This is a genomic window from Stenotrophomonas sp. FR010, assembly GCF_047520755.2.
Classification (GTDB): Bacteria; Pseudomonadota; Gammaproteobacteria; order Xanthomonadales; family Xanthomonadaceae; genus Stenotrophomonas; species Stenotrophomonas sepilia.
In genome coordinates this window covers 221,447-276,879 of sequence record NZ_JAXBQT020000002.1, presented here as the reverse complement: position 1 = coordinate 276,879, position 55,433 = coordinate 221,447, and the positions used below count along the sequence as shown (strand labels likewise).

Sequence of the window (55,433 nt, the reverse complement as noted above, 5' to 3'; positions counted from 1 at the left end):
CACGTACACCAGCGCCTGCACCTTCGGGTCATTGCCCGCTTCGGTGATGACCGTGCCACCCCAGCTGTGGCCGACCAGCACCACCTTGCCGGGCGCGGCGGCAATCGCGCGGCGGGTGGCGGCCACATCGTCGGCCAACGACGTGAGCGGGTTCTGCACCGCCACCGCCGGCAGCTTCCAGTCATGCAGGGTGCTGATGACCTTGCTCCAGCTGGAGCCGTCGGCGAAGGCACCATGCACCAGGATGACGGTGGGCGGTGCAGCGGTATCGGCCTGGGTGGCGAAGGCCGGGGCGGCAGCTCCGGCCAGGGCGAGAGCGGCGGCAAGCGAGGAGATACGGATCATGGGTGACACTCCGGTGTTGGGAGTGGCCATTTCCGCCTGCCGGTGTATCGGCGCTGTTTCTTCGCGGCGCGGAGTTGTAACGGACTGTAGGGCGCAGGCGGGTTTCTACAGTGGGATACATTCGCGCGCCGGTCCTGGCCGGGCGCTTTCGGGTGGATATCGCTGCCCGCACGCGGGCGCGCAACGCCCCGATGCGCATCAGCGCATCGTCTTTGTATCTGACTGTACGAAACCCCGGCCGCGACCACAGTCGCTGACAAAACCCCGGGCAACGGCACACGTTGCCGATACCTGCGCCGCCTGGAATGGCTTCCATCGACCACTGGCCCGCAGGACACCACCATGATCAGCACCGCTTCTTCCGTGTATACGCCCCGCCTGGACGCCGTCGGCCGCTGGCTCTCGCCGTTGGCGCTGCGCACCCTGCTGGCCTGGGAGTTCTTTGAATCCGGCCGCGAGAAGCTGGGCGGCCAGAACTGGTTCGCCGACTTGGAAGGCCGCTTCCCGTTCCCGTTCTCCACACTGCCCGCGTCGCTGAACTGGCAGCTGGCCACGTGGCTGGAACTGGTGGGTGCAGTGATGCTGCTGCTCGGCCTGGCCACGCGCTCGGTGGCCTACGTGTTCTGGGTACTCACCATCGTTGCCATCGCCGCCGTGCACTGGCCCGACCAATGGAACGGCCTGGGTGAACTCTGGCAGGGCTATGCGATCACCGACCAGGGCTACGGCAACTTCAAGCTGCCGTTGCTGTTCCTGGCCATGCTGCTGCCACTGATCCTCAACGGCGGTGGCGCACTCAGCGTGGACCGGCTGCTGGCCGGCCCCGGCCGTGCCACGGCAGGCAATGACGGCCTGGGTTGGGGCGTCAGCCTGATCGCCCTGCTGCTGCCGGTTGCCGCGCTGTTGCCCGGCATCGGCTTCGGCGGTGCCCTGCTCGGCGGTGTGCTGCTGCTGGGCCATCTGCTGCGCTGTCGCCGCGCCGCCTGAGCCGACTCCCCTGTTCCCGCGCGTTTCGCTTTCCGTCGCCTCTTCGGCGGCGTCCATCCCGCACGCCCCGCGTGCTTTCCCAAGGAGTCACCACCATGTCCATCTCGACCAAGAACACATCTTCCTCTCGCCTGCCGCGCATCGGTGCCATCGGCATCGCCCTGGCCGGTGGCCTGCTGCTGGCCGGCCAGGCCGCGGCGATCCAGCCGCTGGCGATCAGCGCGGTGGCCATGAGCGCCGCCGCCGAAGGCAAGTGCGGTGAAGGCAAGTGCGGGGCCAACAAGACCGCCTCCAGCAAGCCCGCCGGCAAGGCCAAGGTGGCCGAGGGCCAGTGTGGCGAAGGCAAGTGCGGTGACGCCTCGTTTGCCCGCACCGACCGCGACCACGACGGCAAGGTCTCGCGTGCCGAGTTCAACGCAGTGGCCGCCAAGCGCGCCGCCGAGTTCGACCGCATCGACACCGACCACGACGGTTACATCAGCGAGCAGGAAGCGCACGACTACCTGCGCAGCGTCTACACCGCCAACGGCAAGCCGATGCCGAAGGGCCTGTTCTCCCGCGTTGCCGATTGATCGACGTTCAACCGGCGCCGCCTCCAGGGCGGCGCCCTCCTTCTGGAGCATCCGCCATGTCCCTGCCCCTGCCCTCCAATGCCGCCGGTCTTGGCCTGCGCCGTGGCCTGATCGACGAACTGCTGGCCATGCCGGCCGGTGCCATCGACTTTCTCGAAGTCTCCCCCGACAACTGGATCGGCGTCGGCGGTGCACACGGCGACGCGCTGCGCCAACTCAGCGAGCGCCACCCCTTGACCTGCCACGGCCTGTCGCTGTCGCTGGGCGGTCCTGATCCGCTGGACCGCACCCTGCTGGCACAGACCCGTGCCTTCCTCGACCTGCACCAGGTGCAGCTGTACAGCGAACACCTGAGCTACTGCGCCGCCGGTGGCCATGTCTACGACCTGCTGCCACTGCCGTTCACCGCCGAGGCCGTTCACCATGTCGCCGGCCGTATCGCCCAGGTGCAGGACATGCTGGGCCGACGCATCGCCGTGGAGAACATTTCCTACTACGCCGTTGCCGGCGCGGACATGAGCGAGATCGACTTCATCAACGCCGTGCTCGCCGAAGCCGACTGCGACCTCCTGCTGGACGTCAACAACGTCTTCGTCAATGCCTGCAACAACGGTTACGACGCCTTCGAATTCCTGGCTCGCGTGCCGTCCCACCGTGTCGCCTCGCTGCATGTGGCGGGCCACTTCGATGAAGACGACGGCTTCAAGATCGATACCCATGGGGCGCCGGTGAAAGGCGTGGTCTGGGCGCTCCTGCGCGAGGCCTATGCGCGGTTGGGCGTGCGCCCCACGCTGCTCGAACGCGACTTCAACTTTCCGCCGCTGGCGGAGTTGCTGGCCGAGGTTGCGCACATCCGCCAGGCGCAGGTTGAGGCACGTTGGCAGGAGGTGGCCCATGGCTGAGTCGCTGGCCATCGTGCAACGGCGCTGGGCCGATCATGTACGGGACCCGTCGATGCCTGCGCCCGATGGCGTCGAGGCACGGCGGATGGCGGTCTACCGCCGCCTGTGCATCGACAGCCTGGACACCCTTTTGGCAGGCAGCCTGCCGCGACTGCTGGAACAGCTGGGCGAAGCGCGCTGGCGCGGTCTGGTCGAGCACTACTACGCACATCACGTCTGCCATACCCCGTTGTTCCCGCAGATCGCCAGCGAGTTCGCTGCGTGGCTGGCTGTGCAGTATGCGTTCGCGCTGCCCGGCTGGGCGGCGGAACTGGCGCACTACGAAAGCACGCAGCAGACGCTGCACATCGTGCCACGTGATGCCGGGCGTTCATTGCAGTCCATGCCGGCGGGCAGCGATGTGCTTGCGCTGTCGCCGCTGGTGCGGGTATTGGGCTACCGGTGGCCGGTGCATGAGGACGCCGCGCTGAACGATGCCGCCGCCAGCGAGCCGACGCTTCTGCTGCTGCGCCGCCTGGCGGACTACCAGCTGCAGGTCGAGGAACTGGCACCACTGGCGTATGCGCTGCTGTCGGCCTTCGCTGATGACGGTACCCACGTGGATGACGCGCTGAACGCACTGGCCGATGCGCATGGCGTGGCCGCCGACGAACTGCGCGTGGTGGCCACGCCCTTGCTGGGCGAACTATGCGCGGCCGGCGTGCTGGTCACGCTGGCCGGGTTCTGCGACTGCCGGCCAGCGGCCGGCACTACCCCTGTCTGATTCGAGGTTTGATCATGGCTGCTTCCAACACTTCCTTCCTGCACGGCTGGCGCCTGTTCGTGGCCATCGCCGTGGTCCTGATCGCATTCGCGCTGGCGGCCTTCGCCCTGTATCCCGATGCAGCCGAAGGCAGCCGTGCGGCGATCCGGATCACTGCACGCACATCGTTCCTGCTGTTCCTGGCGGCGTTCACCGCATCGTCGTTCGCCAGTCTTCTGCCCGGCCCGTTCACCCGGTTCCTGCTGCGCGAACGGCGCACCGTCGGTTTGTCCTTCGCGTTCTCGCACCTGCTGCATGCTATCGCCATCACCAGTTTCGGCATCCTCAACCCGGCGTTCTGGCCAGCACGATCCGCGCTGGCCAATCTTCCGGGCACGGTGGGCTACATCGCCATCCTGGCGCTGGCCATCACCTCGCATCGGGGGATCGCCCGCCGCATGGGCCCCACTGCTTGGCGTCGCCTGCACCTGTCCGGCATGTGGATCATCGCGGCGGTGTTCACCTACTCGTACTTCAAGCGCGTGCCGGGCAACTTCTGGTATGCGGTGCCGTCGGCGCTGCTGTTCACCGCCTTCGTGGTGCGCTGGATCGCCAAGCGGGCGCAGTCACTGCGCCGAAGCGCGCGTGCGCGGCCACCGCTGCGGAGTTCTCAAGGAGGCGGTTACTTGTAGAGCCGAGCCCATGCTCGGCTGCCTCTGGTTCAGCCGAGCATGGGCTCGGCTCTACAGAGGGATCCCAGCACGATCGGCATCGAATCCCCTGCGGAAAGGGATCTGCCCCACTTCAGGTCACGGCGCGCGGCGCAATGTCACCAGGGTGATCTCCGACGGCACGCCGATGCGTGCCGGGAAACCGGCCCAGAGACCCGCACCATTGCTCACGTAAAGGGTCATCCCGTCCACGTCGTAGCGGCCGGAGACGAAGCCACCATTGGCCCGCTTCACCAGTTGGTCCATGCCGATGATCTGCCCACCGTGAGTGTGCCCGGACAATTGCAGCTTCACGCCGCGCGCCGCCGCCTCTCGCGCGTTGCGCGGGCGGTGGTCAAGCAGGATCACCGGCGCAAAGGGATCGGCGCCGGCCAAGGCGGCGTCCAGATCCGGCAGCGGCAGGCCGTAGCGTGCGGCCACCGGATCGGTGACCCCGGCAATGGTCAGCGCTGCATCACCTCGTCGTACCTGCAGGTGGCTGTTCTCCAGCACCTGCATGTGCAGCGCACGGAACGCCTGCATCCATGCCTGGTACTGCGCGTAATACTCGTGGTTGCCGGTAATGGCGACGACACCGTCCGGCGCCCGCAGATCGGCCAGAGGACGCGCGTCGTCACGACGGGCCTCGACACTGCCGTCGATCAGATCGCCGGTGATCACGATCAGATCCGGCGCCAATGCGTTGCTCTCATCCACCACCCTGCGCACCCAGTCGCCGGTCAGCAGGCGGCTGGCATGGATGTCGGTCAGCTGCAGCACGCGATAGCCGTCGAACGCCGCTGGCAGCCCGGCAACGCTCACCTCGATCTGCCGGGGCTGGGGCACTGCCATGCCCTGACTGACACCATAACCACTGACCAGCAGGGCCAGCACGCCGGCCGCCGGCCGCAAGCGCCGCGTGCGCAATGCGGCTACCGCACGTGGCCAGCGCAGCAGGCGGGACGCGAGCAGGCCCACATCCATCGCCAGCATCAGCAACGCCAACAGCAACACCGCCGTGGAGCCGGTGGCCAGCGTGGCGATGGCCAGTTTCGGAATTTCCGGCGACGCCATGGTGCCCCAGAAGGTGGCGACGATACGCAGCTGCACGGCTACGCCCACCAGCAGCAGCGACAGCACGACCTTCAGCCAAGTGGGCATGCGCTGTGGCCAGAACAGGCGCCAGGCCACATACAGGCCCATCAACAAACCGATCGTACTCAGCACTGCAACCATCCTGGAAAGAAAGTGGGCCGCCATGGTGACGGCTGCAGGCGGTGTTGTGTAGCACCGAGCCCATGCCCGGTATTTCAATCTGCAGCCGAGCATGGGCTCGGCGCTACAACAACAGGGGCGTCAAGCCATTCCGTCGAGGCGCTGCACCCGCAGGCGGGCAATGCGGCGCTTCTCCATCGCCAGCACGGTGATGCGCACACCCGCCACCTCCACCGCATCGCCGGTGTCCGGCAGCCGGCCCAGCTGCTCCAGCACCAGCCCGGAGATGGTCATGTAGTCGGCACTGCGTGGCAGCGATACGCCGGTCAGCCGCTGCAGGTCGTCCAGGGTCAGCGCACCGTCGGCCTCCCACTGGTCCTCGCCCTGCGCGACCACGCCATAGCGCTCGTCCTGGGTATCGACCAGATCGCCGGCAATCGCCGCCAGCAGATCGTTGGCGGTCACCAGGCCTTCCACGCTGCCGTACTCATCCACCGCCACCGCCAGCGGTACCGGATGCTGGCGGATCAGTTCCAGCGCCTGCAGCGCACTGGCGCTGGACAGCACGTACTGCGGCTCGCGCAGGTTGCCTTCCAGCTGCAGCGGCCTGCCCTGCAGCAGGTCAGCCAGCAGGTCGCGGCTCTGCACCACGCCACGTAGGCTGTCCAGGTCACCCTCGCCCACCAGCAGCCGGGTGTGTGGCGATGCCACCAGGCGGGCCACCACATCCTCCTGGCCCCGCGCCAGGTCGATCCACTGCACATCGGCGCGCACGGTCATTACGCTCGACACCGGCCGGTCAACCAGGCCCAGCACGCTACGGATCATCTCGTGCTCGGCCGGCTGCAGGCGCTCTTCGGCATCTACCGGCTCGTCCACGCCGTCATCGGCATGGCCGTTGGCCGGGCGCGCCCCGAGCATGCGCAGCACCGCATCAGCGGTGCGCTGCCGGAACGGCTGGCGGCGCTCGTTGCGCTCACGATTGAAACGCACCCACTGGTTGAACGCCTCGACCAGGATCGAGAAGGCGATCGCCGCGTACAGGTAGCCCTTCGGGATCTTGTAGCCCAGGCCCTCGGCCACCAGGCTGAAACCGATCATCAGCAGGAAGCCCAGGCACAGCACCACCACGGTGGGATGCTTGTTGACGAAGCGGGTCAACGGCTTGCTCGCCAGCAGCATCAGCGCCATCGCGATGGTGACGGCGGCATACATCACGCCCAGGTTGTCGACCATGCCGACCGCGGTGATCACCGAGTCCAGCGAGAACACCGCATCGAGCACCACGATCTGCGCCACCACCATGGCGAAGCTGGCGTAGACCTTCTTGCCGTCTTCGTGGTGCGCGCGGCCTTCCAGCCGTTCGTGCAGCTCCATGGTGCCCTTGAACAGCAGGAACAGGCCACCGCCCAGCAGGATCAGGTCACGCCCGGAGAAGCTGTGCTCGAACAGCGTAAGCAGCGGCGCGGTCAGTTTCATGATCCAGGCCAGCGCCGCCAGCAGCACCAGCCGCATCAGCAGGGCCAGTGCCAGGCCGATCACCCGCGCGCGGTCGCGCTGGTGTGGCGGAAGCTTGTCGGCAAGGATCGCGATGAACACCAGGTTGTCGATGCCGAGCACGATCTCAAGCACGACCAGGGTTGCAAGGCCCATCCAAATCGAGGGGTCAGCCAACCATTCCATTTCAGGTCCGTTTCGTCAGTGGGTAAGGGAGAAGAAGAAACACTCAGTCTGCTTCCTGCGCCCGCACCGGGTCGTACCCGAGCAGGTCGCCAGGCGTGCATTGCAGCTCCCGGCAGATCGCATCCAGCGTGGAAAAGCGGATGGCGCGCGCCTTGCCGGTCTTCAGGATCGACAGGTTCGCCAGGGTGATGTCGATGCGACCGGCCAGCTCGGACAGGGTCATGCCCCGTTCCTGCAGCACGCGGTCCAGGGTGATGACGATTGCCATCAGATGACACCGTCGAGGTCATCGCGCATCGCCGCGCCCACGGCGAAGACGCGTGCCAGCACGAACAGCATCAGCACCGCCACCAGCCCGGTGATCGACATGCCGCCGCCCACCTCCATCCAGCTGAAGTCCGGGCCCATCCAGGCCGCGTAGGCGCCGATCAGGATCGACAGCAGCTCCATCGCCAGCATCAGCCACGCCATGCGTTGCAGGCGCTGCGCATTGGCGTGGGTGAACGGCCTTTCACGCGCCGCCGATTTCAGCAGCCGCAGCAGATGGCGCAGGAACAGCAGGCACAGCAGGCACAGCACCAGCAGCGCGACGATCACAGCCAGCCCCAGGCAGAAGTGCAGGAACAGCGCGTTGCCGTGTGCAGCAGCGGCAGCGGCATCGTGGACGCTGTCGAGCAGCCAGCGACGGTCGTGCGCGACCAGCGGCACGGCCAGCAGTGCGGCCAGGATGCCCAGCCAGCACATCGCCCGGACGGCCTGGACGGCGGCCTGGGCCAGGGTGAACAAGCCTCGCGCGGGTCTGGCGCGGGCGGGACGAGCGGTCAAGCGGCCTCCGGCATTGGGGCGGCCTCGCCGCCCCCGGGGTGAATTTATCGATAAACGATATATCACAACCTGCGTGAAAGGCTGAATCGCGGGCCTGGGCAGCCTGCGCGGCGCGGGGCCAGCGTTACCGGCTGGGTGCAGCCTGCTCCAGCATCGCTTCGCCCGGCGTCACCGAGGCCATCGCCTGCACGCCGGCCTCGGCCGCCTGCCGCGTGACCAGCCGGAAACGCACCTGCAGCTTGGCCTGCCCGGGCGTGGCCCAGCCGTACTGGATCGCCACCTGGTCCGCCGACAACGGCCCACGGCCTGGCAGCGAGCGCGCCTGCAACGGCGTCGGCGCCGCCTGCACCAACCGGGCAAAGCCCTTCTGCACGACCGCCGCGTCGGCCTTTTCGGCGTAGACCGTACACGTGCCATCGTCAGCCCAGCTGACCGCATAGCGGCCGCTGGCCAGCGGCACCATCCAGGCCACGCCCGACTGCCCCTGCAGCAACGTTGCCGCCTCGGCAGGCTGCAGGGGTGACAGCCCGTTGGATTCCATCAACGACTGCAACCGCGCCGGTGCGCCGATGTGCTGCATGCAGGCGGTATCGAACAACTCACTGAAAGGGTCCTGCGCCTGTGCGCTGGCCTTCGGTGCACGTGCAGGCTGCGCCGCCGCCAGGGCAGGCAGCAGGGCCAGGATCAGCCAGGAGGCAGGGCGCATTGGAACTCCACGGTACGGAAAACAGCAGGGAGGATGGCAAAGCCCGGGCGCGGCGCGCAACGGCCGCGTTGCCGCCGGCCTCCCCGCGCCGGGATCAGGTTGTGATTTCGCCCTCGTCCTCGCCATCCCAGTAGTGGATACGGCTGGCGCGCACATGGATCAGTACCAGTCCCGGTGTATCCACTCCCTGTTCGAACCACCGCTCCAGGTCCTTCACCCAGTGCTCGCGCATCGTGGCCCGATCGCGCACCAGCGCTGCCCTTCCCTGCACGTGCACGAACAGCGGCGGCTTGCCCAGCAGCGACTTGCTGCCGGAGAAACCCAGTGCGACGGCAGGGTCAGCCTCGATCTCGCGCACCATGTCGGTGTCTTCCATGGTGAAGAACCAGCTGTCACCGTCATAGTCCACGTCACCGTTGTTGCTCATGGGGCGACCGGCAATTTCTCCACCGACGTGGGTCTGCAGCATCGTGAAATCGATGCCGGCCATTTTCTTGGCAAGTTCTGGGAGGGTGAGCTGGGTCACGGCGCGGTCCTTGATCGGAGGGACGCCCAGCGTCTGCGCAGAGCGGTGACCGGAAAGTGGATGAGCACTTGCGGCCTCTTCACGGGAAACGAGATACGGCGCATGGTCCGTGCGTGACGCACTCCACACCACCATACCCACGTTAAAAGCAGATGGAGGAACGCCCCTGCGAAGCACCACAGCCGGCTAACAGGGGGCTGCCGGAGAATCGCGCAACCCCGTGGCACGACCGGCATGGCAGCCGGCGTGCACGCGGCGACTCCTCCCCCAACCGCACGGCCTCCACATGGATCTGTTCGCCTGGCTCGCGTTCGGCTGCTACCTGTTGGCGTTCTTCATTGTCTCGCTGTCTGCTGCGGCCTATCTGAAACGTTCCGACTTCATGCCCTACCACGCGCAGGCCGTGGGCATGTCGTGGGCGGAGATCGAACCGCGCATGCAGGTGCTGCTGATGGCACTCATCCGCGTGGTCGGCGCCGGGTGGATCGCACTGGCCGGTGCCGGCGTGATGCTGGCCTGGTTGATCTTCTTCGGTGGTCACTTCGCGCTGCCACAGCTGCTGGCGTTCCAGTTGTTCTGCCTGGTCGCCACCGCGCCCCCGGTGCTGGTCGCCTCCGGCGTGCGGCGACGCACCGGTGCGCGTACCCCGGTATCCACCGGCGCGGCCGTGGTGCTGCTGTCGCTCCTCGGCCTCGCGCTGGCCGTGCTGTCACTGTCCCGGTGAGTTCCCTTGCCCCCTCCCCACGAGGCTCCGCCATGAACCCCGAATCGATCTTCTACAGCGTGGTCAACGGTGATCTGCCCCCCTCCCAGGCCGGCACCCTGCTCGGCTGGCGCTTCGTTGGCTACGACGATGCATTGCGCCGCATCCAGGTCGAATTCGAAGCCGGCGCCGTGCTCACCAACCCAATGGGCAATGTGCAGGGCGGTTTCCTGTCAGCGATGCTGGACGACTGCATGGGGCCGGCGATCTACGCCACCCTGCCCGCCAACCGCATCGCGGTCACGGTGGAATCCAAGACCAGTTTCGTCAGCCCGGCGCGGCCCGGGCGGATCATCGGCTGGGGCGAAGTCGAGCACAGCAAGGGCAGCATCGCCTTCACCCGTGGCTGGCTGACTGACCCGGCCGGCAAGGTACTGGCCACCGCCAGCGCCACCTTCCGGGTGGGTGCGCTGCGCTGGCGCGGTCTCTCGGTGCCGCGTCCCATCGCGAGGCGGATGATCGCGCGCACGCTGCGGCGCGTGCATGCGCGCATCGGCTGATGCGTGTCCTCAACGTGCGTTGCGGCCGCCGCCGGCCACCCGCACGCGGTCGCGGCCCTGCGCCTTGGCCTGGTACATGGCCGCGTCAGCGGCACGCAGCAGGGTGCGCCAGCCCAGCGCATCGGTGCCCCCCTCGGCTACGCCGAAGCTGGCAGTGACCCGCAGTACGTTGCCTCCGGCCAGTGCGATGTCCAGCTGCCGCATGGCCACGCGCAGCGACTCGGCCAACTGGCGGCCGCCGGCCAGATCGCCGTCGGCGAGCAGCACCAGGAATTCCTCGCCACCGTAGCGGGCGATGCTGTCGCTGCGGCGCAGGTGGCGCTGCAGCAGCTGTGCCACCTGCACCAGCACCTGGTCGCCAGCAGCATGCCCATGGCCATCGTTGATGGCCTTGAAGCGATCGATGTCAAGCAGGATCACCACCGCGCTGGTGCCACCGTCGGCATGGCGCTGCTGCACCCTCTGGTCCAGCGCGCGCCGGTTCAACAACCCGGTCAGTTCATCGGTGCCGGCCAGCTGGCGCAGCTCGCTGGTCAACGCCGAGCGCTCGCGCGACTTCTCGCGCAGCACTTCGATGGCATCGAACAGGCGCTGCATCTCGGCCAGCGGATGGGTCACGTGCTGTTCCGGGCCGGGCGCTTCCGAGGCGATCTGGATCACCTGCTTCTGTGCCTGCAGCAGCGGCCGCAGGATCTGCAGATGGGCAATGCGCAGCGCCACGCCGAGCACCACCAGCGTGCCAAGCACGGTCGCCACCAGCACCACCAGGCGCGTCGCTTCGCGGTTGCGGGTGCGCTCGAAACGGGCGATGGACACGCTCAGGTAACCGTCACGCAGCGCTTCCAGCGACCGCAGGGTCGGTACGTAGCGCGTGGTGAACTCGGCGGCGGTCCACGGCGGGGGCACGCCACGCCGTCCATCTTCGATCAGCTGTTCGATCATCGGCAGCGATTCGCCGAAGAACTGGCGGCGTGCCATGTCCCAATGCCAGGACAGCGTCGGATCGCTGCGGAACACGGCTTCATGGCTGCCTGCCAGCCGCCACAGTTCCAGCAGGCGGCCTTCGGTCTGCAATGCCGCCCGCACCTGTTCGTCACGCCAGGCCCCCGGTACCGCCACCGGCGCCATCACGTTCGAGGCCAGGCGGCCGCCATGCTCGCGCAGGTCGATCAGCACCTGGCCCTGCATCGCCGGGATCGCCGCTTCGCGGTCGGCACTGACCAGCACGCTGATCTGCGCCGAGGTCAGCACGTGCAGGCGATCGACCACGGCGAACATGCTGCTGATCGCGCGCTCCACGTCTTCCACCCGGCGCACTTCGTGCGGCTGTGCCGCCACCTGGTCCACCGCGGCCCGCGCCGACTGCAGGCGACGTTGCGCGTCGGCCAGCAGCCCATGTTCGTCGACCACGCCCGGATCGGCCTTGAACACGGTGTCCAGTTGCAGCAGGGCGGTGTCGACCCGCTTGCGCGCAGCCGCCAGCTGCGCGGCCAGCCGCGCCTGTTCGGCCGCATCGGCCGTATTGACTCCCAGCAGGCTGTTGGCTGGGCCGCGCTCGGCCGACACCCGGTTGGCCAGGTCGAAGGTCTGCTGCAGTCGGCGCAGGCTGACCAGGTTGTCCTCGGCAGCGGTGAAGCGCAGCGTGCCCTGCACCAGTGCGATGGCCATCAGCGGCAGCGTACAGACTACGAACAGCCCGGCCAGGATCCAGACCCAGGTCCGCAATCCGATGGGCGACGCCTTGCGAGCCATGCACATTTCCCCTGTCGTGCGGAACACTGTAGCGGCCGCCTGCACAGGCGCCAAGCCGCTAGCGGGCCAACCGTGGCCGTCGGTACACCGTGCCCGCCGCGAACGCACCGACAAGGCCGCGCGGACACTCGAATCGGGACAAATACGTCATGCCCCGCCGCGTCAGATCCAGCGCTGGTCGACCAGTTCGCGCTTCACGTAGGCATAGAACACCGGCGCGGCGACCAAGCCCGGCAGGCCGAAGGCCGCCTCCATCACCAGCATGGCCAGCAGCAGCTCCCAGGCACGCGCCTGGATTTCGCCACCGACAATGCGCGCGTTGAGGAAGTACTCCAGCTTGTGGATCACGATCAGGTACAGCAGCGCCGCCACCGACACGTAGAACGAGACCGACAGTGCGACGATGGTGATGATCGTGTTGGAGATGATGTTGCCCACCACCGGCAGCAGGCCGGCCAGGAAGGTGATCAGCACCAGGGTCTTGGACAGCGGCAAGTGCACGCCGAACAACGGCAGCACGCCCAGCAGGAAGATCGCGGTGAACACGGTGTTCAGCAGCGAGATCTTCACCTGCGCGAACACCACCTGGCGGAACGCGGTGGCCAGGCGGCTGGTGCGCCCGATCAGCTCCTGCGCCAGCGGACCCATCTTCGGCAGCGGCAGTTCGTCATACAGTGCGATCATCGCACCCAGCACCATGCCGATCAGCACGCGCACACCCACCTGGACCACCGAGGTACCGGCCACGCCCAGCTGGCGCTGATGCTCGGCGGCCCAGTCGTTCAGCGCCGCGCGCAGCGCCGGCATGTCCTCGGGGATGTAGGGTTGCAGCAGCGCCGGTACCTGGTGCCGCGAGGTGTTGAGGATCTCCATCAGGCGCGCCAGCAATGCGTCCGGGCCGCCGGTCTCGTTTCGGAAGAACGAGGCCACGCCGATCCCGGCCAGCACCAGCGCACTGATGATGATCGCCGACAGCACGATCACGGCGATCGCCCGTGCGCGTCCCGGCGGCAGCCTGCCTTCCACGGTGGAAGCCAGCAGGTGGGTCAGCTGGAACACCAGCAGGCCGGACAGAAGGGTGACCACCAGGCCCAGTTTCAGCGCCAGCCACATGCCCAGCAGCATCATCAGCCACGCCGCGATCCTTGGAATGGGGGGCTTGGGCTGGGCAACGAGAGCGTCTTGCATGGGAGCGCGTCCGGGCGGGGTGGCCCATGGTAGAGGATTGGTGTGCTGATTCCGCGTGCAGGATGAATGGGCATTTCATCCTCGTTCGGCGGCAGCCGTGCCGTCCCCACGCGCGCTCACTCGCCGTAGCTGGCGGTGTTCTTGCCCTGGCGCTTGGCGTGGTACAGCGCGCGGTCGGCCAGTGCCAACCAGTCCTCGACACTGCCGCCACGCGGCGTGGCCGCAATGCCGATACTGACGCTGAATTCCACACCCGGCGTGGCCTGCCGCGCGGCCTCGAGCAGGTGCAGGCGCACCCGCTCGGCCACGTGCATCGCGTCAACAGGCGTGCAGTCGCGCAGCAGCACGACGAACTCATCGCCCCCGAGCCGCGCGGGCGTATCACCGGGCCGGGCAACGGTGCGCAATGTCGCCGCGATATGCCGCAGCACCTCGTCACCGGCGCGGTGGCCATGCGAGTCATTGATGCGCTTGAAGTCGTCCACATCGAGCATCAGCAGGCAGGCAAACCCGCCCTGGCCCTGTGCCCGGTCCAGCGCCTGCTGCGCACGCAGGATCAGGAAGCCACGATTGGCCAGTTCGACCAGCGGGTCCATCCGGCTGAGACGTTGCAGCTGGCGGTTCTGCGATTTGACCCGGCGCGCCAGCTGCCAGCTGAGAATGCTCAGGCCGATGCCATACACGAACAGGAACGGGACACTCAGCACGATCGTGCGCTGCGAGGTGACCGGCTGGTAAGGGAAGCCGAGCGCCCACCAGGTGAGCGCGAAGCCCAGCATCAGGGCCAGCGTGGCGCGCATCGCCAGGCGAACGCCACCGGCAGCGATCTTGTCGGCCACCAGCAGTGCGGCGAACAGTGCACTGGGCACCGCGCTCAACGCCATGAAGGCGATCCAGCCACCACCGAAAAAGGAGTCGGCCACCATGCAGCGGAACTGGACGAGCGCGGGCTGGCCGGAGCGCTGGGTCAGCATCAATGCCAGCGCAGGCCACGCCAGCGCGTTGAGCAGCAGCAGGACCCACGCCAGCGGCCCATCGTGGCGCTCGAGGATGATCGAAGCGATGGGGATTGCCCCCAGTCCATTGCCGACGAAACGCATCCAGCCGATGCGACGTGCCGCGCCAATGCCTTCGACCGCGCCTTCCGCCGAATCGGTGAAGAATGGCATTGCCCCCCCCTTGCGCGATCGCACCTGCTGCCACGGCCCTTGCCGGGCTGCCTGCGATGAGTCTGACAGCTTTGCGTCAATTCGGGATCAAGGTCGCGGCACGACGCGCGGGCCGGCCGCCCTGCTCCGACTGCCCTGCCTCGCCTGCGCTACCACCGAGGCGCCGCTGTCGAACCGCGCAGCATGAAGCTGAACTCCAGCGTCTGCTGAAGCGGTACATCGACCTGTTCGATGATGGCGAGCAGCAGGTTGACCGCGCGCTCGCCGATTTCACGCATCGGCTGCCGGATGGTCGTCAGCGGCGGGGTGAGATAACGCGAAGAGGCCAGGTCGTCGAAGCCGACGATGGAGAGCGCTTCCGGAACGCGGATGCCCCGGTCGCGACAGGCCGCCAGTGCCCCCAGTGCCATCTGGTCGCTGAAGCAGAACACCGCGGTCGGCACGGGCGTGCCGTCCAGCAGCGCCATCACCGCCGCATGCCCGGACTCAACGGAAAAGTCCCCGGGCACGATGCTCAGCTGGCGCAGGCGACCCCGCGCCTTGCCGGCGGCCCGGACCCCTTCCAGCCGCTGCTGGTGCAGGGGGTTGTCAGGTGGCCCGCCGACCACGGCGATCCGTTCGTGCCCCAGGCCGTACAGGTGCTCCATCACCGCGCGTGCGGCGGCCGCGTTGTCGATATGGACGCTGGGGATGCCCAGTGCGGGGTCGAACTCACATCCATTGACCACCGGCGCAGCTGCGCCGCGCTGCTCGACGATTTCGCGCGCGGTCGGTGGCAGGCGATGGCCCAGCACGATCATGCCGTCGGCCTCGTTGCGCCGGAGCATCTGTGCGTAGCGCTCCTCACGATCGGGTTGATGCTGGGTATCGCCCAGCAGAACCGCGTAGCCGACCGCCTGCGCGGCCTCCTCCGCACCCTGCAGGATCTGTGCGAAGAACGGATTGGCGATGTCCGGGACGGTGACCAGGATCTTGCCGCTGCGCTGGGTCTTGAGCGTGCGGGCCACCGTGTTGGGCACATAGCCCAATGCGGCGGCGGCCTGCTCGATGCGCGCACGGGTGGCCGGCAGCACCTTGTCCGGCCGGGAAAGCGCCCGTGACACCGTGCCTGCGGAGACGCCGACGTGCCTGGCGATGTCGTAGATGGTGGCCATGGCGTTAGTTCTCCTGTCCGCTGTGCAGTGCACAACAGGTCCTGCGTGCGCCCCTGCTAGGATAATGCAATCGATTGCATCGAGGGCGAATCACGTTGAAGACGCTCAAGGGTCCAGCGCTGTTCCTGGCGCAGTTCATCGGCGACACAGCTCCTTTTGATCGGCTGGACACGCTGGCCGGGTGGGCCGCGGGTCTGGGCTATTCTGGCGTACAAGTTCCCACCTCCGCGCCCCACCTGTTCGATCTGGCCGAGGCGGCGCGCAGCCAGGCGTACTGCGACGATGTTGCCGGCATGCTGGCCGGGCACGGCCTGCAGATCACCGAACTGTCGACGCATCTGCAGGGGCAGCTGGTCGCGGTCCATCCCGCCTACGACAGCCTGTTCGACGGATTCGCACCCGTAGACGTGCGCGGCAACCCGCCCGCGCGCCAGGCTTGGGCCGTGGAGCAGCTGCGGCTCGCCGCGCAGGCCAGCCAGCGCCTGGGGCTGACCGCGCACGCCACGTTCTCCGGTGCGCTGGCCTGGCCCTACTTCTATCCGTGGCCGCAGCGCCCGCCGGGCCTGGTGGAAGAAGCCTTCGCCGAACTCGGCCGCCGCTGGCGCCCGATCCTGGATGTGTTCGATGCCTGCGGCGTGGACCTGTGCTTCGAGATCCACCCGGGCGAGGACCTGCATGACGGTGCGACATTCGAGCGCTTCCTCGATGAGGTCGACCATCATCCCCGCGCGAAGATCCTGTACGACCCCAGCCACCTGCTGCTGCAGCAGATGGATTACCTCGGTTTCATCGACCGTTACCACGCCCGCATCGGCATCTTCCACGTCAAGGACGCGGAGTATCGCCCCAGCGTGCGCAGCGGCGTGTATGGCGGCTACCAGGACTGGATCGATCGTCCGGGCCGGTTCCGCTCACCCGGTGACGGCCAGATCGACTTCAAGGCGATCTTCTCGAAGTTCGCCCAGTACGACTTCCCCGGCTGGGCGGTGCTGGAGTGGGAGTGCTGCCTGAAACACCCGGAGGACGGCGCGCGCGAGGGTGCCGCCTTCATCCGCGATCACATCATCCATGTAACCGAACGCGCCTTCGACGACTTTGCCGGGAGCGCCACGGACGCTGGATCACTGCGCCGCATGCTGGGAATCTGAGCCACGACCGCCCCGGGAGGGCAAGCCATGACGCACGCCATGTCGCGCCTGGGCGCGATGATGTTTCTGCAGTTCTTCATCTGGGGGGCGTGGTTCGTCACCCTGGGCACCTACCTGGTACAGGGCCCGCTGCAGGCCAGCGCAAGCCAGGTGGCAACGGCGTTTCTCAGCCAGTCCATCGGTGCCATCGTGGCACCGTTCCTGGTCGGCCTGATCGCAGACCGCTATTTCGCGGCGCAGCGCATCCTGGCGGTGCTGCACCTGGCCGGCGCGGTGCTGATGTGGCTGGCGTCCACCGCCACCAGTTTCAGCGTGTTTTCCGCGTGCGTCATGGGCTACATGCTCCTGTTCATGCCGACGCTGGCACTGGCCAACAGCGTCGCCATGCGGCACATGCAATCGCCGGAGAAGCAGTTCCCGCTGGTACGCGTGGCCGGCAGCGTCGGCTGGATCGTTGCAGGCGTGCTGATCGGCTGGCTGGGCTGGGAACAGGCGCATCGGCTTGAACTGACCTTCCGCATGGCCGCATTGGCATCGCTGGTGCTGGGCCTGTATGCGTTCACCCTGCCGCACACGCCGCCACTGGCGCAGCAGCGCGATGCCGGGCTGGGACAGATCCTGGGGCTGGATTCACTGCGGTTGCTGAAGTCGCGCGCCTACCTGGTGTTCTTCCTGGCTTCCATCGCCATCTGCATCCCACTGTCGTTCTACTACAACTTCACCAATCCGTATCTCAACGACCTGGGCGTGCAGGGCGCGGCCGGCCTGCAGTCGCTGGGCCAGGTGTCCGAAGTGCTGCTGATGCTGGCCATGCCGTTCCTGTTCGTGCGGCTGGGGGTGAAGACCATGCTGGCGGTCGGCATGGCAGCCTGGGTCGTGCGCTACGCGCTGTTCGCCTTCGGCGATGCGGGCAGTGGCTTCTCCCTGCTTGTGATCGGCATCGTACTGCATGGCATCTGCTACGACTTCTTCTTCGTCACCGGCCAGATCTACACCGATGCCCACGCCGGCCCCGCCGCGCGCAGCAGCGCGCAGGGCTTCATCACCCTGGCCACCTATGGCGTGGGCATGCTGATCGGCACCTTCCTGTCCGGCGCGGTAGTGGAGCACTTCACCACTGCAGCGGGCCCGGACTGGCAGCAGATCTGGTTGTTCCCGGCCGGCGTCGCACTGGTGGTGCTGATCGCCTTCCTGCTGCTGTTCCGCGACCGCCCGGTAGCGGCGGCCGCGTCGTCCACACCCTGAGGAGACCAGCCGATGCCCCCGCTTGGAATCGCCATCATTGGTACCGGCATGATCGGTGCGGTGCATCGCCGCGCGGCACTGCTGGCTGGCGCCGAGGTGCGCGGCGTGGCCGCCTCGTCACCGCAGCGCGCGCGCGAGGTGGCGCACGCGTGGAATGTCCCGCGCGCCTATCGCGATATCGAGGACCTCGTCGCTGATCCCCAGGTACAGGTCGTGCACATCTGCACGCCCAATCATCTGCACCGCACGATGGCGCAGGCCGCACTGGACGCCGGCAAGCACGTGATCTGCGAGAAACCGTTGGCGACGACGCTGGACGATGCGCAGGCGCTGGCGGCGCTGGCCGCCTCGACCGGACTGGTCGCCACCGTCCCCTTCGTCTACCGCTACCACCCGGTGGTCCGCGAGGCACGCGCACGCATCGCGCAGGGCGACCTGGGGCCACTGCACCTGATCCATGGCAGCTACCTGCAGGACTGGCTGCTGGACCCGGCCAGCAACAACTGGCGGGTTGACCCGGCACTGGGTGGCACATCGCGCGTGTTCGCTGACATCGGGTCGCACTGGTGCGACCTGGTTGAATGGGTCAGCGGCGAGTGCTTCGCCGAAGTGAACGCGGCGTTTGCCACGGTGATCCCCGAGCGCAGCGCAACCACCTCCCAGAGTTTCAGCACGCCGGCGACAGACGGCGCAAAGCAAGCGGTCGAGAGCGAGGACGTGGCCGCAGCGATGTTCAGGACCGGCGCGGGCACGCTGGCGTCATTGACGGTCAGCCAGGTCTCGGCCGGACGCCACAACCGGCTCTGGTTCGAGATCGACGGCGCCAACGCCAGCGTGGCGTTCAACCAGGAGGATGCCGAGCGGCTGTGGATCGGCCTGCCCGAGCAGCGCGAGGAAATCTTCGTGCGCGGCCCGGGCGCCGGCAGTGCCGAACAACGCCGGTTGTCGCCGCTGCCAGCGGGGCACGCACAGGGCTACGGGCAGTGCTTCGAAGCGTTCGTGGCCGACACCTATCGCGCCATTGAAGGCGAGCGGCCGCAGGGCCTGCCCACCTTCGAAGACGGCCTGCGCTCGGCGCGGATCGTTGATCGTGTCATTGCATCGGCCAGGTCACGCACCTGGACCACCATCGGTTGAATCCCGGGAGGATCTGTTGATGAACATCCCTGTCCGTAGAACTGCAACCCTCGTCCTGCTGCTGCTCGCAGTCCTGCCCGCCTTCGCAGGAAACACAGCCGGTGCGCAGAAGCCCATCGCCGTGCAGATGTACACGCTGCGCAACGCCGGCCCGCTTGACCAACAGCTGAAGATCGTCCACGACGCGGGCGTGCGTGCGGTGGAGACCGTCGGTACGCAGAATGCAAGCGCTGCGGAGCTGAAACAGTTGCTGGACCGTTACTCGATCAAAGCGGTTTCGTCGCACGTTCAGCTGGTCGAGCTGCGCGACAACCTGGATGCCGTGGTGGCCTTCAACCGCTCGATTGGCAACAGCACGCTGGTGGTGCCCTATCTGGACCAGAAGGACCGTCCGCGCGATGCCGCCGGCTGGACCGCGTTGGGCCGGGAGCTGGGCCGGATTGCCAGGCAGGTGCGCGGCAAGGGGATGCAGCTGGCCTATCACAACCACGACTTCGAGCTGGTCGACTTCAATGGCAGGACCGGACTGGAGCTGCTGTTCGACGCCGCCGGCCCCGAGCTGCAGACCGAACTGGACCTGGCCTGGGTCGCGCGCGCGGGCCTGGACCCGGCCGTGATGCTTGGCAAGTTCCGCGGCCACATATTTGCGGTACACGCCAAGGACAATGCGCCCAAGGGCGAGGCCGAAGACGAAGGTGGATTCGCTGCGGTCGGCCAGGGCGTGCTGGACTGGGACGCGATCCTGCCGGCCGCCGCCACCGCTGGCGTGCAGTGGTACATCGTCGAACACGACCAGCCACGCGACCCGGCCAAGGTCATCCAGGCCGGCGCGGACTACCTGCGTGAACACCTGACCACCAACCTGCCCACCCGTGCCCACCGCTGACGCATCAAGGAGCCCCACATGAAAATGATCCTGGCAGTGGCCGTGGCCCTGGGCGGCATGAACGTTGCGACGGCAGCGTGGGCCAAGGACGACCCGGCCGCCGGCGCGAAACTCTACGCCCAGCACTGCACCGCCTGCCACGGTGCTGAACGCACCGGTGTACCGCCGACGTTCCCGGCGCTCACCGATGTCGGCAAGCGGCTGCAGCCCGCCCAGGTCAAGGACAGGATCAGGAAGGGCGGCGGTCTGATGCCCCCCTTCCCGCAGCTGTCACAGCAGGAGATCGATGACATCGCCAGCTACCTGGCGAAGTAGCGGGTGGGCGCTACAGCTCGCGCACCCAGATGTTGCGGTAGCTGACCTTGGAGTCATGTTCCTGCAGATACAGCGGCGCGCACCCATGCGGTGCGTACGAAGGCGCACCGATGTATTCGGTCCTGCCCGCCAGCACGGTGTCGTCCTGTACCAGCACGCCGTTGTGCAGCACGGTGATCCGTGCGGGCGACGTCAGGCCGCCGCCCGGCGAGAAGCGCGGGGCCTTCCAGAGGATGTCGTAGACCTGCCACTGGCCCGGTGCGCGCGAGGCGTTCACCCGTGGCATGGCCTGCTTGTAGATCGAACCCGCCTGGCCATTGGCGTAGGTCGGGTTGTGATAGCTGTCGAGTACCTGCAACTCATACAGTCCCTGCAGGAAGATCCCGCTGTTGCCCCGGTTCTGGCCGTCGAAGCCCTTCGTTTCGGTGGGCGTACGCCATTCGACATGCAGCTGGACATCGCAGAAGGGTTGCCGGGTACGGATGCCCTTGCTGCCCGGAACAACCGTCATGGCGCCTCCGGCAACCTTCCAGGGCACGCGGCCACCCTGCTCCGATTCCCACGCGGAGAGATCCTTGCCATCGAACAGCACGATCGCATCGGACGGTGCCTTGCCGGGTGGCGTTGCCACGGTCGCGGGCACAGGGGTCCACACTTCCGTCTTCTTCGGGTCACGCACAGCGTCGGCACTGTCCTGTGCGAACGCAGATGCAGCGGCCAGCAGGCCGGCGGTGATCAACGCAGGGCGGATCATCAGGTTGGTGTCCATCAGCTGGTCCCCCAGGCAGGTGTGCCGGGGACATAGGCGAGGTCACCGTCGTAGCGCCCCGGCACGGCGACGTACTGCAGCACCCCGGTCGCACCGACCTTGGAGGTGAAGAAGCCGAAGATGGCCAGCTGCTTGATCATCGTGAAGTAATGCGGCATGGCTTCGCCCTCTTCGGGCGTTCCAGTTTCGGTCACGTCTGCATTGCGCGCCTTGGCTTCGGCATCCAGTGTACGCAGCAATCCGGTGCGCGCCTCCGCCGTGAGCGACACGAAGCGGCCACCGGCGCGCTTGTCGATGTCCGCCAGCCCGGCGCGGAACACCGCCTGCTGCCTGGCGGTGTAGCAGTCGCTGACGAACGTCGCCATGAACGCACCGGCGCCCGCGTCCTTCGCCCCGGGTGTCCGGGTCCGCGGCAGGATGGTCTCGGCGATCTCGTCCAGCGTGCTGATTTCGGCATCGGAGAACGCGGCCATCGCCCCGGCCGCTGGCGCTTTGCCCTGCACCAGCACAGGCAGGCCGACCATGGCCGCACCGGTGGCGGCGACGATCATCTTCAGCAGTTCGCGGCGATCCATCACAGGTTCCCCGCTTTCAGTTCGCGTACCGCGTGGTCGGCCGCGCGCGCGGTCAGCGCCATGTAGGTCAGCGACGGATTCACGCAGGCGCTGGAGGTCATGCAGGCACCGTCGGTGACGTACACATTGGGGGCATCCCAGACCTGGTTGTGCGCGTTCAATACCGAGCTCTTCCGGTCCCGTCCCATACGCGCAGTCCCCATCTCATGGATGCCCTTGCCCGGGGCGTAGTCGTTGTCGTGCATCTTCACGTCCTTGACCCCGGCCGCCTCCAGCATTTCGGCAGCATCGGCGGCCATGTCCTTGCGCATCGCCAGTTCGTTGGCGCGCATGGACACGTCCATCGCCAGCACCGGCAGCCCCCACTTGTCCTTGCGCTCGCGGTCCAGGCGGATCGTGTTGTCGTGGTGCGGCAGCATCTCACCGAGCCCGGTCATGCCGATGCGCCAGTCACCGGGCACGGTCAGCGCTTCCTTCAGGTCGGCACCGATGTTCAGCTCGGCGATCTCGCGCGACCAGCCGGTGCGGCTGGCACCACCCTGGTAGCCGAATCCGCGCAGGTAGCCACGCTTGTCGGCGGCGACATTGCGGAACCGCGGAATGTAGAAGCCGCACGGACGGCGGCCGAAGTAGTACTTGTCTTCGTAGCCCTCGACCCGGCCCGAGGCGCCCGCACCGAAATGATGGTCCATCACGTTGTGCCCCAGCTCGCCCGACGAAGACCCCAGCCCCCCCTCCCAGACATCGGTGGCCGAGTTCATCAGCAGCCAGGTCGAGTTGAAGGACGATGCGTTGAGGAAGATGACCTTGGCCGTGTACTGGTAGGTCTGCCCGGTCTCGGCGTCGATCACCTCCACGCCACGCGCGCGCTTGCGATCCTTGTCGTAGAGCACTTCCTTGACGATCGAGAACGGCCGCAGGGTCAGGTTGCCGGTCTTCATCGCCGCTGGCAGCGTCGCCGCCTGGGTCGAGAAGTAGGCTCCGAAGGGACAGCCCAGAATGCACTTGTTGCGATACTGGCAGTTCACGCGCCCCTGCTCGGGCATCGGCTGGGTGATGTTGGCCGTGCGCGAGTGGATCATGTGCCGCGTGCCGCCAAAGGCCTTCTTGATCCGCGCGGCCACGTCCTTCTCGACGATGTTCAACGGGATAGGCGGCAGGAACTCACCATCCGGCAGCACGTCCAGTCCCTCGCGCGTGCCGGCGATGCCGGCGAACTTTTCCACATGGTCGTACCACGGCGCGATGTCGGCATAGCGGATCGGCCAATCGGTGGCGATGCCCTCCATGAGGTTCGCCTCGAAATCCAGGTCGGAGAAGCGGTAGCTCTGACGGCCCCACAACAGCGAACGGCCACCGACGTGGTAGCCGCGGAACCAGTCGAAACGCTTGGTTTCGATGTAGGGTGAGTCCTGCTCGTTGGCCCACATTCCTTCCAGGTTCTCGGCGAGGCCGTAGTCGCGCATCAGCACCGGAAAAGCGGCCTTCATCGCCTGCGTCGGCCGGTTGCGATGCGGGAAGTCCCACGCTTCCTTCATCGCATTGACGTAGTCCTTGACGTGCTCGATGTTGCGCCCGCGTTCCAGCATCAGGACCTTCAGGCCCTTCTCGGTCAGCTCCTTCGCTGCCCAGCCGCCACTGATTCCCGAGCCAACAACAATGGCGTCGTAGTGATTATCTGCCATGGGTCTCTCACCTGGGTGGATATCGTTTCAGACGTCGCAGAGGCGGATCGCCTCGCGCAATGAAGCAACGGGATCGGGCGCGGCAGGCATGAACTCCTGCGCCAGATACCCCTTGAAACCGGTGTCGCGGATCGCGCGGCAGATGGCCGGATAGTTGAGCTCCTGCTGGTCTCCGATCTCGTTCCGGCCGGGCACGCCTGCGGTGTGGTAATGCTTGAAGCAGGCGTGGTGCTTGCCAATGGTGGCGATGATGTCGCCCTCCATGATCTGCATGTGGTAGATGTCGTAGAGCAGGCCGAAATTGTCCGAGCCGAGCCGCTGGCACAGCTCCACACCCCATGCGGAGTGGTCGCACAGGTAGTCGCGATGATCGACCTTGGAGTTGAGCAGCTCCATCACCAGCACCACGCCGCGCTTCTCGGCATGCCCGAGGATGCGCTTGAGGCCGGCTTCGGCATTGGCCATGCCATCCTGCGGGTCCATACCGTTGCGGTTGCCGGAGAAGCAGATGAGGTTGCGGTAGCCGGCATCGGCGACCAGGTCGATGTGCCGCGTGTAGCGCTCCACCAGCTGGTCGTGGAACTCGCGGCCGGCGAAACCCTTGGTCAGGCTCAGCTCCGCGCCGTTGCACATCGAGCTGTAGACGCCGTGGGCCTTCAGCGTGGGCCAGTCTTCGGGACCGACCAGGTCGATCGCGGCGAAACCGATGTCCTTCACCGTCGTGCAGAGCTGGGCGACCGACAGCTGCGGGAAGGTCCAGCGGGCGACGGCGTGCTTCAGGTTTCCTTTGAGGGGGGCATCGGCGGCGAATGCAGGGAGCACACCTGCAGCCCCCAGGCCAATGCCGCCGGCAACCGCAAGGCGTAGCGCGTCGCGTCGCGTGATGCCCATCGCCGGGGCCGGTCTGATCGAATGGATGGACATCCACCTGCCGGCCTCCCAACCGACATCAAACACTGAGGATTCACTGCAATGCAATCGATTGCACCATAGGGGAGGAATTTGTGTGTTTGCAAGTCGCAGTGCACGAAAATCAATGCTGCGAGGCACAACTCCGCAGCCGACCTGGAAAACAAAAGCCCCGCGTGAGCGAGGCTTTCCTTCTGGCGGTGGGAGCAGGACGACGCCTGTTGGCTACAGCGTCGAAATCGTGCCGCCGTCGATCCGATACTCCGTTCCGGCAATCGACACCGACCGGGGAGACGCCAGGAACACAATCAGATCGGCCACCTCCTGCGGTGCCGCGGGCCGTCCCACCGGGATCCCGCCGAGCCAGTCCATGACCAGCCTCTTGCCACCTTCATAATCGGTTCCCGCTTCTGCCGCGATCCGCTCTGCAAATTCCCGGGATGCTTCTGTCTCGATCCAGCCCGGCGCTACGCTCAACACCCGCACGCCCTTGGGAGTGACCTCTCGTGAAAGTGACTTGCTGTAGGTCGTGAGTGCCGCTTTGGCGGCGGCATACGCGGTGGTAGACTCCGGCAGAGGCAGCATGCGCTGGATCGAACTGACGTGGATGATCACGCCAGCGCGCTGCGCGAGCATGGATGGCAGCAAGGCACGATCCAGACGGACCGCCGGCATCAGATTCAGGTTCAGCTCGGCAAGCCAGTGCGCATCACTGATCGCTGCGAAGCCGCCGCCAGGTGTCTTTGATCCCCCCAGCACATTGACCAGGATGTCTGCGCCGCCCCATGCCTGAAGCACGGCGTGGGCGAAAATGCCGGTGCCCTCGGCCGTCGACAGATCGGCGGCTACGTAGGCGACTCCTTCCACCGGGCGTGCCGGCAGGCTGCGCGCCGACGTCATCACCCTGGCCCCGGCCTCGGCAAGGGTCCTGACCACGGCCGCCCCCACACCGGCCGTGCCGCCGGTCACCACGGCCCGCAGGCCACCGAGTTGAAGATCGAAGCTCATGCGGTGATCTCCAGCGATGCGATCAGGCCCCGTTCCAGTTCGAAACGGTAGCTCAGCAGAATCGGACTGCCGGGGAAGTTGCCGCTCACGATGGCACGGACAACGTGGTGTTTCCCCTGCCGTTCGATGGCGCTCGGCACGCTGGTGGCGCTGTATTTGGCCGATGCCTCGGCCAGGAAGGCTTTGATGGCGTCGACGCCGACGAGGGTGTGCCCGTCGTCCTTCAGCACAGCCTGGGCGGCAAAACAACGCGCCAGCACTTCGGGGTCATGTTCGGCCGCGAAGTACGCGGCGATGGGTTCTGGGAGAGTCAACGCATTCATTCCTGGCTCCTGCAGTGGTGAGGCGCTCAGGATGTGCACGCAGGTCGGTTAAGTGAATGCCCTATAATCCGAATGGGTTATGTCAAGAATCTTACATAATGCGCGGATCCGAGTTCGCTGAACTGAAGGCCTTCGTGGCGGTAGTGGAACGTCAGAGCTTCGCGCGGGCGGCGGAACATCTGGGGGTATCGCCCTCGGCCCTGAGCCAGACCATCCGTCAACTGGAAGGCCGTCTCGGCACCCGCCTTCTGAATCGCACAACACGAAGCGTGGCACCCTCAGCAAGTGGCGGACGACTGTACGCGCGCATCGCGCCGCTGTTCCAGGAGTTGGCGGTAGCAGTCGCTGAAACCAGCGAAGCGAGCGGACGGATCAACGGGACCCTGCGCATCAATACGCTGGGCATCGCCGCAAGAACACTGATTGCCCCGCGGCTTGCCCGCTTCCACCAGGCCTACCCTGATGTCGTTGTCGACATCGTGGTCGACGACGCGCTCAGCGACATCGTCAGTGGCCGGTTTGATGCGGGCATCCGTGTGGGTGGGCAGCTCGAGAAGGATATGGTGGCCATCCGCCTCACTCCCGACCTGAACATGGTGGCCGTGGCGTCACCGGATTACCTCGCACGCCGTGGAACGCCGCGAACTCCGGCGGACCTGCAGGATCACGCCTGCATCAACTGGCGGCTGCAGAGTGACGGCAGGCAGTACCGATGGGAGTTCAAGAAGCGAGGCCGCCACCTGGAGGTCGCCGTGGACGGTCCTGTCGTCACCAATCACGCTGACGTCGGGATTGCGGCGGCACTGGCCGGCCTCGGAATCGCCTATCACTTCGAGCAGGATCGCGTGGGGGAACTGCTGGCCCAGGGATTGCTGGTGCGGGTACTGGCGGATTGGTCGGTCTCGCGCCCCGGGCTTTTTCTCTACTACCCGAACAGGCGGCACCGCCCCGCCCTGCTGGGTGCGTTCATTGATTGCCTGCTGGACCAGGGCGTGTTCGGTAATCGGTGACAACATCGAGGAACGTCCGCATCGGCCGCCGCCGGACAACAGGATCCCGGCGGTGCCTCAAGAACGACATGGGCCCCAGGCAGGCATGCCAGGAGCCCTTGTCGGGATGCACCGAAGATGCGCTTAGAACGGAATATCGTCGTCAGCGAAGTCGTCCATCGGCGGCGCCTGCTGCGGCTGCGGACGCTGGTTGCCACCCTGGTTGCCGTAGCCGCCGCCCTGGTTGCCGCCCTGGTTGCCATAGCCACCGCCCTGGCCACCACGCTGGCCGCCGCCACCGCCGCCGTACTCCTGGCGCGGCGCCTGCTGGCGCTGCGGACGATCGCCGCCGTAGTTGCCGCCACCACCGCCGCCGCCTTCACCGCGGCCGCCCAGCATCTGCATTTCATCGGCGATGATATCGGTGGAGTACTTCTCCACGCCGTCTTGGCCGGTGTACTTGTCGTAACGCAGGCTGCCTTCGACGTAGACCGAGCTGCCCTTGCGCAGGTACTCGCCGGCGATCTCGCCGAGCTTGCCGAAGAACACCACACGGTGCCATTCGGTGCGCTCCTGCTGGTTGCCATCCTTGTCCTTGCGGACGCTGGTGGTGGCCAGGCTGATGCGGGTGATCGCCATGCCGCCCTGGGTGTACTTCACGTCCGGGTCGTTGCCGAGATTGCCGACCAGGATGACTTTGTTGATGCCGCGCGCCATAGGTACCTTCGTCCGTTGTCCAGGGGCAGACCGCCAGTGATAGCACAGCCCCGGGCGGGGTGCAGTACGCTGGGCCGCCCCTGGTGAAATTTGGGGGAATGCGAGAACGACGCATCTTACCATTGCCGCCGCCGTCCGCCCGGTCAGGAGACCCCGACCGCACCGAAGGATCAGGCTGATTTCCTTGTCCGGCAATGACTTACCTTCGCCCCGACCGACGTCCAGAGAGGCATTCGCGTCTGCGCATGGCATCATGCCTGGGCACCTTCCACCTGCCCGCTCCGCCCGCCAATGACGATCAAAGGCAAAGCCACCTCCCTCGACATCGCCCACCTGGCCGGGGTCTCCCAGCCGACCGTGTCGCGGGCCCTGCGCGGCAGCCCGATGGTCAACGTCGAGACCCGCGAGCGCATCCTGCGCATCGCCCGCGAGCTGAACTACAAGGTCGACAAGAACGCCTCCAGCCTGCGCCTGCGCAATGCCGGCACGCTGGCCCTGCTGTTCTTCGAGGACCCGACCAACGACGACTCGTTGATCAACCCGTTCTTCCATTCGATGCTGGGCTCGATCACCCGCGCCTGCGCCCTACACGGGCAGGACCTGCTGGTGTCGTTCCAGCAGCTGTCCACCGACTGGCAGGCCGATTACGAAGACAGCAACAAGGCCGACGGCATCATCCTGCTCGGCTACGGTGACTACCACGAATCGCGCGACCGCCTGCAGCGGCTGGTCGAACAGGGCACGCACTTCGTGCGCTGGGGCGCCGCCCTGCCCGGCCAGCCCGGTGTCTCGATCGGCAGCGACAACTTCCAGGGCGGGCATGACATCACCACCCATCTGCTGCTGCAGGGCTGCCGCCGCATCGCCTTCCTTGGCCATGCCTCCAGCCACTACCCCGAATTCCAGGAGCGCTACCGCGGCCATGTCGCGGCCCTGCAGGACCACGGCCTGGCCGCCGAACCGGCGCTGCAGCACGATGCGATCACCACCGAGGCCTCCGGCCAGGAGGCCTGCCAGGCCCTGCTGGCGCGCGGCGAGCCGATCGATGCGATCTGCGCGGCCAGCGACCTGATCGCCATCGGTGCGATGCGCGCCCTGCGCGAGGCTGGACTGCGGGTGCCGCAGGACGTGGCGGTGACCGGCTTCGACGACATCCCGCTGGCCGCTTCGGTGTCCCCGGCGCTGACCACGGTGCAGCAGGACACCAAGCAGGCCGGGCAGCTGCTGGTGGAACGCCTGCTGGCGCTGATCGGGCGGCAGCCGGTGGACAGCCAGAGCATCCCGGTGAAGCTGGTCGTGCGCGAATCATCCCTGCGCGGGTAGGCGCCGCAGGGCGGGATCGCTCTTGGCCTCGCCCTTGTTGTTTGGCTTGGTCTTACCCTAGTGCCAGTGCCGAGCCGTGCTCGGCAAACTACCCGCGACAGGCGCGCAGGTTCAGCGTGCCCCGGCCTTCGGCCCCAGCAACGCCAACAGCACATAGACCACGATCGAGGCGACGGTACCGAGCACCGCCGGCAATCCGTAGGCCCACGCCGAACGGCCCTGCTCGCGTGCCCACTGGGCCAGATACCAGGCCGAACCCAGGTTGATCAGCCAGGCAATGGCGAAGGCCGGCCACTGCACCATGCCCACCGCGCGCAGCAGGGGCACGGACACCAGCGCGGCAACGATGGCTGCGATCAGGAAGATCAGTGCGGAGCGGGAATGGCGTGATCGTGCCGGTGAGCCGACAGGTAATTCCTTCAATTCCACAGCAGAGCCTCGATCCTGGTGTTATCCCAAAGGAACCACGTACTGCACCCGAAGGGAAGCGTTCTGTAGGGTCGGGCCGTGCTCGACTGATCCGGCATGGCGCGAACGGCAGCCGAGCATGGGCTCGGCTCTACATGACAATCAACCCTGGGCGAAGTCCTTCAGGATCTCGCCGACGCCGCTGGGCGAGATCTCGAAGCCCAGCGCGGTGCCGGGGTTGATCACCACGCCGTAGCCACCCGGCACGCGACGCAGCACGTCCAGCATCAGCCAGCGGATCTGGTGTTCGGCCTGCTGGCTGTAGATGCCCACCCGCGATGGGTCGGTAAACACGGCCACGTGCAGGGTGCCCTGCTTGTCGAACAGCAGCGGGTCGAAGCCGCTGCCGTCGGGTGTCACCAGGCTGCCGGTCTGCAGCACCACCTCGGAGGCGACGAAGGCTTCCATGAAGGCGCGGATCGGCACCGCCCCGTCCATCGCCGCCTTCAGCAGGGTTTCGATCGGGGTCTGCGGGGCGAGGTCGGTCATGGCGATACGGCGGGGCGTGAGGGGTGCCTATTGTGCCGGATGTGGTCCCCCCGGTAGTGCCGGCCGCTGGCCGGCACCTGAAGGGACCATGGATTCATGAGTTGCCGGCCAGCGACCGGCACTACCGCCCCAGGCGCTGGTCCCGTGCCCGCTGGTCGGCCATCGCCTTGTCCAGTTCGGCCTGCAGTGCCGGCTGCTGCACGGTGGCGTCCAGCACATAGACCTTTACCCCATGCGCCGGCACGTTAGTCTTCAGCTGCCGCTCGACCCTCACCGTGCCGCCATCCAGCGCGTCACGCCACGTGCCGGCCTGCAGGTAGCGATCCACCTCGAAGGTGCGCGCCACATCGCCCTTGTTCAGCAGCACCAGCGCGGTCTGCGCCAGATCTTCCTGCTGCAGCACGCGCAGGAACACCGCTTCGTCGCCGTGCAGGCGCTCGTTCACCTGCAGCCCGCGCTGCAGCGCCGGCGTGGCTTGGCGCAGTTTGGCGATACGCTGCAGCGGCGCGAAGATCGGGCTCTGCGGCGCAGCGTCCACACGCGGCTGGCCGAAGTAGGCACGGTTGCCTGCATGCTCGGCGCGGCCACGCATGAAGCCGGTCTCCGAGCCGTAATAGACCACCGGAATGCCGCGCGCGGTGAACAGCCAGTTGTGCGCGTCGATGAAGCCACTGTCGCTGGCCTGCAGGCGCGGCATGTCGTGGTTGTCGTAGAAGCTCATCAGCTCGTACGGATTGGCATACGGGCCACCGCTCAGGTGCAGCGGCTCGGCCAGGGTCTCGAAGCCCTTGCCGGCGGTGCCGAAGGTCTGCTCCAGAGCACCGCGCAACGGGAAGTCGAGCACGCTGACATTGGCGTTGACCGGCCAAGTGTGCTCGGCAATGGTCGCCGCGTTGTAGTCGAAGGCTTCGCCGAACATGAACATGCCCGGGTGCTCGGCGCGGATGCGCTTGACGAATTCATGCCACCACGGGTGCGGCAGCCAACCGATGGTGTCGATGCGCAATGCGTCCACGCCCTGCGCGGTCCACTGCAGGTAAGCGCCGACCAGGTAATCCATCACCGCCGGATTGTCCTGGTTGAAGTCGGACAGTTCGGCCAGGTTGCCGTCGAAGATCGAGCCGTCCTTGCTGTCGACCGGACCGATGTTGTTGTAGAACGCGTGCAGCGGGTTGTGCTTCGGGTCCAGCTTCTGCGGCGGCAGGTTCTGGTGGTCGGCGATCAACTTTCCATCCTTGTCGAAGATCTGACCGAACTGCGGTTGCCGTGTCGGCATGGTCCAGGCCGGCGAACCGTGGTTGCCGACGATGTCCAGCACCACCTTCAAGCCGGCACCGTGCAGGCCCTTGGTCAGTCCGGCGAAGTCCAGGTCCCTGCTGGGCAGGTGCTCATCGAGTCTGTAGAAGTTGATGCCCCAGTAGCCGTGGTAGCCGGTCTTGCCGCGGTCGGTCAGCGTGCTGGTGCAGCTGATCGGCTTGCTGCCGGTGAAAGCTTGGTCGGGGTTGTCGATGATCGGCGTGATCCACACCGCGCCGAAACCCAGGTTGCGGATGTACTGCGCATTGTCGAGCACGCCACGGAAGTCGCCGCCGAGGTAGCCAATGTTGCCGTCCACCTTGTCCGGGCATGGCACCGGGATGTCGAAGGTGCGGTGCGCGCCACCCTGGTCGCGATGGTCATTGGATGGATCACCGTTGACGAAGCGGTCGGTGACCACGAAGTACACCGCATCGCTGGCGAACGGTTCGGTGGTGCCGACGTAGTCCGGGCGCGGCGTGGCCACGGCCTGGCCGGCGAACAGGGCAAGGGAAACGGCAACAGCCAGGACACCACGCATCACACCACCTCCGGACGGGACGGAACCCGCAGCACGCACAGGCCGGCGACGAACAGGCTGCAGCCGCCCAGCACCAGCACATGCATCGGCTGGCCACCCAGCCATGCGCGCAGGGCAAAGCCAAGCGCACTGGCCGCCACCAGCTGCGGGATCACGATGAAGAAATTGAAGATGCCCATGTACACACCCATCTTCGACGCAGGCACGCTGTCGGACAGCAGTGCATACGGCAACGACAGGATCGATGCCCAGGCAAAACCCACACCCACCATCGACAGCAGCAGCCAGTGCGGGTCGCGGATGAACATCAGCGAGACCAGGCCGGCAGCGCCCAGCCACAGGTTGACCAGGTGGCTCCAGCGCAGGCCGATCGCACGCACCATCGGTGGAATCAGCACCGCCGCCAACGCAGCGAAGCCGTTGTAGGCGCCAAACAGCACGCCCACCCAGTTGGCACCTTCGTTGTAGGCCGCCGACTGTGGATCGGTCGAACCGAAGTGGGTACCGGCCACCGCAGCAGTGGTGTAGATCCACATGGCGAAAAGCGCGAACCATGAGAAGAACTGCACCCACGCCAGGCGGCGCATGGTCACCGGCATCGCGCGCAGGTCGCCGACGATGGCGGCCAGCATATGCGTGGCCGGCAACGCGCGCGCGACCGCCAGCAGCAGGCCGTAGCCGGCGCACAGGCCTGCCAGCACGTACAGCATCCTGTCGCCTTGCCGCCAGGTGATCAGCAGCGCCAACAGCACACCCAGCCCTAGCCACAGGGCCACCCGCGTCCATGGCGCCGGGCCGTTGATCACCGCTCCCGCATGATGCGCCGGCGGCTCGGCATCATCGAAGGCAGCCAGTTCTGCTGGTGAATATTCGCGGGTGCTGACCACCGTCCAGGTGATCGCCGCCAGCAGCACCGCCGCGCCGAAGTAGAACGCATAGCGCACGGTGTCCGGCACCTCACCGGCGGCGGCCGTATTGGCAACGCCGAAGTGAGCCAGGATGAACGGCAGGAAGCTGGCGACGATGGCGCCCACACCGATGAAGAAGCTCTGCATCGCATAGCCGGCCGGACGCTGGCGTGGCGCCAGCTGGTCGCCGACGAAGGCTCGGAACGGCTCCATCGATACGTTGATCGAGGCATCGAGCACCCACAGCGTGCCGGCCGCGATCCACAGCGTCGGTGAATTCGGCATCACCAGCAGGGCCAGCGTGGTCAGCACCGCACCGATCATGAAGAACGGACGGCGCCGCCCCCAGCGCGTCCAGGTGCGATCGGACAGGTAACCGATCACCGGCTGCACCAGCAGGCCGGTCAGCGGCGCGGCGATCCACAGCCCCGGTACCGCGTCGATGTCCGCGCCCAGCGTCTCGAAAATTCGGCTGGCGTTGGCATTCTGCAGGGCGAAGCCGAACTGGATGCCGAGAAAACCGAAACACATGTTCCAGATCTGCCAGAACGACAGCTGGGGTTTGGCGGGGCGATTCATCGCGCGCCCTCTACGGCCACGGGCGCCACCGTCAGCGCCTGCACCTGCGCCTGGTTGAGCACGCCGTCGCGCCCGCCCTTGCCCCCGGTGTAGTGCGCGAAGTGCTGCAGTGTGCTCATGTTGAAGCCCTCTTCAAGCGTGACCGCGCATCGGCCCTTCGGCACCGGGAACGTCGCCGAGGTCGAGTCCTGCACGGCCACGCTGTGCGGCAGGGTGACGGTGTGCCGCTGCAACGGCTGGCCCGGGCACTGCAGCACCAGCTGCTTCACCGCGGCGGTCACGCCCGTGTTGATCGGCCCATTCGCGTTGCTGTACTGCAGGCGCAGGCGCACCTGCCCCGCCTTGGCCGAGGTGAACTGCCAGCGCTCGGCACCCTTCAATCGCTGCTGCGGACCGACGCAGACCATCGGACTGTGCAGCGATTCCAATGCGCCGTCGCGCCGGGTCAGGCTCAGGCAATGCTGCAGGCCATCGTCACCGATGCGTGCCAGGCCATTGCTGGCGGTGAGCGCCCGGCCGTCCTGCCACAGCACCTGGCCGGCAGCGACCTCGACATTCCAGCCCCTGCCCTTGCGTCGCGCCTGCGGTGCGGCCGGCGTGGCCGGTGCGCGCGCATTGGCGTCGGCCGTCGTCGCCACGCTGCGCGGTGCCGCTGCGGTGGCCACCAGCTGCACGGTGGTGGTGGCACCACGCGTCTTTACCTCGCCCGCCACCAGCAGGCCATCACCCACCTGCTTCGGCCGCTCCAGCACATAGCGCTTGCCATCGGCCTCCAGGGAGATGCGGCGCTGCTTGCCGAACAGTTCGGGGACCAGCGCGGCTGGCAGCTTGGGCTGCACGCGGCCATCGTCCTGCACGCCGAACACGCCCTCGACCACCATCGACAGATACCCAGCCACCGACCACAGCTGGCGCTCCGAATTGACCACCGGCCCGCTGAGCGCGCCTTCCTCGACATGCACGGCCTGGCTGACCAGCTCGTAGTTCTCCATGTTGGAGCCGGCCAGCGCGGCACCCTGCATCAGCGAGCGGATCTCGGCGGCAATGCGCGGCGCATCGTCCAGCTGCCGCGCCGCACGCAGCGAATAGGCACTGACGAACGGCCAGATCGCCCGGTTGTGATAGATCGGCTGTTGTACTTCCTGCGGCCAGACCACCGGGCTGCCAGCCGGGCCCATCGGATACGCCGCCAGCGCACGCCGCGCGCGCTCGGGCGGCAGCACCTCGGCGAGGATGCCCAGCGAGAGGCCGAGCAGATCGACCTTGGCGTACGGCACCGGGTGCGCGGCTTCGCCGATGTAGCTCATGTACTGGCCGATATCCTCGCGCCAGAAGCGCGCATCGATCTGCTGGGCCAATGCTTCGGCCCAGGCCTTGTAGTCGGCCGCGCGGGCATCGCCGTGCTGCCCGGCCAGGCGTTCGGCCAGGCGCAGTGCCTGGTAGTGCAGCACGTTGGTGGACAGTGCGTAGGAATCACCGATGAAACGCACATCCTCGCGGGTCCAGTCTGGATAGGTCTGCTCACGCCAGTCCAGGAAGGAGGTCTCGCCGCGGTACAGGCCCATCTGCGCGTCGAACACCATCGCGCGGTCCTGCGCCAGCGTGCCCTGCAGCGCCTGCCAGACCTGGTCTGCAAACGCGCGATCCTGCAGCAGGTGACGCGCGGCCAGGAACCACACCACGCGGTCGCTGCTGATCGGCCAGCTGCCGCCGGAGCCGGTGTCCTGCGCAACGAACAGGCCGGGCGTATGGCCATCGCGCGCCGCCGACAGCTTGAACTGCAGCGACTGCCGGGTGCGCTTCGGATTCAGGCGTGCGAGCGCCAGATCGGCGGCAAAGCTGACATCGCGCGTCCACACATAGGGCCAGCGCGCGCCGGTCTGGAAGCACTCGCAGGGCACCGGCCGGCCTTCGTCGAAGGCGGGATCACGGATCGCATCCACGCGGTCCTGGTCCATCTCCTGCTGGGCCAGTGCGAACAGGGCATCCAACATCACGCTGCCGGTCTGGCTGCGCATCGGCATCGGCGCGATGCGCACCTCGCGCTTCGGCGCATGCAGCACGAAGCTGCCCTTGGCAGCGGCTTCGGCGCGCGCATGGCGGCCGTCGAATTGCAGGTCGGCCGCCTGCGCGGTCGTCCCCAGCGCTGCCCCCAGGGCAGCGGTCAGGCAAATGATCTTCAGCATCGAAGCGGCGGACCGGCTCGCGCCCGTCGGCCTCCCTCCCTCTCTGCACGCGTTGTAGGTCCGCACCGTCGTTGCCGGCGGGCGGGCGCGGCCCCTCCCTCAAGGTGCCCTGGCGCCATGGTAGACGCGGGGCTGTCGGCTGCGTCCAGTTGCATACGTATTCATGGCGTCGCGCGGTAGCGCACCCGCCGCGCTGGCTTATGGTCCGGGTCTGCCAACGGCGCCTTGGGAGGGGAATTGCCGATGTCACCCACTGCTGTACGCGCGGTATTCGCGCACATGCTGGGCCTGGCCCTGATCGGGTGGGCCACGCTGGTACAGGCCGCGCCCCAGGTGGCCAGCGTCGAATCGCCGGGCAAGGTGTTGAAGGTCAGCCTGGTGCTGGACGGCGGCACGGCCCGCTACCGGGTCGAGCGCCTGGGCGATACTGTGGTGGAGGATTCGAAGCTCGGCTTCGCCCTGCGCGACGGTCGCCTGGACCGCGATTTCACTCTGCTGGGCCAGCAGCGGCGCAGCGTCGATGACACCTGGGACCAGCCGTGGGGCGAACGCCGGCTCACCCGCAACCATTTCAACGAGCTGATCGTGCAGCTGGCCGAAACCACCGGCAGCAAGCGCCGGCTGGATATAGTGTTCCGCGTCTACGACGATGGCCTTGGCTTCCGCTACGTATTCCCCGAACAGCCGAATCTGCACGAGGCCATCATCGATGACGAGCTGACCGAGTTCGCCATCGCACAGGACTCCACCGCCTGGTGGATCCCCGCCGGCGAGCCGATCCACTACGAGTACCTGTACCAGCGCACCCCGCTGCGCGAAGTACCGCTGGTGCATACGCCGATGACCCTGCGCAGCCGCGATGGCCTGCATGTGGCCATTCACGAGGCCGCGCTGGTGGACTACGCCGGCATGTGGCTGCGCCACAGCGAGGGGCAGCGCCTGCGCGCGCAGCTGTCGCCCTCGGCCGAAGGCTGGAAGGTGCGCCGCACCCTGCCCTTCGCCACGCCGTGGCGCACGCTGCAGATCGCCGACCGTGCCGGCGGCCTGGTCGAATCGGACCTGATCCTCAACCTCAACGAACCCAACGCGCTGGGCGATGTCAGCTGGGTGAAGCCAGCCAAGTACCTGGGCGTGTGGTGGTCGATGCACCTGGACAACGAGAGCTGGGCGATCGGGCCGAAGCACGCGGCCACCACCGCCAAGACGAAAAAAGTCATCGACTTCGCCGCGGCGCACGGCTTCCGCGGCGTGCTGGTGGAGGGCTGGAACCCAGGCTGGGACGGCATGTGGGTGGGCAATGGCTACGACTTCGATTTCACCCGCGCCACGCCCGATTTCGACATCGAAGCGCTGTCGGCGTATGGCCTGAAGAAAGGCGTGCACCTGATCGGCCACCATGAAACCGGCTGCGCCATCGAACATTACGAGGCCCAGCTGGACGCCGCGCTGGACCTGTACGCACGGCTGGGCGTGGACCAGTTCAAGACCGGCTACGTCTGCGACGACGGCCAGGTCGACCGCCGCAATCCCACGGGGGGCCCACTGTGGCGCGAGTGGCATGACGGGCAGTTCATGGCCCGCCACCATCTGAAGGTGGTGCAGGAAGCCGCGCGCCGGCACCTGTCGGTGAACCCGCATGAGCCGATCAAGGACACCGGCCTGCGCCGCACCTATCCCAACTGGATCTCGCGCGAAGGCGCTCGCGGCATGGAGTACAACGCCTGGGGCCAGCCACCGAACCCGCCGGAGCACGAGGTCAACCTGGTGTTCACCCGCATGCTGGCCGGGCCGATGGACTACACCCCCGGCATCCTCAGCCTGAAGGGCCGCCACGGCCAGGCCATCCCCAGTACGTTGGCCCGCCAACTGGCGCTGTACGTGGTGCTGTACAGCCCGATCCAGATGGCCGCCGACCTGCCCGAACACTACCTGCAGCATCGCGAGGCGTTCCGTTTCATCGAGGACGTGGCGGTGGACTGGGAGCAGAGCCGCGTGCTCGATGGCGAAGTGGGTGACTACGTGACGATCGTGCGCCGCGACCGCAACAGCCGCGACTGGTTCCTCGGCAGCATCACCGATGAACACGGCCGCGTGCTGCCGGTGTCACTGGGCTTCCTGGAACCTGGCGTGCGCTACCGCGCCGAGATCTACCGTGATGGTGAAGGCGCAGATTTCCGCAGCAACCCGTTCGCGTTCGTTCGCGAAACCCGCGAAGTGACCAGCGCCGATGCACTGACGCTGGTGCTGGCACCCGGCGGTGGCCAGGCCATTCGCTTCACGCCGATCCGCTGAACGTTTTCCTGCCTGCGCCCCCGTAGCGCCCGAGCCCACGCTCGGGCGGCGGTGCGTAGCACCGAAATGCAGCCGAGCATGGGCTCGGCTCTACAGAACGAGACACTTGAAAGCGATTACATCCCTGCAGACGCCATTGAATACGTATGCAGGGTGATTCCCGCGAAGAACGCGCTGCCTACCATAGCGGCGACGACAGCGGCCACCGCGTCGCACGTTCACGGCCCCGCCGGAACGCTCACAAATCGATCTGCAACATTGCCTGGGAGGGGAAAATGTTGAACCACAAGCGCAGCGCGCTGAGCATCGCGCTGGCCGTTGTCCTGGCGCCGACACTGGCGTCGGCACAGTCCACGCAGAACACCACCACACCGGCCGGCACCGGCGCCACCAACCTCGATACGGTACAGGTCACCGGCATTCGCCGCGGCATCGAGAGCGCGATCGCGGTCAAGCAGGACGCCACCTCGGTGGTCGAAGCGATCTCCGCCGAAGACATCGGCAAGCTGCCCGACGTCAGCATCGCCGAGTCCATTTCGCGCCTGCCCGGCCTGGCCGCCCAGCGCGTGGCGGGCCGCGCGCAGGTGATCAGCGTTCGCGGCCTGTCGCCGGACTTCGCCACCACCCTGCTCAATGGCCGCGAAGTGGTTAGCACCGGCGACAACCGTGGCGTCGAGTTCGACCAGTACCCGTCCGAACTGGTCAACGGCGTGACCGTGTACAAGACCCCTGACGCGGCACTGGTCGGCCAGGGCCTGTCCGGCACCATCGACATGCAGACCGCGCGCCCGCTCAGCTTCGGCGAGCGCGTGATCGCGGTCAGTGGCCGCTACCAGAAGAGCTCGCTGGGCCGCGCCGCCAACACCGATCCGTACGGCAACCGCTTCAGCGCCAGCTACATCGACCAGTTCCTGGACAAGACCCTGGGCATCGCCATCGGCTATGCGCACAGCGACATGCCGATCCAGGAGAACCAGGTCGGCCTGTACGAACCGTGGACCACCGAGCACACCGACAAGGGCGACCGTCCGGGCGTGGGTGCCGGCACCTACTTCTCCGATGGCATCAAGGCGCTGCGCCGCACCGGCAACAACAAGCGCGACGGCGTGATGGCCACGATCCAGTTCCGGCCGAACAACAGCTGGACCAGCACCTTCGATGCGTTCCACACCGAAGCCGAGCAGATCGACACCGCCAACCAGTTCGAGCTGAACCTCAGCAACTACAACGGCAACTACACCCCGGGCCTGCTGGTCAGCAACCCGCAGGTCAACGCCAATGGTTCGTTCACTGGCGGCACCGCCAGCGGCGTGTACCCGCTGGTACGCGGCATGTACAACAAGCGCAAGGACAAGATCGACGCGTTCGGCTGGAACAACGAGTTCAACTTCAGTGGCGTCAAGCTGGTCGCCGACCTGAACTACTCCAAGGCCACGCGCGACGAGCTGAACCTGGAAAACAACCTGCAGCTGACGCCGATGCCGCAGCTGGATACGGTCGGCGTGTCGATCCGCCAGGACGGCTTCTCGCAGATCAGCCCGGGCCTGAACTACTCCAACCCGGATGCGTTGTTCCTGACCAACACCATCTATGGTTCCGGCTACGGCAAGGTGCCGAAGGTGGAAGACCGCCTGAAGGGTGGCAAGCTGGCCGCCACCATCGCCCTGCCCGACGCCGTCGCGTCGTGGGCGCCGGACATCGACATCGGCGTGAACTACGCCGACCGCCGCAAGGTGAAGACCCAGTCCGAAGGCAACATCCTGCTGGGTGCGCAGGGCGACGCCAACATCGCCTCGGACCTGCAGTACCGCCCGGTCAACCTGGGCTTCGCCGGCCTCGGCACCATCCCGGCCTGGAACGTACCGGCCGCGGTGGGCCGCTACATGACCTTCAACCCGGTCGACAACCTGGACTACCTGATTCCCAAGTCGTGGACGGTACAGGAGAAGATCACCACCGCCTGGGCGCGCCTGAACATCAACGCCGACATCGGCGACGTCGGCGTGCGCGGCAACATCGGCGTGCAGATGCAGCACACCGACCAGAGTTCGGATTCGCGCTACTGGGACAGCTCGCAGTCGGCCGGCAACAACGTGCAGCCGTACTCGAACGGCCGCACCTACAACGATTGGCTGCCGAGCCTGAACCTGGCCTTCCTGTTCCCGCACCAGCAGACGCTGCGCTTCGCCGCTGCAAAGCAGGTCGCACGCCCGCGCGTGGACCAGATGCGCGCCGGCCTGGAGTTCGGCGTGGACACCGGCACCGGCCGCCCCGGCGGCAGCGGCGGCAATCCGCTGCTGGACCCGTGGCGTGCCACCGCGCTGGACCTGTCCTACGAGAAGTACTTCGGCGAGAAGGCCTACGTGGCCGCCGCGATCTTCTACAAGGACCTGAAGAGCTACGTCTACACCCAATCGGTCGACAACTACGACTTCACCGCGCTGCTGGGCAGCTACGTGCCGCCGCCGGGCATGACGGCACCGGTGCTGACCACCGGCACCTTCTCCGCCCCGCAGAACGGCAAGGGCGGCACGCTGAAGGGCCTGGAACTGACCGCATCGTTCCCGCTGGAGATGCTGACCGACAGCCTGCGTGGCTTCGGCGTGCAGGCCAGCGCGACCTTCAACAAGAGCGACATCACCATCCTGGACCCGGAGAGCGCCTCCAGCGTGGGCAGTGATCCGATCAGCCTGCCGGGCCTGTCCAAGCGCGTGTACAACTTCACCGCCTATTACGAGCGCAGCGGCTTTGAAGCACGCGTCAGCCAGCGCCGGCGTTCGGACTTCATCGGCGAGATCGGCAACTTCAACGGCAACCGCAGCCTGCGCTACGTGGTCGGCGAGAACGTGACCGATGCGCAGGTCAGCTACACCTTCAGCGACAGCAGTGCCCTGCGTGGCCTGACCCTGCTTCTGCAGGGCAGCAACCTGACCAACGAGCCGTACCGCACCTACGCCGGCAGCAAGGACCGCCCGCTGGAGTACATCGAGTGGGGCCGCACCTACATGCTGGGCGTGAACTACAAGTTCTGATCACGGCCGGGTCGTGCCGGCCGCTGGCTGGCACCCCGAACCCGGTAGCGCCGGCCGCTGGCCGGCAACACAAAGGGAGCAGGACCGGAAACCCGCTGCGCAGGCAGCGGGTTTTCTTATGCGCGGATGCCAGCACGTGATCGGCAAGGCCCATGCAGCGACGTTCCAACCCGTAGATCCACGCCATGCGTGGATGCCGTTCTCTGGAATCCCACCCACAAAAAAGGGACGGGGCGCTTCGGCCCCGTCCCCGCAAGTACCGCCACCGGAGAAAACGGTCAGCTGCGTCGGGCGCAATACACCGCGCGCGGCGGCAGCTGGAGTTCGTTGCCCTGCACCGTGCCCGCATCCGGGCCCGGTACCGCCACCTGCTGCCAGTTGCCCGGCGGCAGCGGATGGGTCACCGCCTCGGCCGACAGGTTGAAGGCCAGCAGGAGGGTTTCATCTGCAAGCATACGCTCGAACAGCAGCACAGGCTCGGCGCTTTCAAGGAATCTGATGCTGCCATGCAGAAGCGCCGGCTGGGTATGCCGCCAGGCCAGGAACGCGCGGAACGCCGCCAGCACCGAGTGCGGGTCGCGTTCCTGCACGGCCACCGCCGCCGCCCGGTGCTCGGCCGGAATCGGCAGCCAGGGCTGGCCGCTGGTGAAACCTGCTAACGGCGCATCGGTCCATGGCAGCGGGGTGCGGCAGCCATCACGGCCCTTGAAGTTCGGCCAGAAGGTGATGCCGTAGGGGTCCTGCAGTGCCTCGAACGGTACCTCGGCCTCGGCCAGGCCCAGCTCCTCGCCCTGGTACAGGCAGACCGAGCCGCGCAGCGAGCACAGCATCGCCACCAGCATCCGCGCCAGGCGCGGGTCAGCCGGGTGGCCGCCCCAACGGCTGACCGCCCGCTCCACGTCGTGATTGGACACCGCCCAGCACGGCCAGCCTTCGGTCATCGCCGCTTCCAGCCGCGAGACCGTGTCGCGGATATAGGCCGCGCTGTAGTCATCCACCAGCAGCTCGAAGCTGTAACCCATGTGCAGGCGGCCATCGCGGGTGTACTCGGCGGTGGTCGCCAGCGAATCCTCCGAAGAGATCTCGCCCAGGCTGACCGCGCCCGGGTACTGATCCAGCAGCGCGCGCAGGCGCTCCAGGAACGGCAGGTTCTCCGGCTGGGTGTTGTTGTAGTAGTGGTACTGGTAGGCGTACGGGTTGTCCGGGCTGAAGCCGCGCCCCACCCGCTTCTCCGCCGGCTTGGGCGGGTTGTCACGCAGCTGCGCATCGTGGAAGCAGAAGTTGATCGCATCCAGGCGGAAGCCATCCACGCCGCGATCGAGCCAGAAACGGACATTGTCCAGGGTGGCCTGCTGCACGTCCGGGTGGTGGAAGTTCAGGTCCGGCTGGTCGACCAGGAAGTTGTGCAGGTAGTACTGCTCACGGCGCGGCTCCCATTGCCAGGCGCAGCCGCCGAACAGTGACAGCCAGTTGTTGGGCGGGGTGCCGTCCTCGCGCGGGTCGGCCCAGACGTACCAGTCCGCCTTCGGATTGCTGCGGTCCTGGCGGCTCTCACGGAACCAGGCATGCTCGATCGAGGTATGGCTCAGCACCTGGTCGATCATCACCTTCAGGCCCAGGCCGTGGGCCTTGGCCAGCAAGCGGTCGAAGTCGTCCAGGCTGCCGAACAGCGGGTCGACGTCGCGGTAGTCGGCGATGTCGTAGCCGAAGTCGGCCATGGGGGACTTGAAGAACGGCGAGATCCAGATTGCGTCCACGCCCAGCGCGGCGATGTGGTCCAGGCGCTGGATGATGCCCGGCAGGTCGCCTACTCCATCACCGTTGGCATCGAGGTAGCTGCGCGGGTAGATCTGGTAGATGACGGCTCCGCGCCACCATGGATAGTGCGACATCGACAGCCCCCCTCCGGGCATGCGGGACCCGCCAGAAGCGGGCCGAAATCCTGTTCCGGCAAGCTTAGCGGCGGCCCCGCAGGCATGGCGCAACCTGCATACGTATTCACGCAGGCGGCAGCGTTTGCGGGGCCGGGAACGCCGGCCCGCCCGGTTTGCGCCCGAATTCACGGCCAGCGCCTATAATCGATGGTGAGCCTGAAAGCCTGATCGCATGACCATCACCGAAGACACCCGTCCCGCCCTGGGCCTGCCCCAGATCCAGTCGCTTGCCGCGGCCGACATGGCCGCCGTCGACGCCCTGATCCGGCGCCGGCTGTCCTCGGACGTCGTGCTGATCAACCAGATCGCCGACCACATCATTTCCGCCGGCGGCAAACGCCTGCGCCCGATGCTGGTGATGCTGGCCGGCCATGCGGTCGGCCAGGCCGGCCCGGAGCACCACCAGCTGGCCGCGATCATCGAGTTCATCCACACCTCTACCCTGCTGCACGACGACGTGGTGGACGAATCCAGCCTGCGCCGCGGCCGCAGCACCGCCAACGCGCTGTGGGGCAACGCGCCCAGCGTGCTGGTGGGCGACTTCCTGTACTCGCGCAGCTTCCAGCTGATGGTCGAGCTTGAGCGCATGCCGGTGATGCAGATCCTGGCCGACGCCACCAACCGCATCGCCGAGGGTGAAGTGCTGCAGCTGCTGCACGTGCACAACCCGGACACCGACGAAGCCGCCTACCTGCGCGTGATCGAGCGCAAGACCGCGGTGCTGTTCGCCGCCGGCACCCGCCTGGGCGCGCTGGCCAGCGGCGTGGATGAAGCCACCCAGCAGGCCCTGTTCGACTACGGCATGCACCTGGGCTACGCCTTCCAGATCGCCGACGACGTGCTGGACTACTCGGCCAACGCCGAGGAGCTGGGCAAGAACCTGGGCGACGACCTCGCCGAGGGCAAGGCCACGTTGCCGCTGATCCACGCGATGGCCCACTCTGATGACGCTACCCGCGAGCGCCTGCGCACCATCGTGCAGGACGGCGATGCCTCGGCGATGCCGGAAGTGCTGGCCGCGATCCGTGCTACCGGCGGCCTGGAGTACAGCCGCGCGCGTGCCGAGGAATATGCCGAAGCCGCCGAGCGCGCCCTGGATGGCCTGGGCGACAACGATGCCGTGGCCGCCCTGCGTGGCCTGGCCCGCTACGCGGTGCAGCGCTCGCATTGACCGGTAGTGCCGACCAACGGTCGGCACCTACCAAACCGGCATTCCGGTGGGTGCCGACCGTAGGTCGGCACTGAAACGGTCGCATTGACCGCATCCGGTAGTGCCGGCCGCTGGCCGGCATTCCCGATGACATCCGCAGCATCATGAGGTTGCCGGCCAGCGGCCGGCACTACCACTGCACGGCTTAACGCTTCTCGAAGCGTTCCTCGAAGAATTCATCCAGCGCCTTCCACGCGCGCTTGGCCGCCCGCTCGTTGTACTGGCAGCCCGGTGGGCTGTTGGCGTCGCGCTCGGCGAAGCAGTGCACGGTACCGCTGTAGTTGGTGAACTCCCAATCGACCTTGGCCGCATCCATTTCCTTCTGGAAAGCGGCGATGTCCTCGGCGGTCACGCTCCTGTCATCGGCCCCGTTGAGCACCAGCACGGACGGATGGGCGCCACCGGCCTGCGCCGGCAGCGGCGAACCCAACCCACCGTGCAGGCTGACCACAGCGGCCAGCGGCGCACCGGCGCGGGCCAGCTCCAGCACCGTGGTGCCACCGAAACAGAAACCGACCGCACCGATCCGGCTGGCATCCAGCGGTACCTTGCCGGCCTGCGCCTTGAGCACGTTCACCGCTTCCAGTGCACGCGCACGCAGCAGCGGCCGGTCGTTGCGCAACTTGCTGGCCACCGGCCCCGCCTCCGCATCGCTCTTCGGCCGCACGTCTTTGCCGTAGACATCGGCCACCAGCACCACGTAGTCATCACCGGCCAGCTGCTTGGCCTTCTCGACCGCCGACTCGTTTACACCTTTCCAGTTCGGCACCATCACCAGGCCGGGGCGCTTGTCATGCTCGCCATCGTCATAGACCAGCACACCACTGAAGGTCGTGCCCTGGTGCTTCCACTCCACCGGCTGCATCTTCATCGCCGCCCACGCCGGCATCGCCGCCAGCCCCAGCATCATCGCCACACCGCATCGCCAACGATTCATGCGCCTGCTCCGCAAGAAAAAGGGGACGGAGGGGATTAAGCCGTTTTCGCCCCTCCCGCGTCGCATTCTGCATTGGCGGCGTGACGCAGGTGTGGTTGGATACGACTTAATCCCCTCCGTCCCCTTTTTTCGCATGAATCTTGCTGATCGCTTTCTGTCTGGCCTGACCCCGCGTTTGCCTGCCGAGGATGCCCCGCAGTGGGCACATGTCCAGGGCGCCAGCGCCGAGGACCTGCAGCGCCTGCGTGCGCAGTGGCCGCAGGTGCCGGACAGCCTGGTGGAACTCCTATCGCGCGTGGATGGCACCCACTACCGGGAGTACCCCGGCGGCAAGGTCTGCGTACTGATGCTGGGCTCGGACGTGGAGGACGGTGGCTACCCGTACTACCTGCGCTCGGTCGCGCAGATCTTCGAGGACCAGCAGCAGTGGGACGACAGCATCCGTTCCATCTACGAAGAGTGGCTAGATGAGGAGCCGGAGATCCTGGGTGAAGGCATCGACGGTGATCTGCCGATGAGCAGGCGCCTGTGCTTCTCGCACTGCATGAACAACGGCGGCACCTCGATGCTGTACCTGGATTTCGATCCGGCACCGGGTGGCACCGTCGGCCAGGTGGTGCGCTACCTGCACGATCCGGACAGCTACGCAGTCATCGCGCCAAGCTTCGATGCGTACCTGCAGCAGCTCATTGACGGCGGTTACGCGTTCATCGACGAAGACGAATGAAGGCCGCCGAGCGTGGGCTCGGCGCTACAGTAGAGCCACGCCATGCGTGGATGAATTTCCCCACAGGTTGCCGGCCAGCGGCCGGCACTACCCGCGTTCGATCCAGTGCAACGTGCCCGGCTTGAATGCCAGCAGATCCGACGCCGCCAGATGCGCGCGCGGCCAGTGGCGTTCCGGCGGCTTCGGCTGCCGGGCACCCACCGAACCGTCGTAGTCGCGCACCAGCAGGCCGATGCGCGCGGCCCCAGCCTGCAACAGCGCGTCGATACGCTGCAACCACTGGCCGGCATCGTCCAGGGCTTCATCGCGGCGTGCCTGCTGATCCTGTTCATGCCGCGCCAACTGCGCCGCCAACGCGCGCGCGATCTTCGCTTCGCTCCAGCCCTTCCTGCGCCAGCGTTCGGCATCGCCGTTCCACGCACGAACCGCCTGCGCCGAGGCCAGCCACGTGCCGCAATCGCAGTGCACGGCACTCAACCACGGCTGCCAACCGGGCCCGACCGCTGACTGCAGGCTGGGCGAATCCTGCGCAAACAGGCGCCGGCCACTACTCTGCATGATCGCGGCGGCTTCAATGTGCGATAAGGATGCGGGCAGGAACAGGGTAATGAAGGTGCACACGCGGCTATCCGGGTCCGCCCGGGGATGCGCCCATGGTAACTCGCCGGGGTCAGAGCCCCTTCCTGAGGAAAGGGATCCGACCCCGATCCGGCGGATCAAGCGATGCCCAACCCCGGAATCGCGCTGATGCTGTCCGGATCGAATCCGGCCAGTTCGGCGAAATGGCGGCCACGCGCCACGTAGTCGCGGTAAGCACCAAAGCTCGGCGCACCCGGCGACAGCAGCACCACCCCGCCCTGCGTGCCCAGAGCCGTGCGCGCCAACGCCATCGCCTCGGCAAGATCGCCCGCAGCGTGCAGGCCGAAGCGGCCGGCGTCGGCCAGCGGCTGCAGCATCGCGTGGATGCGCGGGCCGTTGCTGCCCATGGTCACGATCTCCACCGGCGGCACATCGTGCGCCATGTGCTGCATGAAGTCGGTCCAGTCCAGGCCACGGTCGTGCCCGCCCACCAGCAGCGCAATGCGCTGCCCAGCAAAGCACTCCAGCGCGGCCAGGCTGGCATGCGGCGTGGTGCTGATCGAATCATTGACGTAAGTCAGGCCATCGGCCACGCCGATGCGCTGCAGGCGGTTCGGCAGCGGGCGGAAATCCTGCACCGCCGGTGCCAGCGCCACCGCGTCCAGCCCCAGTGCCTCCAGCGCGGCCAGCACCGCGCACAGGTTGCCGCGGTTGTGGCGCCCCGGCAGCGGTGTGTTGCGGGTATCGAACACCGCCTGTTCGCCGCGATGCACGATGTCGCCCCGCATATGCCAGCCCTGCGGCTGGTTGAACCAGACCACCTCACTATCGGGCAGCGACAGTGCCGCCAGGTGCGGATCGGCGGCATTGAGCACGGCAATGCGCGGTGCGGCTTCCGTCACCAGCCGCAGCTTGTCCTCGATGTAACGCTGTTCGCTGCCGTGCCAGTCCAGGTGTTCCGGGAACAGGTTCAGCACCACTGCCACCTGCGGGTGGGCGCCACTGCGCGCCACTTCACCGGTCTGGTAGCTGGACAGCTCGACGGCCCAGTACTCGGGCGCCGGCTGCGGGTCCAGCACCTCCAGCAGCGGCAGGCCGATGTTGCCGACCAGTCCGGTGCGATGCCCGGCCGCGCGCAACAGGTGCGCGACCAGCGCGGTGGTGGTGCTCTTGCCCTTGGTGCCGGTCACGCACACGGTGTCGTGCACGATGCCATCGTCGGCCGCGTGTTCGGCGAACCACAGCGCGGTGCCGCCGATGAAGGTGGTGCCCTGCGCTGCCGCCGCCAGCGCGATCGGCTGATAGGGACTGATCCCGGGCGATTTGATCACCACGTCGAACGCGGCCAGCGCTTCAGCAGAAGGCTCGCCACGCACGTCCAGCGCGCCCTGTGTTTCCACGCGCGCGGCCCCGACTTCGGCCGCCGGGCAGAACAGGCTCAGCGGCAGCGTGGGCAGGCGCTCACGCAGCACCGCAAACGCGGCGCGGCCCTCGCGGCCCCAGCCCCACAGCGCGACGCGCTTTCCTTCAAGCTTCGAAATCTTCACGCACCCGTTCCCACAGCGCAGCCGGAACGCGGTGCTCGCCCTGCAGTTGCAGCAGCGGTGCCAGTTCCAGTTCGGCGGCATCCAGCTGCGGCTGGATCTCGTTGCAGAAGCGCTTCACCAGCACGTCTTCCTTCCACTCCGGGCGCTGCGCCAGGGTCGCCATCGCCGCACGCGATTCGCGGCCTTCACCCACGCACTCGAACGGCTTGTGGTCCTGGAATTCCAGCAGCGCATCGAAGCCACCGGCCTGCTCGGCATCGTCCAGCAGGTTGCGGCCGAAGATGCGCACCAGGCGCGTCTTGGGCATGAACGGGGCCAGCGCCAGGAACACGAAATGGCACTTCGGGCAGACGCCACACCAGCGGTTCACCGGGCGCTCGCCGAGGATGTGGAAATTGCGGTTGCAGCTGGAGAAGTGCGCGTCGTAGAAATCAGTCTTGGCGAACTGGCGGGCCACCGCCAGCTCGGACATCGGTCGCAGCAGCGAGTAGTACTGCAGATCCGCCGCCACGTACTTCCGCACATGGCTGCCGAACGCCTGCTCGCAGGCCCAGCCCTTGGACCACTGGTGATTCACTTCGCCGGTGCCCGGAATCTGGCTGCCGTAGCTGGCCGAACGCTCGTTGGAGAACACGACCTGGTCCACGCCGTGCAGCAGGGCGGCCAGCACCATGATTGCCGAGTTCACCACCGTCACCGGGATATGGCCGTTCCAGGCGCCCTGGCGGTTCAACTCGAACAGTTCCGGTGCCAGCGTGCGGCCCAGGTTCAATGTCGGCAGGCCGGTGCGCTCGGCGCACGCACGGATCAGCTGCGAGCCACCGATCCAGGTCACCGTCTCGTCCACGCCGGCACGGCGCAGCGCTTCGATGCTGACCAGCGAATCCTTGCCGCCGCCGATGGCCACCAGCGCGTGCGGCCGCAGGCCCAGCGCCGGCGCCTGCACGGCCTCGCCCTGCACCGGCAACCGGAAGCGGCCGCGCAGGTTCAGGCCGTTGCGGTAGGCGAATTCGCCCAGGCCGTTGAGGTAAATGGTCTCCACCAGTGCGGCGGTATCGGCATCGATGCTGTAACTGTCGATGCTGACCGTATCCGGTACGCCGGCCTTGTAGTAGCTGACGCCGGCGATCAGGTGCAGCAGCTGCAGCGCACGCTGCACGGCGGCGGCGCGCGCCTCGTCCAGCACGAACGGGGCGCCGGGCACGGTGATGGTTTCCACCATCTCCGGGCCGTCGTCGAAGGCGTAGACCAGCCGGGCCACGCCGGTATCCGCTGCGAAGTCGCAGCGGACGAAGCGGAAGCGGGAAACCTGGTGTTTGTCGAAAGCAGTCATGGTGTATCCGGTCAGGCACGGGCCCGCGCGAAGGCGCGGGGCGTGTCGGTGGGCGGGTGCAGGGCGCGCGCGGTGGTCATTCGATCACGTCTTCGCGCGGCAGCTTCCGCTGGTTGTAGGTGTTGGCCATCACATAGCCGTAGGCACCGGCATCGGCGATCAGCATCACGTCGTCCGGCGCAGTGGACACCGGCAGCTTGCGGCGCTTGCCGAACACATCGCTGGATTCACAGATCGGCCCGACCACATCGAACGCCGCTTCGGCATACCCCCCCTGCCGGCTGAGGTTCTCGATGTCATGCCAGGCGTCGTACAGCGCCGGGCGCATCAGTGCGTTCATGCCGGCGTCCAGGCCGACACGGCGCACGCCGTCCTTCTCCACCACCTGGGTGGCATGGGTCAGCAGCACGCCCGATTCGGCCACCAGGTAGCGACCCGGCTCGATCGCCAGGCGGAATGCCGGGTGCAGCGCCTTTACTTCGGCCAGGCCCTCGGCCCAGGCGTCCAGGTCGAAGGGTTCGTCTTCATCGCTGTACGGAATCGGCAGGCCGCCACCGATATCGATGGTCTGCACGCTGCCGATGCGGCGGGCGAAACCGGCCAGCTCATCGCACATCAGGCGCCAGTGCTGCGCGGTTTCCACGCCGCTGCCCAGGTGCGCATGCAGGCCCACCACGCGGCTGCCCAGTTCGGTGGCCGCGCGCACGAACTCGTCGACGCGGGCGATCGGCAGGCCGAACTTGGACTCCTTGCCACCGGTACGGACCTTGGCGTGGTGGCCCTCACCCCGGCCCAGATCGACGCGCAGCCACAGCTCGCGGTTACGGAACAGGTCCGGCCAGCGCTGCAGCGCTTCCACGTTGTCGACGGTCACGGTCACGCCCAGCGCAAACGCCGCCTCGTACTCGCTGCGCGGGCAGAAGCTGGGGGTGAACAGCACGCGCTTGGGCGACAGTTCCGGCAGGTGCTGGAACACATGCTTCAGCTCGCCGTGCGACACGCACTCCAGGCCGAAGCCTTCGGCTACCAGCAGCTGCAGGATGGCCGGGTGGCTGTTGGCCTTGATCGCGTAGTAGCGCTGGTCGATCGGCTTGATTGCGGCCAGTGCACGGGCGCGCGCGCGTACCGTCGGCAGGTGGTAGACGTAGCGCGGCGTACCGGCATCGGCCAGCTGCAGCAGGTGCGCACGCTGGCCGCGCCACCACGGCGTGCCGCGCGGGCGCACGGTGCCGGCAATCTCGCGCCAGCGCGGGCCGAACACTTCGGTCTCTTCCACCGGCATCGCGCCGCTGTCGATCAGCTCTGCGTGCAGGATCGGCAGCAGGCCATCGGCATCGGCCTCGTCGATGACGAAGGTCAGGTTCAGGTCGTTGGACGACTGCGAGATCATGTGCACGCGCTCGCGGCCGAAGGTGGCCCACACGTCCGACAGCTTGTGCAGCAGCGACCGCATGCCGCGGCCCACCAGGGTGATCGCCGCGCACGGCACGATTACCTTCACCTTGCAGATCTGCGACAGGTCGGCCGACAGCGCGGCCAGCACATCGGTGTTGACCAGGTTCTCGGACGGGTCCAGCGACACGGTGACGTTGGTCTCGGCCGAACCGATCAGGTCCACCGACAGGCCGTGCTTCTTGAACAGGTTGAACACATCGGCCAGGAAGCCGACCTGCTGCCACATGCCGATGCCTTCCATCGACACCAGCACGATGCCATTGCGGCGGCTGATCGCCTTCACCCCCGGCACCGGTGCGGCGCTGCCATCGATGCTGGTGCCCGGCAGTTCCGGGCGCTCGGTATCGAGGATGGCCATCGGCACGCCGGCATCGCGGCACGGCTTGATCGAGCGCGGGTGAAGCACCTTGGCGCCGGTGGTGGCGATTTCCTGCGCTTCGTAATAGTCCAGGCGGGTCAGCAGGCGCGCGTCCGGCACGTCCTTCGGATTGGCGCTGAACATGCCCGGCACATCGGTCCAGATCTCCACCCGGCTGGCGCCGAGCAGCGCACCGAAGTACGCCGCCGAGGTATCCGAGCCACCACGGCCGAGGATGGCGGTACCACCATCGGCATGCCGCGAAATGAAGCCCTGGGTGATCAGCAGGCGGGTCGGCTGCGCGCGGAAGCGCTGCATCCACTCCGCGTCGGCGCGCCACTGGCAGTTCACCGACAGCCGCTGCGACCAGTCGCTCTGGTTCGGCTGCGGCGGCATCGCGTCCAGCCACTGGCGGGCATCCATCCAGCCCATGTCCAGGCCCGAGGCGCGCAGATAGGCCGCGCCCAGGGTAGAGGACAGCAGCTCGCCCTGGCCCAGCACTTCGGCCTGCCAATCCAGCGGACGGGTGGCCGCCCGCGCATCGTCGAGCAGGCCCTGCAGTGCCGCCAGCCGTTCGGCCAGCACCTCGCGGCCCAGGCCGAGTTCGGCCAGGAAGCCCTCATGCCGCTCGACAAGCGCTGCCACGCGATCACCGCTGTCCGGCGCGCCGTCGGCAATCGCGGTCAGTTCGTTGGTGACCCCGGACAGCGCCGATACCACCACCAGCACGCGCGATCCGGTCTCTTCCGCGCGTTTTTTCGCCAGCTTCCCGATCGTGTCCCAGCGGTGACGACGCGACACCGAGGTGCCGCCGAACTTCAGTACGATCCAACGATCGACAAGGGGGGAAGCTGACATGGATTGGCTATGTAGAATGTGGGGAAGCCGCCCTCGGGGGCGGAACCTTCGATTCTAAGCGCAATATCCCCGTAGATGGCCGTCCTCCGCTACCTGCAGCTCGATGTCTTCGGCCCCCGCCCCGGAACCGGCAATCCACTGGGCGTCATCCTGGACGCCGACGCGCTCTCCAGCAGCCAGATGCAGGCCCTGGCCGCCTGGCTGAACCTGTCCGAGACGGTGTTCTTCCTGCGCCCCACCGCGCCCGGCGCCGACTACCACATCCGCATCTTCACCCCGACCCGTGAGCTGGCCTTCGCCGGCCACCCCAGCGTCGGCGCCGCCTGGGCGGCAGTGACCTGCGGCCTGGCCCAACCGCGTGACGGCGCCCTGCTGCAGCAATGCGCGGCAGGGGTGCTGCCAGTACGGGCGAGCGGTCCGGCCGAGGCACTGGAGATCCAGCTGGCCAGCCCGCCGGCACGGCAACTGGACACGGAGGCAGGCGGAGCGCCCGCCGCGCTGTTGGCGCTCGCTGCCGACGGGCAGGTGCCCGAACTCTGGGACAACGGCGCACGCTGGTGGCTGCTGCCACTGCGCGATGCCGCCGCCGTTCGCGAGCTGGCACCGGACATGGCCGCGCTGGCCGACTGGAGCCTCGCCACCGACGCTACAGGCCTGGCCGTCTTCGCCGATGAAGCCGGCACCGGCCACACCCGCGTGGTGCGTGCCTTCTGCCCCGCTGATGCGCCCGCCGTGCCCGAGGATCCCGTGACCGGCAGTGCCAATGCACTGATCGGCGCCTGGCTGCGGCAGCGCAATGCCCTGCCCGGCCGCGAGGGCCGCTACGTGGCCAGCCAGGGCCGCGAAGTCGGTCGCGATGGTCGCGTGCAGGTACAGGTCGATGCGCAGGGCACGGTGTGGATCGGCGGCCAGGTGCAGCCGGTCATCGACGGCCAGATCCGTTGGCTGTAGAGCCGAGCGTAGGCTCGGCTGCTTCTTCTCACACCCCGACACAGCCGAGCATGGGCTCGGCTCTACAACCGCGCGTTAAGCTGCGCGCCACCCGATCCTGGAGTTTCGCCCCGATGACCACCCGCCGTTTCCTGCAGCTGGATGTGTTCTCCCCGCGCGCCGGCGCTGGCAACCCGCTGGCCGTGGTACTCGATGCCGACGGCCTGGACGATGCCAGCATGCAGGCCATCGCGCGCTGGACGCGCCTGCCCGAGACCACCTTCGTGTTTCCGCCCCAGGCCGCCGGTGCCAGCTACCGGCTGCGCATGTTCAGCCCGCAGAAGGAAGTGCCGTTCGCCGGCCACCCCAGCGTCGGCACGGCGCATGCGGTGCTGCAGGCTGGCCTGGCCACACCGATCGACGGCGTGCTGGTGCAGGACGGCATTGCCGGTGTCCTGCCGCTGCGCGTCAGCGGTGAGGGCGCGCAGCAGCGCATCGCCATCCGCACACCGCGCGCGCAGTTGGCGGAGACCGCTGAAGCCTTCGACCCGCGCCTGCAGGCAGCGCTGAAGGACTGGCCACTGGGCTCGCTGCCGCCGGCGCGCATGCAGGGCGGACGCAGCTGGTGGGTGGTGCAGGTGGCCGATGAAGCCGCATTGCGCGCCCTGCATCCGGACTGGGACGCGGTGGCTGCGCTGGCCGAGTCCACCAACAGCATGGGCGTGTTCGCCTATGCCTTCAGCGATGGCAGTGAGGGATTCGATCTGGCCGTGCGCGCTTTCGTCGGCAATGGTCGGCGCTTCGAGGACGCCGCCTCCGGGGCCGCCAATGCAGTGCTGGCCGCGTGGCTGGACCTGCGCGACGCGCTGCCACGTGGCCGTGCACCGTTCGAAGTCAGCCAGGGCCGCGAAGTCGGCCACGATGCGCGTCTGACCCTGCGGGTCGATGAGGACGGCGAGGTCTGGTCCGGGGGACAGGTGCAGACCGTCATCACCGGCACCCTTGATTGGTAAAGGGGTACTGTAGAGCCGAGCCCACGCTCGGCTGCTCCTCGGCCAGATCACGGGACCTGCAGAAGCCGAGCATGGGCTCGGCTCTACAGATGCGCCGGCTCAGCCCAGCTCGGCTTCCAGGCTGATCGGCACCGCGCTCAGCGCCTTGGATACCGGGCAGTTCTGCTTGGCATCATCGGCAATGGCACGGAACTGCGTCGCATCGATGCCGGGCACCACCGCCCTGACCTTCAGGCGGATCTGCGACAACTGCGGACCGCCTTCCAGCGACAGGTCGACCTTGGCTTCGGTGTCCAGCGAGGTCGGGGTGAAGCCTGCTTCGCCGAGCTTGGCTGACAACGCCATGGTGAAACAACCCGCGTGCGCGGCGGCAATCAGCTCTTCCGGATTGGTGCCCTTTTCGTCGCCGAAGCGGCTGTTGAAACCGTAGCGGGTCTTGTCCAGCAGCCCACTCTGCGGCGTGCTCAACTGCCCCTTGCCCGTCTTCAGATCGCCGTCCCAGTGCGCGGTGGCGTGTCGCGAGATTCCCATTGTGCTGCTCCTGCGTGGCGGTGATGAACGGCTACCCTCGCACGCCACGCGTTAGCCCTGCGTCGCTCCGCCGCACGCCGGACGTCGCCCCCGAGTCCGGCGCGTGGACACTTCCTCGCCAGACCGGAACGCATTTTCCTCTTGTTTTCAGTGGTTTCGCGCACCCCACCGATCGGCGGGCGCCGGCGATCGAACACGCTGGCGTGCCCCCATCCCCGACCGCCGACCATGTACTGAATCGGCCTGGATATGAAAAAACATGCACTTTCCGCGCTTCGGGCTATTGGCGGCGCCCAAGAGTTGCCCTACATTGCGCTTGCCGACGGGGTTCGGCGCCGACCAAACAACCAACCGTTCACGGAACAGGAAACCATGGCAAAGACCGCTAAGAAGGCTGCCCCGAAGAAGGCAGCGAAGAAAGTCGCGACGAAGGCAGCCGCCAAGCCGGCCGCTCCGAAGCCGATCAAGGAAGTGCTGACCAAGTCCGGCCTGGTTGCACACATCGCTGAAGCCTCCGGCGTCGTCGCCAAGGACGTCCGCGCTGTGCTGGCCTCGCTGGAAAGCGCCGTCGCCTCCTCGGTGCACAAGAAGGGCGCTGGCTCCTTCACCCTGCCGGGCCTGCTGAAGATCACCACCGTCAATGTGCCGGCCAAGCCGAAGCGCAAGGGCATCAACCCGTTCACCAAGGAAGAGCAGTGGTTCGCCGCCAAGCCGGCCACCACCAAGCTGAAGGTGCGTCCGCTGAAGAAGCTGAAGGACGCCGCGCTGTAAGCGCGCGCCCCAACGTGGATTCCGACGGGACGGCTCTGGCCGTCCCGTTTTTTTTGCGTGCCCGGCGGTAGATCCACGCCATGCGTGGATGCGTCGCGCTGTGGCAATCCGCAACACAGCGTTGCCGCCTCCCCGGGAATGCCCGTACAGGCCCGTCGCCACTGGCCGAGCGCGGCCTGGGCAGGTGCTGGAACGTACCGGGTGGAACACTGCGTGCAGCGCCGGCCGTCGCCTCAGGCCGTGGCCTTGCCTATGGTGGGCACATCCTCCACAGCTACGGCGAGCACACCCTCATGGCCAGCCCCTCCACCCGCTACCGGATCTCGGTGACCCCCATCGAAAAGGACGGGCTGCAGTGCACAGGGCGCTGCACCATCGAACTGGAGCATCGCGCCAGCCGCGACCTGATGCGCCTGCTGGAGGCGGCCCCGCGTACCGCCGGGATCAGCGGCGACGAGCGTGCGACCCTGGTGATCGCCACCCAGCTGCTGCGCGATATCGTGCAGCGCCATGCCGAGACCGGCGGCCACGCATTGGCGGCCATCGCCGGTCAGGTCCTGCCAGCGCTGGACGCTCTGGATCAGCTGCCCTCCTCCCGCTGATCCCGGCGCAATCGCTACACTGCCGCCCTCCAGGTTGCCTCGGGGAGGAGGCAGACATGCGCAGGATCCCGTTGCTGATCGCACCCCTG

General features: G+C 67.1%; 53 protein-coding genes (2 of these 53 running past the window's edge). 23 read left to right on the top strand and 30 right to left on the bottom strand.

From position 1 onward, the window contains the following. Nucleotides 1–345, bottom strand: partial view of an alpha/beta fold hydrolase gene (locus tag ACM0PK_RS03645; RefSeq protein WP_414607553.1) — the 5' end (the start) only. 450 nt of this gene lie to the left of the window's left edge; only the first 345 of its 795 coding nucleotides appear in the window; the start codon lies at nt 343–345; its stop codon lies beyond the left edge, outside the window. Nucleotides 346–687: 342 nt separating this feature from the next. Between ACM0PK_RS03645 and ACM0PK_RS03640 the strand changes: the two genes are divergently transcribed. From ACM0PK_RS03640 to ACM0PK_RS03620, 5 genes are all read left to right on the top strand, one after another. After that, on the top strand, nt 688–1,332 hold the full coding sequence (locus tag ACM0PK_RS03640; RefSeq protein ID WP_019659348.1) for an HvfX family Cu-binding RiPP maturation protein: 645 nt from the start codon (nt 688–690) through the stop codon (nt 1,330–1,332). A gap of 95 nt (nt 1,333–1,427) precedes the next feature. Continuing rightward, nucleotides 1,428–1,904 carry an HvfA family oxazolone/thioamide-modified RiPP metallophore gene (locus tag ACM0PK_RS03635; protein WP_058980829.1) on the top strand — a complete coding sequence of 159 codons (477 nt, stop codon included), beginning with the start codon at nt 1,428–1,430 and terminating at the stop codon, nt 1,902–1,904. A gap of 56 nt (nt 1,905–1,960) precedes the next feature. Continuing rightward, the gene (locus tag ACM0PK_RS03630; RefSeq protein WP_414607554.1) at nt 1,961–2,806 is read left to right on the top strand and encodes an HvfB family MNIO-type RiPP peptide maturase; all 846 of its coding nucleotides are present in this window, start codon (nt 1,961–1,963) and stop codon (nt 2,804–2,806) included. Further along, on the top strand, nt 2,799–3,569 hold the full coding sequence (locus ACM0PK_RS03625) for an HvfC family RiPP maturation protein (RefSeq protein WP_414607555.1): 771 nt from the start codon (nt 2,799–2,801) through the stop codon (nt 3,567–3,569). The genes ACM0PK_RS03630 and ACM0PK_RS03625 overlap by 8 nt, the downstream gene beginning before the upstream one ends. A gap of 14 nt (nt 3,570–3,583) precedes the next feature. Next, entirely contained in the window at nt 3,584–4,240 is a 657-nt protein-coding gene (locus ACM0PK_RS03620; protein ID WP_414607556.1) for a ferric reductase-like transmembrane domain-containing protein, read from the top strand. Nucleotides 4,241–4,357: 117 nt separating this feature from the next. Here the strand turns inward: ACM0PK_RS03620 and ACM0PK_RS03615 are convergent, their stop codons facing one another. From ACM0PK_RS03615 to ACM0PK_RS03590, 6 genes are all read right to left on the bottom strand, one after another. After that, nucleotides 4,358–5,494, bottom strand: a complete 1,137-nt coding sequence (locus tag ACM0PK_RS03615) for a metallophosphoesterase (protein WP_151354771.1) — start codon at nt 5,492–5,494, stop codon at nt 4,358–4,360. 120 nt (nt 5,495–5,614) lie between these two features. Then, nucleotides 5,615–7,156 carry a TerC family protein gene (locus tag ACM0PK_RS03610; protein WP_414607557.1) on the bottom strand — a complete coding sequence of 514 codons (1,542 nt, stop codon included), beginning with the start codon at nt 7,154–7,156 and terminating at the stop codon, nt 5,615–5,617. A gap of 43 nt (nt 7,157–7,199) precedes the next feature. Next, nucleotides 7,200–7,424: a helix-turn-helix domain-containing protein gene (locus ACM0PK_RS03605; protein ID WP_188241192.1), complete on the bottom strand. Its 225-nt coding sequence runs from the start codon at nt 7,422–7,424 to the stop codon at nt 7,200–7,202. Beyond that, a complete protein-coding gene (locus ACM0PK_RS03600) occupies nt 7,424–7,900 on the bottom strand; it encodes a DUF2975 domain-containing protein (RefSeq protein WP_414607576.1) in 477 nt (158 codons plus the stop codon). The genes ACM0PK_RS03605 and ACM0PK_RS03600 overlap by 1 nt, the downstream gene beginning before the upstream one ends. 205 nt (nt 7,901–8,105) lie before the next feature. Beyond that, the gene (locus ACM0PK_RS03595) at nt 8,106–8,687 is read right to left on the bottom strand and encodes an NMCC_0638 family (lipo)protein (RefSeq protein ID WP_005415652.1); all 582 of its coding nucleotides are present in this window, start codon (nt 8,685–8,687) and stop codon (nt 8,106–8,108) included. A 94-nt stretch (nt 8,688–8,781) separates the two neighbouring features. Continuing rightward, the gene (locus ACM0PK_RS03590; protein WP_414607558.1) at nt 8,782–9,213 is read right to left on the bottom strand and encodes a pyridoxamine 5'-phosphate oxidase family protein; all 432 of its coding nucleotides are present in this window, start codon (nt 9,211–9,213) and stop codon (nt 8,782–8,784) included. A gap of 286 nt (nt 9,214–9,499) precedes the next feature. Here ACM0PK_RS03590 and ACM0PK_RS03585 point away from each other — a divergent pair, with 286 nt between their 5' ends. Then, nucleotides 9,500–9,937, top strand: a complete 438-nt coding sequence (locus ACM0PK_RS03585) for a hypothetical protein (RefSeq protein WP_414607559.1) — start codon at nt 9,500–9,502, stop codon at nt 9,935–9,937. A gap of 32 nt (nt 9,938–9,969) precedes the next feature. Then, nucleotides 9,970–10,476, top strand: coding sequence for a PaaI family thioesterase (locus ACM0PK_RS03580; RefSeq protein ID WP_065178145.1), 507 nt, complete (start codon nt 9,970–9,972; stop codon nt 10,474–10,476). 9 nt (nt 10,477–10,485) lie between these two features. Here ACM0PK_RS03580 and ACM0PK_RS03575 read toward each other — a convergent pair whose 3' ends face one another. From ACM0PK_RS03575 to ACM0PK_RS03560, 4 genes are all read right to left on the bottom strand, one after another. Then, a complete protein-coding gene (locus ACM0PK_RS03575; protein WP_414607560.1) occupies nt 10,486–12,228 on the bottom strand; it encodes a GGDEF domain-containing protein in 1,743 nt (580 codons plus the stop codon). A gap of 162 nt (nt 12,229–12,390) precedes the next feature. After that, nucleotides 12,391–13,416, bottom strand: a complete 1,026-nt coding sequence (locus tag ACM0PK_RS03570) for an AI-2E family transporter (RefSeq protein WP_414607561.1) — start codon at nt 13,414–13,416, stop codon at nt 12,391–12,393. A 116-nt stretch (nt 13,417–13,532) separates the two neighbouring features. After that, complete coding sequence (locus ACM0PK_RS03565) at nt 13,533–14,585, bottom strand: sensor domain-containing diguanylate cyclase (protein WP_151355112.1); 1,053 nt, start codon at nt 14,583–14,585, stop codon at nt 13,533–13,535. Nucleotides 14,586–14,734: 149 nt separating this feature from the next. Beyond that, a complete protein-coding gene (locus tag ACM0PK_RS03560) occupies nt 14,735–15,739 on the bottom strand; it encodes a LacI family DNA-binding transcriptional regulator (protein ID WP_151355111.1) in 1,005 nt (334 codons plus the stop codon). 95 nt (nt 15,740–15,834) lie between these two features. Between ACM0PK_RS03560 and ACM0PK_RS03555 the strand changes: the two genes are divergently transcribed. From ACM0PK_RS03555 to ACM0PK_RS03535, 5 genes are read left to right on the top strand one after another with little or no spacing between them, the layout of a single operon-like run. Further along, nucleotides 15,835–16,887 carry a sugar phosphate isomerase/epimerase family protein gene (locus ACM0PK_RS03555; protein WP_072168655.1) on the top strand — a complete coding sequence of 351 codons (1,053 nt, stop codon included), beginning with the start codon at nt 15,835–15,837 and terminating at the stop codon, nt 16,885–16,887. Nucleotides 16,888–16,914: 27 nt separating this feature from the next. Then, a complete protein-coding gene (locus tag ACM0PK_RS03550) occupies nt 16,915–18,132 on the top strand; it encodes a nucleoside permease (protein ID WP_414607562.1) in 1,218 nt (405 codons plus the stop codon). 12 nt (nt 18,133–18,144) lie between these two features. Next, complete coding sequence (locus ACM0PK_RS03545; RefSeq protein WP_414607563.1) at nt 18,145–19,269, top strand: Gfo/Idh/MocA family protein; 1,125 nt, start codon at nt 18,145–18,147, stop codon at nt 19,267–19,269. Between the two features lie 19 nt (nt 19,270–19,288). Beyond that, nucleotides 19,289–20,155 (top strand): sugar phosphate isomerase/epimerase family protein, encoded by an 867-nt coding sequence (locus tag ACM0PK_RS03540; RefSeq protein ID WP_414607564.1) that lies wholly within the window; start codon nt 19,289–19,291, stop codon nt 20,153–20,155. Between the two features lie 18 nt (nt 20,156–20,173). After that, nucleotides 20,174–20,470 carry a c-type cytochrome gene (locus tag ACM0PK_RS03535; RefSeq protein ID WP_005415640.1) on the top strand — a complete coding sequence of 99 codons (297 nt, stop codon included), beginning with the start codon at nt 20,174–20,176 and terminating at the stop codon, nt 20,468–20,470. 10 nt (nt 20,471–20,480) lie between these two features. Here ACM0PK_RS03535 and ACM0PK_RS03530 read toward each other — a convergent pair whose 3' ends face one another. The 6 genes from ACM0PK_RS03530 to ACM0PK_RS03505 all read right to left on the bottom strand — a co-directional run bounded on the left by ACM0PK_RS03530 (nt 20,481) and on the right by ACM0PK_RS03505 (nt 25,739). Next, nucleotides 20,481–21,239 (bottom strand): 3-keto-disaccharide hydrolase, encoded by a 759-nt coding sequence (locus ACM0PK_RS03530; RefSeq protein WP_072168651.1) that lies wholly within the window; start codon nt 21,237–21,239, stop codon nt 20,481–20,483. After that, the gene (locus ACM0PK_RS03525; RefSeq protein ID WP_151354875.1) at nt 21,239–21,814 is read right to left on the bottom strand and encodes a gluconate 2-dehydrogenase subunit 3 family protein; all 576 of its coding nucleotides are present in this window, start codon (nt 21,812–21,814) and stop codon (nt 21,239–21,241) included. Before ACM0PK_RS03525 ends, ACM0PK_RS03530 begins: the two co-directional genes overlap by 1 nt. Then, nucleotides 21,814–23,499: a GMC oxidoreductase gene (locus tag ACM0PK_RS03520; protein WP_414607565.1), complete on the bottom strand. Its 1,686-nt coding sequence runs from the start codon at nt 23,497–23,499 to the stop codon at nt 21,814–21,816. The genes ACM0PK_RS03525 and ACM0PK_RS03520 overlap by 1 nt, the downstream gene beginning before the upstream one ends. 27 nt (nt 23,500–23,526) lie before the next feature. Then, entirely contained in the window at nt 23,527–24,423 is an 897-nt protein-coding gene (locus ACM0PK_RS03515; RefSeq protein ID WP_414607566.1) for a hydroxypyruvate isomerase family protein, read from the bottom strand. Nucleotides 24,424–24,633: 210 nt separating this feature from the next. Further along, a complete protein-coding gene (locus ACM0PK_RS03510) occupies nt 24,634–25,416 on the bottom strand; it encodes an SDR family oxidoreductase (protein ID WP_414607567.1) in 783 nt (260 codons plus the stop codon). Continuing rightward, nucleotides 25,413–25,739: a nuclear transport factor 2 family protein gene (locus ACM0PK_RS03505; RefSeq protein WP_072168647.1), complete on the bottom strand. Its 327-nt coding sequence runs from the start codon at nt 25,737–25,739 to the stop codon at nt 25,413–25,415. The genes ACM0PK_RS03510 and ACM0PK_RS03505 overlap by 4 nt, the downstream gene beginning before the upstream one ends. Nucleotides 25,740–25,837: 98 nt before the next feature. Here ACM0PK_RS03505 and ACM0PK_RS03500 point away from each other — a divergent pair, with 98 nt between their 5' ends. Then, a complete protein-coding gene (locus ACM0PK_RS03500; protein WP_072168646.1) occupies nt 25,838–26,749 on the top strand; it encodes a LysR family transcriptional regulator in 912 nt (303 codons plus the stop codon). 123 nt (nt 26,750–26,872) lie between these two features. Here the strand turns inward: ACM0PK_RS03500 and ACM0PK_RS03495 are convergent, their stop codons facing one another. Next, nucleotides 26,873–27,445: a single-stranded DNA-binding protein gene (locus tag ACM0PK_RS03495; RefSeq protein ID WP_043034165.1), complete on the bottom strand. Its 573-nt coding sequence runs from the start codon at nt 27,443–27,445 to the stop codon at nt 26,873–26,875. 291 nt (nt 27,446–27,736) lie between these two features. Here ACM0PK_RS03495 and ACM0PK_RS03490 point away from each other — a divergent pair, with 291 nt between their 5' ends. Continuing rightward, a complete protein-coding gene (locus ACM0PK_RS03490) occupies nt 27,737–28,768 on the top strand; it encodes a LacI family DNA-binding transcriptional regulator (RefSeq protein WP_072168645.1) in 1,032 nt (343 codons plus the stop codon). Nucleotides 28,769–28,879: 111 nt separating this feature from the next. Here ACM0PK_RS03490 and ACM0PK_RS03485 read toward each other — a convergent pair whose 3' ends face one another. From ACM0PK_RS03485 to ACM0PK_RS03465, 5 genes are all read right to left on the bottom strand, one after another. Further along, nucleotides 28,880–29,197 carry a hypothetical protein gene (locus ACM0PK_RS03485; protein WP_088496556.1) on the bottom strand — a complete coding sequence of 106 codons (318 nt, stop codon included), beginning with the start codon at nt 29,195–29,197 and terminating at the stop codon, nt 28,880–28,882. A 141-nt stretch (nt 29,198–29,338) separates the two neighbouring features. Further along, nucleotides 29,339–29,725 (bottom strand): SseB family protein, encoded by a 387-nt coding sequence (locus ACM0PK_RS03480; RefSeq protein WP_072168643.1) that lies wholly within the window; start codon nt 29,723–29,725, stop codon nt 29,339–29,341. Nucleotides 29,726–29,846: 121 nt separating this feature from the next. Then, nucleotides 29,847–31,562, bottom strand: coding sequence for an alpha-amylase family glycosyl hydrolase (locus tag ACM0PK_RS03475; protein WP_414607568.1), 1,716 nt, complete (start codon nt 31,560–31,562; stop codon nt 29,847–29,849). Further along, nucleotides 31,562–33,049, bottom strand: coding sequence for an MFS transporter (locus ACM0PK_RS03470; protein ID WP_134972699.1), 1,488 nt, complete (start codon nt 33,047–33,049; stop codon nt 31,562–31,564). Before ACM0PK_RS03470 ends, ACM0PK_RS03475 begins: the two co-directional genes overlap by 1 nt. Further along, nucleotides 33,046–35,235, bottom strand: coding sequence for a glucosidase family protein (locus tag ACM0PK_RS03465; RefSeq protein ID WP_414607569.1), 2,190 nt, complete (start codon nt 35,233–35,235; stop codon nt 33,046–33,048). The genes ACM0PK_RS03470 and ACM0PK_RS03465 overlap by 4 nt, the downstream gene beginning before the upstream one ends. Nucleotides 35,236–35,472: 237 nt before the next feature. On the opposite strand from ACM0PK_RS03465, the gene ACM0PK_RS03460 reads away from it, so the two are divergent. Together ACM0PK_RS03460 and ACM0PK_RS03455 are read left to right on the top strand one after the other, a co-directional pair. After that, nucleotides 35,473–37,527 (top strand): glycoside hydrolase family 97 protein, encoded by a 2,055-nt coding sequence (locus tag ACM0PK_RS03460; RefSeq protein WP_414607570.1) that lies wholly within the window; start codon nt 35,473–35,475, stop codon nt 37,525–37,527. A 275-nt stretch (nt 37,528–37,802) separates the two neighbouring features. Beyond that, the gene (locus ACM0PK_RS03455; RefSeq protein ID WP_414607571.1) at nt 37,803–40,559 is read left to right on the top strand and encodes a TonB-dependent receptor; all 2,757 of its coding nucleotides are present in this window, start codon (nt 37,803–37,805) and stop codon (nt 40,557–40,559) included. A 278-nt stretch (nt 40,560–40,837) separates the two neighbouring features. Here ACM0PK_RS03455 and ACM0PK_RS03450 read toward each other — a convergent pair whose 3' ends face one another. Continuing rightward, entirely contained in the window at nt 40,838–42,451 is a 1,614-nt protein-coding gene (locus tag ACM0PK_RS03450) for an alpha-glucosidase family protein (RefSeq protein ID WP_414607572.1), read from the bottom strand. 214 nt (nt 42,452–42,665) lie between these two features. Between ACM0PK_RS03450 and ACM0PK_RS03445 the strand changes: the two genes are divergently transcribed. After that, on the top strand, nt 42,666–43,664 hold the full coding sequence (locus ACM0PK_RS03445; protein ID WP_005408451.1) for a polyprenyl synthetase family protein: 999 nt from the start codon (nt 42,666–42,668) through the stop codon (nt 43,662–43,664). Between the two features lie 184 nt (nt 43,665–43,848). Here the strand turns inward: ACM0PK_RS03445 and ACM0PK_RS03440 are convergent, their stop codons facing one another. Then, entirely contained in the window at nt 43,849–44,640 is a 792-nt protein-coding gene (locus ACM0PK_RS03440; protein ID WP_414607573.1) for a dienelactone hydrolase family protein, read from the bottom strand. 133 nt (nt 44,641–44,773) lie between these two features. On the opposite strand from ACM0PK_RS03440, the gene ACM0PK_RS03435 reads away from it, so the two are divergent. Continuing rightward, entirely contained in the window at nt 44,774–45,367 is a 594-nt protein-coding gene (locus ACM0PK_RS03435) for an SMI1/KNR4 family protein (protein ID WP_414607574.1), read from the top strand. Nucleotides 45,368–45,454: 87 nt separating this feature from the next. On the opposite strand, the gene ACM0PK_RS03430 is transcribed toward ACM0PK_RS03435, so the two are convergent. The 4 genes from ACM0PK_RS03430 to ACM0PK_RS03415 form a co-directional block, all read right to left on the bottom strand. Beyond that, the gene (locus ACM0PK_RS03430) at nt 45,455–45,988 is read right to left on the bottom strand and encodes a hypothetical protein (protein ID WP_111201197.1); all 534 of its coding nucleotides are present in this window, start codon (nt 45,986–45,988) and stop codon (nt 45,455–45,457) included. A gap of 95 nt (nt 45,989–46,083) precedes the next feature. After that, the gene (murD, locus tag ACM0PK_RS03425; protein WP_111201198.1) at nt 46,084–47,493 is read right to left on the bottom strand and encodes a UDP-N-acetylmuramoyl-L-alanine--D-glutamate ligase; all 1,410 of its coding nucleotides are present in this window, start codon (nt 47,491–47,493) and stop codon (nt 46,084–46,086) included. Beyond that, nucleotides 47,474–48,826, bottom strand: coding sequence for a UDP-N-acetyl-alpha-D-muramoyl-L-alanyl-L-glutamate epimerase (murL, locus tag ACM0PK_RS03420; protein WP_061479208.1), 1,353 nt, complete (start codon nt 48,824–48,826; stop codon nt 47,474–47,476). Before murL ends, murD begins: the two co-directional genes overlap by 20 nt. A 76-nt stretch (nt 48,827–48,902) precedes the next feature. Beyond that, nucleotides 48,903–51,497 (bottom strand): bifunctional aspartate kinase/diaminopimelate decarboxylase, encoded by a 2,595-nt coding sequence (locus ACM0PK_RS03415; RefSeq protein WP_111201199.1) that lies wholly within the window; start codon nt 51,495–51,497, stop codon nt 48,903–48,905. Nucleotides 51,498–51,572: 75 nt separating this feature from the next. Here ACM0PK_RS03415 and ACM0PK_RS03410 point away from each other — a divergent pair, with 75 nt between their 5' ends. Further along, nucleotides 51,573–52,448, top strand: a complete 876-nt coding sequence (locus tag ACM0PK_RS03410) for a PhzF family phenazine biosynthesis protein (protein WP_111201200.1) — start codon at nt 51,573–51,575, stop codon at nt 52,446–52,448. A 113-nt stretch (nt 52,449–52,561) separates the two neighbouring features. Continuing rightward, a complete protein-coding gene (locus tag ACM0PK_RS03405) occupies nt 52,562–53,440 on the top strand; it encodes a PhzF family phenazine biosynthesis protein (RefSeq protein ID WP_111201201.1) in 879 nt (292 codons plus the stop codon). Between the two features lie 99 nt (nt 53,441–53,539). Here the strand turns inward: ACM0PK_RS03405 and ACM0PK_RS03400 are convergent, their stop codons facing one another. After that, nucleotides 53,540–53,971 (bottom strand): OsmC family protein, encoded by a 432-nt coding sequence (locus tag ACM0PK_RS03400; RefSeq protein ID WP_111201202.1) that lies wholly within the window; start codon nt 53,969–53,971, stop codon nt 53,540–53,542. A 372-nt stretch (nt 53,972–54,343) separates the two neighbouring features. Here ACM0PK_RS03400 and ACM0PK_RS03395 point away from each other — a divergent pair, with 372 nt between their 5' ends. The 3 genes from ACM0PK_RS03395 to ACM0PK_RS03385 form a co-directional block, all read left to right on the top strand. Continuing rightward, nucleotides 54,344–54,742, top strand: a complete 399-nt coding sequence (locus ACM0PK_RS03395) for an HU family DNA-binding protein (RefSeq protein ID WP_072168628.1) — start codon at nt 54,344–54,346, stop codon at nt 54,740–54,742. 293 nt (nt 54,743–55,035) lie between these two features. After that, a complete protein-coding gene (locus ACM0PK_RS03390) occupies nt 55,036–55,344 on the top strand; it encodes a DUF3861 family protein (RefSeq protein WP_005415605.1) in 309 nt (102 codons plus the stop codon). A 56-nt stretch (nt 55,345–55,400) separates the two neighbouring features. Continuing rightward, nucleotides 55,401–55,433: the 5' portion of a hypothetical protein gene (locus tag ACM0PK_RS03385; protein ID WP_111201203.1), read on the top strand. Its footprint extends 507 nt past the window's final position; the window shows 33 of its 540 coding nt (coding positions 1–33); it begins with the start codon at nt 55,401–55,403; its stop codon lies off the right edge, out of view.

Excerpts from the sequence above, each read along its gene's own strand:
- ACM0PK_RS03640 (WP_019659348.1), top strand. The coding sequence starts at position 688 with ATGATCAGCACCGCTTCTTCCGTGTATACGCCCCGCCTGGACGCCGTC.
- ACM0PK_RS03635 (WP_058980829.1), top strand. The coding sequence starts at position 1,428 with ATGTCCATCTCGACCAAGAACACATCTTCCTCTCGCCTGCCGCGCATC.
- ACM0PK_RS03630 (WP_414607554.1), top strand. The coding sequence starts at position 1,961 with ATGTCCCTGCCCCTGCCCTCCAATGCCGCCGGTCTTGGCCTGCGCCGT.
- ACM0PK_RS03625 (WP_414607555.1), top strand. The coding sequence starts at position 2,799 with ATGGCTGAGTCGCTGGCCATCGTGCAACGGCGCTGGGCCGATCATGTA.
- ACM0PK_RS03620 (WP_414607556.1), top strand. The coding sequence starts at position 3,584 with ATGGCTGCTTCCAACACTTCCTTCCTGCACGGCTGGCGCCTGTTCGTG.
- ACM0PK_RS03615 (WP_151354771.1), bottom strand. The coding sequence starts at position 5,494 with ATGGTTGCAGTGCTGAGTACGATCGGTTTGTTGATGGGCCTGTATGTG.
- ACM0PK_RS03610 (WP_414607557.1), bottom strand. The coding sequence starts at position 7,156 with ATGGAATGGTTGGCTGACCCCTCGATTTGGATGGGCCTTGCAACCCTG.
- ACM0PK_RS03605 (WP_188241192.1), bottom strand. The coding sequence starts at position 7,424 with ATGGCAATCGTCATCACCCTGGACCGCGTGCTGCAGGAACGGGGCATG.
- ACM0PK_RS03600 (WP_414607576.1), bottom strand. The coding sequence starts at position 7,900 with ATGTGCTGGCTGGGCATCCTGGCCGCACTGCTGGCCGTGCCGCTGGTC.
- ACM0PK_RS03595 (WP_005415652.1), bottom strand. The coding sequence starts at position 8,687 with ATGCGCCCTGCCTCCTGGCTGATCCTGGCCCTGCTGCCTGCCCTGGCG.
- ACM0PK_RS03585 (WP_414607559.1), top strand. The coding sequence starts at position 9,500 with ATGGATCTGTTCGCCTGGCTCGCGTTCGGCTGCTACCTGTTGGCGTTC.
- ACM0PK_RS03580 (WP_065178145.1), top strand. The coding sequence starts at position 9,970 with ATGAACCCCGAATCGATCTTCTACAGCGTGGTCAACGGTGATCTGCCC.
- ACM0PK_RS03575 (WP_414607560.1), bottom strand. The coding sequence starts at position 12,228 with ATGGCTCGCAAGGCGTCGCCCATCGGATTGCGGACCTGGGTCTGGATC.
- ACM0PK_RS03570 (WP_414607561.1), bottom strand. The coding sequence starts at position 13,416 with ATGCAAGACGCTCTCGTTGCCCAGCCCAAGCCCCCCATTCCAAGGATC.
- ACM0PK_RS03565 (WP_151355112.1), bottom strand. The coding sequence starts at position 14,585 with ATGCCATTCTTCACCGATTCGGCGGAAGGCGCGGTCGAAGGCATTGGC.
- ACM0PK_RS03560 (WP_151355111.1), bottom strand. The coding sequence starts at position 15,739 with ATGGCCACCATCTACGACATCGCCAGGCACGTCGGCGTCTCCGCAGGC.
- ACM0PK_RS03550 (WP_414607562.1), top strand. The coding sequence starts at position 16,915 with ATGACGCACGCCATGTCGCGCCTGGGCGCGATGATGTTTCTGCAGTTC.
- ACM0PK_RS03545 (WP_414607563.1), top strand. The coding sequence starts at position 18,145 with ATGCCCCCGCTTGGAATCGCCATCATTGGTACCGGCATGATCGGTGCG.
- ACM0PK_RS03540 (WP_414607564.1), top strand. The coding sequence starts at position 19,289 with ATGAACATCCCTGTCCGTAGAACTGCAACCCTCGTCCTGCTGCTGCTC.
- ACM0PK_RS03535 (WP_005415640.1), top strand. The coding sequence starts at position 20,174 with ATGAAAATGATCCTGGCAGTGGCCGTGGCCCTGGGCGGCATGAACGTT.
- ACM0PK_RS03530 (WP_072168651.1), bottom strand. The coding sequence starts at position 21,239 with ATGGACACCAACCTGATGATCCGCCCTGCGTTGATCACCGCCGGCCTG.
- ACM0PK_RS03525 (WP_151354875.1), bottom strand. The coding sequence starts at position 21,814 with ATGGATCGCCGCGAACTGCTGAAGATGATCGTCGCCGCCACCGGTGCG.
- ACM0PK_RS03520 (WP_414607565.1), bottom strand. The coding sequence starts at position 23,499 with ATGGCAGATAATCACTACGACGCCATTGTTGTTGGCTCGGGAATCAGT.
- ACM0PK_RS03515 (WP_414607566.1), bottom strand. The coding sequence starts at position 24,423 with ATGTCCATCCATTCGATCAGACCGGCCCCGGCGATGGGCATCACGCGA.
- ACM0PK_RS03510 (WP_414607567.1), bottom strand. The coding sequence starts at position 25,416 with ATGAGCTTCGATCTTCAACTCGGTGGCCTGCGGGCCGTGGTGACCGGC.
- ACM0PK_RS03505 (WP_072168647.1), bottom strand. The coding sequence starts at position 25,739 with ATGAATGCGTTGACTCTCCCAGAACCCATCGCCGCGTACTTCGCGGCC.
- ACM0PK_RS03500 (WP_072168646.1), top strand. The coding sequence starts at position 25,838 with ATGCGCGGATCCGAGTTCGCTGAACTGAAGGCCTTCGTGGCGGTAGTG.
- ACM0PK_RS03495 (WP_043034165.1), bottom strand. The coding sequence starts at position 27,445 with ATGGCGCGCGGCATCAACAAAGTCATCCTGGTCGGCAATCTCGGCAAC.
- ACM0PK_RS03490 (WP_072168645.1), top strand. The coding sequence starts at position 27,737 with ATGACGATCAAAGGCAAAGCCACCTCCCTCGACATCGCCCACCTGGCC.
- ACM0PK_RS03480 (WP_072168643.1), bottom strand. The coding sequence starts at position 29,725 with ATGACCGACCTCGCCCCGCAGACCCCGATCGAAACCCTGCTGAAGGCG.
- ACM0PK_RS03475 (WP_414607568.1), bottom strand. The coding sequence starts at position 31,562 with ATGCGTGGTGTCCTGGCTGTTGCCGTTTCCCTTGCCCTGTTCGCCGGC.
- ACM0PK_RS03470 (WP_134972699.1), bottom strand. The coding sequence starts at position 33,049 with ATGAATCGCCCCGCCAAACCCCAGCTGTCGTTCTGGCAGATCTGGAAC.
- ACM0PK_RS03465 (WP_414607569.1), bottom strand. The coding sequence starts at position 35,235 with ATGCTGAAGATCATTTGCCTGACCGCTGCCCTGGGGGCAGCGCTGGGG.
- ACM0PK_RS03455 (WP_414607571.1), top strand. The coding sequence starts at position 37,803 with ATGTTGAACCACAAGCGCAGCGCGCTGAGCATCGCGCTGGCCGTTGTC.
- ACM0PK_RS03450 (WP_414607572.1), bottom strand. The coding sequence starts at position 42,451 with ATGTCGCACTATCCATGGTGGCGCGGAGCCGTCATCTACCAGATCTAC.
- ACM0PK_RS03445 (WP_005408451.1), top strand. The coding sequence starts at position 42,666 with ATGACCATCACCGAAGACACCCGTCCCGCCCTGGGCCTGCCCCAGATC.
- ACM0PK_RS03440 (WP_414607573.1), bottom strand. The coding sequence starts at position 44,640 with ATGAATCGTTGGCGATGCGGTGTGGCGATGATGCTGGGGCTGGCGGCG.
- ACM0PK_RS03435 (WP_414607574.1), top strand. The coding sequence starts at position 44,774 with ATGAATCTTGCTGATCGCTTTCTGTCTGGCCTGACCCCGCGTTTGCCT.
- murL (WP_061479208.1), bottom strand. The coding sequence starts at position 48,826 with ATGACTGCTTTCGACAAACACCAGGTTTCCCGCTTCCGCTTCGTCCGC.
- ACM0PK_RS03415 (WP_111201199.1), bottom strand. The coding sequence starts at position 51,497 with ATGTCAGCTTCCCCCCTTGTCGATCGTTGGATCGTACTGAAGTTCGGC.
- ACM0PK_RS03410 (WP_111201200.1), top strand. The coding sequence starts at position 51,573 with ATGGCCGTCCTCCGCTACCTGCAGCTCGATGTCTTCGGCCCCCGCCCC.
- ACM0PK_RS03405 (WP_111201201.1), top strand. The coding sequence starts at position 52,562 with ATGACCACCCGCCGTTTCCTGCAGCTGGATGTGTTCTCCCCGCGCGCC.
- ACM0PK_RS03400 (WP_111201202.1), bottom strand. The coding sequence starts at position 53,971 with ATGGGAATCTCGCGACACGCCACCGCGCACTGGGACGGCGATCTGAAG.
- ACM0PK_RS03395 (WP_072168628.1), top strand. The coding sequence starts at position 54,344 with ATGGCAAAGACCGCTAAGAAGGCTGCCCCGAAGAAGGCAGCGAAGAAA.
- ACM0PK_RS03390 (WP_005415605.1), top strand. The coding sequence starts at position 55,036 with ATGGCCAGCCCCTCCACCCGCTACCGGATCTCGGTGACCCCCATCGAA.